The 54,675-nt window shown below is 66.5% G+C and carries 49 protein-coding genes (1 of these 49 running past the window's edge); 21 read left to right on the top strand and 28 right to left on the bottom strand.

Going from position 1 to position 54,675, the window contains the following annotated elements; genetic code table 11:
- The coding region (locus R5H29_RS09700) for an IS3 family transposase (protein ID WP_332329113.1) at positions 1-103 on the top strand (103 nt) is incomplete at its 5' end.
- Between the two features lie 176 nt (positions 104-279).
- Here the strand turns inward: R5H29_RS09700 and purB are convergent.
- A complete protein-coding gene (gene purB, locus R5H29_RS09695) occupies positions 280-1,647 on the bottom strand; it encodes an adenylosuccinate lyase (protein ID WP_019660407.1) in 1,368 nt (455 codons plus the stop codon).
- A gap of 292 nt (positions 1,648-1,939) precedes the next feature.
- Here purB and R5H29_RS09690 point away from each other — a divergent pair, with 292 nt between their 5' ends.
- Positions 1,940-3,367 (top strand): aspartate ammonia-lyase, encoded by a 1,428-nt coding sequence (locus R5H29_RS09690; protein WP_171952818.1) that lies wholly within the window; start codon positions 1,940-1,942, stop codon positions 3,365-3,367.
- A gap of 108 nt (positions 3,368-3,475) precedes the next feature.
- On the opposite strand, the gene R5H29_RS09685 is transcribed toward R5H29_RS09690, so the two are convergent.
- The 7 genes from R5H29_RS09685 to R5H29_RS22965 all read right to left on the bottom strand — a co-directional run bounded on the left by R5H29_RS09685 (position 3,476) and on the right by R5H29_RS22965 (position 8,064).
- A complete protein-coding gene (locus R5H29_RS09685; RefSeq protein WP_032953534.1) occupies positions 3,476-3,901 on the bottom strand; it encodes a hypothetical protein in 426 nt (141 codons plus the stop codon).
- 106 nt (positions 3,902-4,007) lie between these two features.
- Positions 4,008-4,613 carry a hypothetical protein gene (locus R5H29_RS09680; protein ID WP_021202712.1) on the bottom strand — a complete coding sequence of 202 codons (606 nt, stop codon included), beginning with the start codon at positions 4,611-4,613 and terminating at the stop codon, positions 4,008-4,010.
- 30 nt (positions 4,614-4,643) lie between these two features.
- On the bottom strand, positions 4,644-5,531 hold the full coding sequence (locus R5H29_RS09675; protein ID WP_171952816.1) for a DUF4097 family beta strand repeat-containing protein: 888 nt from the start codon (positions 5,529-5,531) through the stop codon (positions 4,644-4,646).
- A gap of 25 nt (positions 5,532-5,556) precedes the next feature.
- Entirely contained in the window at positions 5,557-6,585 is a 1,029-nt protein-coding gene (locus R5H29_RS09670) for an ABC-2 transporter permease (RefSeq protein WP_134735985.1), read from the bottom strand.
- Positions 6,582-7,457 (bottom strand): ABC transporter ATP-binding protein, encoded by an 876-nt coding sequence (locus R5H29_RS09665; RefSeq protein ID WP_019660401.1) that lies wholly within the window; start codon positions 7,455-7,457, stop codon positions 6,582-6,584. The genes R5H29_RS09670 and R5H29_RS09665 overlap by 4 nt, the downstream gene beginning before the upstream one ends.
- A complete protein-coding gene (locus R5H29_RS09660; protein ID WP_006453095.1) occupies positions 7,457-7,816 on the bottom strand; it encodes a GntR family transcriptional regulator in 360 nt (119 codons plus the stop codon). The genes R5H29_RS09665 and R5H29_RS09660 overlap by 1 nt, the downstream gene beginning before the upstream one ends.
- Positions 7,817-7,818: 2 nt before the next feature.
- Entirely contained in the window at positions 7,819-8,064 is a 246-nt protein-coding gene (locus R5H29_RS22965; RefSeq protein ID WP_032955307.1) for a hypothetical protein, read from the bottom strand.
- Positions 8,065-8,428: 364 nt separating this feature from the next.
- On the opposite strand from R5H29_RS22965, the gene R5H29_RS09650 reads away from it, so the two are divergent.
- The 5 genes from R5H29_RS09650 (at position 8,429) to R5H29_RS09630 (ending at position 12,392) form a co-directional block, all read left to right on the top strand.
- Positions 8,429-9,016, top strand: coding sequence for a glutathione peroxidase (locus R5H29_RS09650; protein ID WP_407073526.1), 588 nt, complete (start codon positions 8,429-8,431; stop codon positions 9,014-9,016).
- A gap of 96 nt (positions 9,017-9,112) precedes the next feature.
- The gene (locus tag R5H29_RS09645) at positions 9,113-10,090 is read left to right on the top strand and encodes an FKBP-type peptidyl-prolyl cis-trans isomerase (RefSeq protein WP_019660399.1); all 978 of its coding nucleotides are present in this window, start codon (positions 9,113-9,115) and stop codon (positions 10,088-10,090) included.
- Between the two features lie 23 nt (positions 10,091-10,113).
- Positions 10,114-11,463 (top strand): UDP-glucose/GDP-mannose dehydrogenase family protein, encoded by a 1,350-nt coding sequence (locus R5H29_RS09640; RefSeq protein ID WP_332329108.1) that lies wholly within the window; start codon positions 10,114-10,116, stop codon positions 11,461-11,463.
- Positions 11,456-11,695: a SlyX family protein gene (locus R5H29_RS09635; RefSeq protein WP_019660397.1), complete on the top strand. Its 240-nt coding sequence runs from the start codon at positions 11,456-11,458 to the stop codon at positions 11,693-11,695. The genes R5H29_RS09640 and R5H29_RS09635 overlap by 8 nt, the downstream gene beginning before the upstream one ends.
- A 10-nt stretch (positions 11,696-11,705) precedes the next feature.
- A complete protein-coding gene (locus R5H29_RS09630; RefSeq protein ID WP_021202714.1) occupies positions 11,706-12,392 on the top strand; it encodes a DUF2058 domain-containing protein in 687 nt (228 codons plus the stop codon).
- A 48-nt stretch (positions 12,393-12,440) separates the two neighbouring features.
- Here R5H29_RS09630 and R5H29_RS09625 read toward each other — a convergent pair whose 3' ends face one another.
- The 4 genes from R5H29_RS09625 to R5H29_RS09610 form a co-directional block, all read right to left on the bottom strand.
- A complete protein-coding gene (locus tag R5H29_RS09625; RefSeq protein WP_143994109.1) occupies positions 12,441-13,628 on the bottom strand; it encodes an MFS transporter in 1,188 nt (395 codons plus the stop codon).
- A 79-nt stretch (positions 13,629-13,707) separates the two neighbouring features.
- The gene (gene metH / locus R5H29_RS09620) at positions 13,708-16,392 is read right to left on the bottom strand and encodes a methionine synthase (RefSeq protein WP_332329107.1); all 2,685 of its coding nucleotides are present in this window, start codon (positions 16,390-16,392) and stop codon (positions 13,708-13,710) included.
- Positions 16,389-17,483: a homocysteine S-methyltransferase family protein gene (locus R5H29_RS09615; protein ID WP_332329106.1), complete on the bottom strand. Its 1,095-nt coding sequence runs from the start codon at positions 17,481-17,483 to the stop codon at positions 16,389-16,391. Before R5H29_RS09615 ends, metH begins: the two co-directional genes overlap by 4 nt.
- A gap of 13 nt (positions 17,484-17,496) precedes the next feature.
- Positions 17,497-18,426, bottom strand: a complete 930-nt coding sequence (locus tag R5H29_RS09610; protein ID WP_019660391.1) for a metalloregulator ArsR/SmtB family transcription factor — start codon at positions 18,424-18,426, stop codon at positions 17,497-17,499.
- Positions 18,427-18,579: 153 nt separating this feature from the next.
- Here R5H29_RS09610 and R5H29_RS09605 point away from each other — a divergent pair, with 153 nt between their 5' ends.
- Together R5H29_RS09605 and R5H29_RS09600 are read left to right on the top strand one after the other, a co-directional pair.
- A complete protein-coding gene (locus tag R5H29_RS09605) occupies positions 18,580-19,728 on the top strand; it encodes an acyl-CoA dehydrogenase family protein (RefSeq protein ID WP_332329105.1) in 1,149 nt (382 codons plus the stop codon).
- Positions 19,729-19,788: 60 nt separating this feature from the next.
- The gene (locus tag R5H29_RS09600; protein WP_227844489.1) at positions 19,789-20,160 is read left to right on the top strand and encodes a hypothetical protein; all 372 of its coding nucleotides are present in this window, start codon (positions 19,789-19,791) and stop codon (positions 20,158-20,160) included.
- Between the two features lie 151 nt (positions 20,161-20,311).
- Here R5H29_RS09600 and R5H29_RS09595 read toward each other — a convergent pair whose 3' ends face one another.
- From R5H29_RS09595 to R5H29_RS09585, 3 genes are read right to left on the bottom strand one after another with little or no spacing between them, the layout of a single operon-like run.
- The gene (locus tag R5H29_RS09595) at positions 20,312-23,485 is read right to left on the bottom strand and encodes a multidrug efflux RND transporter permease subunit (protein ID WP_332329104.1); all 3,174 of its coding nucleotides are present in this window, start codon (positions 23,483-23,485) and stop codon (positions 20,312-20,314) included.
- 15 nt (positions 23,486-23,500) lie between these two features.
- Positions 23,501-24,769, bottom strand: a complete 1,269-nt coding sequence (locus tag R5H29_RS09590) for an efflux RND transporter periplasmic adaptor subunit (RefSeq protein ID WP_134735630.1) — start codon at positions 24,767-24,769, stop codon at positions 23,501-23,503.
- Positions 24,769-25,425, bottom strand: a complete 657-nt coding sequence (locus R5H29_RS09585; RefSeq protein WP_019660385.1) for a TetR/AcrR family transcriptional regulator — start codon at positions 25,423-25,425, stop codon at positions 24,769-24,771. Before R5H29_RS09585 ends, R5H29_RS09590 begins: the two co-directional genes overlap by 1 nt.
- A gap of 250 nt (positions 25,426-25,675) precedes the next feature.
- On the opposite strand from R5H29_RS09585, the gene R5H29_RS09580 reads away from it, so the two are divergent.
- The 3 genes from R5H29_RS09580 to R5H29_RS09570 all read left to right on the top strand — a co-directional run bounded on the left by R5H29_RS09580 (position 25,676) and on the right by R5H29_RS09570 (position 32,612).
- On the top strand, positions 25,676-30,652 hold the full coding sequence (locus R5H29_RS09580; protein WP_332329103.1) for an NAD-glutamate dehydrogenase domain-containing protein: 4,977 nt from the start codon (positions 25,676-25,678) through the stop codon (positions 30,650-30,652).
- A 194-nt stretch (positions 30,653-30,846) separates the two neighbouring features.
- Positions 30,847-31,620: an NAD kinase gene (locus tag R5H29_RS09575; RefSeq protein WP_134730874.1), complete on the top strand. Its 774-nt coding sequence runs from the start codon at positions 30,847-30,849 to the stop codon at positions 31,618-31,620.
- A 47-nt stretch (positions 31,621-31,667) separates the two neighbouring features.
- Positions 31,668-32,612, top strand: a complete 945-nt coding sequence (locus R5H29_RS09570; RefSeq protein ID WP_021202725.1) for a 5'-nucleotidase — start codon at positions 31,668-31,670, stop codon at positions 32,610-32,612.
- A gap of 61 nt (positions 32,613-32,673) precedes the next feature.
- On the opposite strand, the gene R5H29_RS09565 is transcribed toward R5H29_RS09570, so the two are convergent.
- From R5H29_RS09565 to asnS, 12 genes are all read right to left on the bottom strand, one after another.
- A complete protein-coding gene (locus R5H29_RS09565) occupies positions 32,674-33,225 on the bottom strand; it encodes a DUF2939 domain-containing protein (RefSeq protein WP_111098202.1) in 552 nt (183 codons plus the stop codon).
- Between the two features lie 42 nt (positions 33,226-33,267).
- Positions 33,268-34,248, bottom strand: a complete 981-nt coding sequence (locus R5H29_RS09560) for an aldo/keto reductase (RefSeq protein ID WP_332329102.1) — start codon at positions 34,246-34,248, stop codon at positions 33,268-33,270.
- Positions 34,248-34,934, bottom strand: a complete 687-nt coding sequence (locus tag R5H29_RS09555) for a DUF2461 domain-containing protein (RefSeq protein ID WP_021202728.1) — start codon at positions 34,932-34,934, stop codon at positions 34,248-34,250. Before R5H29_RS09555 ends, R5H29_RS09560 begins: the two co-directional genes overlap by 1 nt.
- The gene (gene sbcB, locus R5H29_RS09550) at positions 34,931-36,370 is read right to left on the bottom strand and encodes an exodeoxyribonuclease I (RefSeq protein WP_332329101.1); all 1,440 of its coding nucleotides are present in this window, start codon (positions 36,368-36,370) and stop codon (positions 34,931-34,933) included. Before sbcB ends, R5H29_RS09555 begins: the two co-directional genes overlap by 4 nt.
- Positions 36,370-37,737 carry an NAD(P)/FAD-dependent oxidoreductase gene (locus R5H29_RS09545; protein WP_155029810.1) on the bottom strand — a complete coding sequence of 456 codons (1,368 nt, stop codon included), beginning with the start codon at positions 37,735-37,737 and terminating at the stop codon, positions 36,370-36,372. Before R5H29_RS09545 ends, sbcB begins: the two co-directional genes overlap by 1 nt.
- Positions 37,738-37,768: 31 nt before the next feature.
- A complete protein-coding gene (gene kynU, locus R5H29_RS09540; RefSeq protein ID WP_019660376.1) occupies positions 37,769-39,043 on the bottom strand; it encodes a kynureninase in 1,275 nt (424 codons plus the stop codon).
- A 138-nt stretch (positions 39,044-39,181) separates the two neighbouring features.
- Positions 39,182-39,703 carry a 3-hydroxyanthranilate 3,4-dioxygenase gene (locus R5H29_RS09535; RefSeq protein WP_111102668.1) on the bottom strand — a complete coding sequence of 174 codons (522 nt, stop codon included), beginning with the start codon at positions 39,701-39,703 and terminating at the stop codon, positions 39,182-39,184.
- A 19-nt stretch (positions 39,704-39,722) separates the two neighbouring features.
- Entirely contained in the window at positions 39,723-40,385 is a 663-nt protein-coding gene (gene can, locus R5H29_RS09530; protein WP_005417406.1) for a carbonate dehydratase, read from the bottom strand.
- Between the two features lie 72 nt (positions 40,386-40,457).
- Complete coding sequence (locus R5H29_RS09525; RefSeq protein WP_155029809.1) at positions 40,458-41,096, bottom strand: FMN-binding negative transcriptional regulator; 639 nt, start codon at positions 41,094-41,096, stop codon at positions 40,458-40,460.
- 7 nt (positions 41,097-41,103) lie between these two features.
- Positions 41,104-41,418 (bottom strand): hypothetical protein, encoded by a 315-nt coding sequence (locus R5H29_RS09520; protein WP_019660373.1) that lies wholly within the window; start codon positions 41,416-41,418, stop codon positions 41,104-41,106.
- 7 nt (positions 41,419-41,425) lie between these two features.
- Positions 41,426-41,725, bottom strand: a complete 300-nt coding sequence (locus R5H29_RS09515; RefSeq protein WP_005417403.1) for a hypothetical protein — start codon at positions 41,723-41,725, stop codon at positions 41,426-41,428.
- Positions 41,726-41,755: 30 nt separating this feature from the next.
- On the bottom strand, positions 41,756-43,150 hold the full coding sequence (asnS, locus tag R5H29_RS09510; RefSeq protein WP_134730866.1) for an asparagine--tRNA ligase: 1,395 nt from the start codon (positions 43,148-43,150) through the stop codon (positions 41,756-41,758).
- A 128-nt stretch (positions 43,151-43,278) separates the two neighbouring features.
- Between asnS and R5H29_RS09505 the strand changes: the two genes are divergently transcribed.
- From R5H29_RS09505 to zipA, 6 genes are all read left to right on the top strand, one after another.
- A complete protein-coding gene (locus tag R5H29_RS09505) occupies positions 43,279-43,617 on the top strand; it encodes an iron-sulfur cluster assembly accessory protein (RefSeq protein WP_019660371.1) in 339 nt (112 codons plus the stop codon).
- 221 nt (positions 43,618-43,838) lie between these two features.
- Positions 43,839-44,276, top strand: coding sequence for a 30S ribosomal protein S6 (gene rpsF, locus R5H29_RS09500; RefSeq protein ID WP_005410228.1), 438 nt, complete (start codon positions 43,839-43,841; stop codon positions 44,274-44,276).
- Between the two features lie 11 nt (positions 44,277-44,287).
- Positions 44,288-44,518 carry a 30S ribosomal protein S18 gene (gene rpsR, locus R5H29_RS09495; RefSeq protein WP_002804494.1) on the top strand — a complete coding sequence of 77 codons (231 nt, stop codon included), beginning with the start codon at positions 44,288-44,290 and terminating at the stop codon, positions 44,516-44,518.
- 104 nt (positions 44,519-44,622) lie between these two features.
- A complete protein-coding gene (rplI, locus tag R5H29_RS09490; protein WP_005410227.1) occupies positions 44,623-45,072 on the top strand; it encodes a 50S ribosomal protein L9 in 450 nt (149 codons plus the stop codon).
- Between the two features lie 251 nt (positions 45,073-45,323).
- Positions 45,324-48,827, top strand: a complete 3,504-nt coding sequence (gene smc, locus R5H29_RS09485) for a chromosome segregation protein SMC (RefSeq protein WP_332329100.1) — start codon at positions 45,324-45,326, stop codon at positions 48,825-48,827.
- A 46-nt stretch (positions 48,828-48,873) separates the two neighbouring features.
- Positions 48,874-49,611: a cell division protein ZipA gene (gene zipA / locus R5H29_RS09480; protein ID WP_019660368.1), complete on the top strand. Its 738-nt coding sequence runs from the start codon at positions 48,874-48,876 to the stop codon at positions 49,609-49,611.
- Positions 49,612-49,776: 165 nt separating this feature from the next.
- On the opposite strand, the gene R5H29_RS09475 is transcribed toward zipA, so the two are convergent.
- A complete protein-coding gene (locus tag R5H29_RS09475; protein WP_332329099.1) occupies positions 49,777-50,901 on the bottom strand; it encodes a pyridoxal phosphate-dependent aminotransferase in 1,125 nt (374 codons plus the stop codon).
- Between the two features lie 252 nt (positions 50,902-51,153).
- Between R5H29_RS09475 and ligA the strand changes: the two genes are divergently transcribed.
- The 3 genes in view from ligA to epmA are tightly spaced (at most 47 nt apart) and all read left to right on the top strand, a layout consistent with a single transcriptional unit that may run on beyond the window.
- A complete protein-coding gene (ligA, locus tag R5H29_RS09470; RefSeq protein ID WP_180877810.1) occupies positions 51,154-53,625 on the top strand; it encodes an NAD-dependent DNA ligase LigA in 2,472 nt (823 codons plus the stop codon).
- Positions 53,626-53,672: 47 nt separating this feature from the next.
- Positions 53,673-54,158, top strand: coding sequence for a GNAT family N-acetyltransferase (locus R5H29_RS09465; protein WP_019660365.1), 486 nt, complete (start codon positions 53,673-53,675; stop codon positions 54,156-54,158).
- Positions 54,155-54,675 carry the 5' portion of an EF-P lysine aminoacylase EpmA gene (epmA, locus tag R5H29_RS09460; protein WP_332329098.1) on the top strand. 436 nt of this gene lie beyond the right edge of the window, so 521 of the gene's 957 nt are visible here — the first part of the coding sequence; the start codon lies at positions 54,155-54,157; its stop codon lies off the right edge, out of view. The genes R5H29_RS09465 and epmA overlap by 4 nt, the downstream gene beginning before the upstream one ends.

Raw genomic sequence — 54,675 nt, 5'->3', positions numbered from 1 at the left:
ATACATCCAGTACTACAACCAAGAGCGAATCAAGTTGAAATTGAAGGGCCTGAGCCCGGTACAGTACCGGGAGCAGGCCCAACAGGCCCAATCGGCCGCCTGACCCCGTCCAAGTCTCGGGGGTCACTTCATGGATGGGTTTACGGCGTGTCCCGCTGGCCCCTCCCGGCCCGCCCAGCTAGCAGCAATCCAGAGCCGCTCTTGACGTTGCTATTGCTGTTGCCGTTGCCGTTGCCTGCCGCAGGCAGCGCCCGCGGCCGCCGCCGCAACGGAAACCTCTTAGATCTTCTTCGCCAGCGACTCGGCCAGGCCGGTGTAGCTGCCCGGGGTCATCTCCAGCAGGCGCTGCTTCGCATCCGCCGGCAGCTCCAGCCCCTGCACGAACGCACGCATCGACTCGGCCGTGATGCCCTGGCCGCGGGTCAGCGCCTTCAGCTGCTCGTACGGGTTCGGCAGGCCATGGCGGCGCATCACCGTCTGCACGGCCTCGGCCAGCACTTCCCAGGCCGCGTCCAGATCGGCATCCAGGCGCTGCGGGTTCACTTCCAGCTTGCCCAGGCCCTTGGCCAGCGAATCCAGCGCCACCTGGCTGTGGCCGAACGCGGTGCCCAGTGCACGCAGCACGGTGGAATCGGTCAGGTCACGCTGCCAGCGGCTGATCGGCAGCTTCGCGCTGAAGTGCTCGAACAGCGCGTTGGCGATGCCGAAGTTGCCTTCGGCATTCTCGAAATCGATCGGGTTGACCTTGTGCGGCATCGTCGACGAGCCGACTTCGCCTTCCTTCAGGCGCTGCTTGAAATAGCCCAGCGAGATGTAGCCCCAGATGTCGCGAGCCAGATCGATCAGGATGATGTTGGCGCGGCGTGCGGCATCGCCGATCTCGGCCACGTTGTCGTGCGGCTCGATCTGCGTGGTGTACGGGTTGAATACCAGGCCCAGGCCGGTCACGAAGCGCTCGGCGAAGGCCGGCCAGTCCACGTCCGGGTAGCTGGCCACGTGGGCGTTGTAGTTGCCGACGGCACCGTTGATCTTGCCGGTCAGTTCGACCGCGGCGATCTGCCGGCGCTGGCGTTCCAGGCGAGCGACCACGTTGGCCAGTTCCTTGCCCAAAGTGGTCGGCGAGGCGGTCTGGCCGTGGGTGCGCGACAGCATCGGCTGGCCGGCCTGGGCGTGGGCCAGGGTGCGCAGGGTGCTGGCGATGCCGTCCAGGGTCGGCAGCAGCACCTCGCGGCGGGCCTGTTCCAGCATCAGGCCGTAGCTGAGGTTGTTGATGTCTTCGCTGGTGCAGGCGAAATGCACGAATTCCAGCGCCGGCGCCAGCTCGGCGTCATCCTTCAGCTGTTCCTTGATGAAGTACTCCACCGCCTTGACGTCATGGTTGGTGGTGCGCTCGATCTCCTTCACGCGCGCGGCCTGGGCCGGGCTGAAGCGGGCGGCCAGGTCGCGCAGGCGGGCGACGGCGGCGTCGGAGAACGGCGCCAGTTCGACGATGCCCGGTTCGGCGGCCAGCGCCAGCAGCCATTCCACCTCGACCGTGATGCGGGCCTTGATCAGGCCGTATTCGGAGAAGATCGGGCGCAGCGCGTCGACCTTGCCGGCATAGCGGCCATCGAGCGGGGACAGGGCGAGCAGGGCGGAATCGGACATGTCGGCAGGGCTGGGACGAGCGGCGGGGCCGATATTCTACGACGTGCCGGCGGGGCGTGCCCTGTAGAGCCGAGCCTACGCTCGGCTGCTTCGGAGAATCCGGCGCCCTGCGGGCAGCCGAGCATGGGCTCGGCTCTACAACACGGCCCTGCGGACGGAACGTTCTGGCCCGTCCTCGTCATCCCACGCTGCGGGCAAGGGAGTATCGTTGGCGCAGCCGCCAGCCCGGGAAGCGACACCCTGCCAGCCGCCGCTTCCCTTTCCCCAACTGAAGTAGTGCGGAGTTGATGCAATGAGCAAAGCTGCAAGCAAGGGTTTCAGAATCGAACACGACAGCATGGGCGAACTGCAGGTGCCTGCGGACGCCCTGTGGGGCGCCCAGACCCAGCGTGCCGTGCAGAATTTCCCGGTGTCGGGCCAGCGCATGCCGCGCGGTTTCATCCGTGCCCTGGGCCTGGTCAAGGGCGCTGCCGCCGGCGTCAACGCCGAGCTGGGCCACCTGCCGAAGAACGTGGCCAAGGCCATCCAGACCGCTGCTGCCGAAGTGGCCGCCGGCAACTGGGACGCGCACTTCCCGATCGACGTCTACCAGACCGGTTCGGGCACGTCGTCGAACATGAATGCCAATGAGGTCATCGCCACCCTGGCCAACCGTGCCGGCAAGGCGGGCAAGACCACCGTGCATCCCAATGACCACGTCAACCAGGGGCAGAGCTCCAACGACGTGATCCCGACCGCGCTGCGCGTGTCGGCGGTGCTGGCGACGCACGAACAGCTGCTGCCGGCGCTGGTGCACCTGCGCAAGACCCTCGACAAGAAGGGCCGCAGCCTGCGCAAGGTGGTCAAGACCGGCCGTACCCACCTGATGGACGCGATGCCACTGACCTTCGAGCAGGAGTTCGGCGCATGGTCGGCGCAGCTGGCCTCGGCGCAGGAGCGCATCGAAGACAGCCTCAAGCGCGTGCGCCGCCTGCCGCTGGGTGGCACCGCCATCGGCACCGGCATCAACGCCGACCCGCGTTTTGGCGCGCAGGTAGCCAAGGCACTGAAGCAACAGACCGGTTTCAAGTTCGACAGCGCCGAGAACAAGTTCGAAGGCCTGGCCGCGCAGGACGATGCAGTGGAGTTGTCCGGCCAGCTCAATGCACTGGCGGTGGCGCTGATCAAGATCGCCAATGATCTTCGCTGGATGAACGCCGGTCCGCTGGCCGGGCTGGGCGAGATCGAACTGCCGGCACTGCAGCCGGGCAGCTCGATCATGCCGGGCAAGGTCAACCCGGTGATTCCGGAAGCAACCGTGATGGCGTGCGCGCAGGTGATTGGCCACCACACCGCGATCACCGTGGCCGGGCAGACCGGGAACTTCCAGCTCAACGTCACCCTGCCGCTGATTGCGGTGAACCTGCTGGATGGCATCGGCCTGCTGGCCAATGTGTCGCGGCTGCTGGCCGACAGCGCGATTGCCGGGCTGAAGGTGCGCGAAGACCGTGTTGCCGAGGCGCTGTCGCGCAATCCCATCCTGGTCACGGCGCTGAACCCGATCATCGGCTACGAGAAGGCAGCGGCCATCGCCAAGCGTGCCTACAAGGAACAGCGCCCGGTGCTGGACGTCGCGCTGGAAGACAGCGGCCTGCAGGAAGCGGAACTGCGCCGCCTGCTGGATCCGACCGCACTGACCGCAGGTGGCATCCAGGCTGGCGGTGGTGGCGCCGGCGGTTGATCTGCTGGTTGTAGAGCCGAGCCCATGCTCGGCTCAGATTCCGGGCAGTAGCCGAGCATGGGCTCGGCTCTACAAAAGGAAACGCCGCCCTGGGGCGGCGTTTCTGCTTCAGCGACGGTCGGCGACGATGTTGCCGAAGGTGTCGGTGTAGTCCTTGAACTCGGGGATGCGCTGGACCAGGTCGGCCGGGATCACTTCCATGCCTTCCGGCGGCTGGATCTTCACCGGTTGCATGTTGGGATCGGCCGGGGCGGCGACCAGGGTGTTCTGGCGCAGTACCTGCAGCCGGCCGAACATCGTCTGCAGCATCTGCTTCTGCCCTTCGTCGAGCGGGATCTGGATCTCGTCCACCTTCATCGTGCCATCGCCGAGGATGATGATGTTCGGTGCCGGCGGGCGACGCACGGTCACCATCCCTTCGCTGACGGAAATCTTGGGCTTGCCGCGCTCGGCGCGGTGGTTGCGGTAATCCTTGTCACAGCCGACCAGGCCCAGGCAGAGCAGGGCGGCCAGCAGCAGGAACAACTTCTTCATGGCATTCGGTTCGGGGGCGTCCGGGGCCGACATTGTAAGCCGGTCGGCACGTTACGGCCGGCAGCGGGGCGCCGCTGCCGGCAGGGTGCGCTGATCTGTCATAGGCCTAGCGCTGGACCACGGTGTCCTTGCCGCAGTCGTCGACGTCACTCTGGTCCATCGTGGCGTACGGCCTGAACGCGGGCAGCGATGCGGCCAGCGCCTGCTGGCTGGCCAGCATCGCCGGCATGCGGTTGCAGATGCGCTTGGCCTGGGCTTCGATCTTCTCCGCCTCGGCATTGATCCGCTTCTCGATGCCCTCGCTGTCGCCGCTGAAGATGCCCTTCAGGGCCTCTCCGGCAGCACTGGCGCCGAGCTTGGCACCGGCCAGGCCGACATCCATGCCGTCCATTGCAATGGCAACGACGTGGCCGCGGTATTCCAGCAGCTGCCGGCGCTGGGCCTCATCGGCCGGCACTTCCTTGCCGCCGATCAGCAGCCGCCCGTCCGGCGTGATCTCCGCACGCGGCTGCTTGTCGGCCGAGATCTTGATGTTGCCCTGGGCGATGTCCTTGCGGGCATCGTCCATGGCCTCCTTGACCGTCTGGCCGACCCCGCTGGTCGCCTCGGCCACGCTTTTGCCGACGGTGGTATCAGGCGTGGAGGACGTGCCGCCGCAGGCGATCAGCGGCAGGCACAGCAGGGTGGCAGGCAGCAGGCGCAACAGGTTCATGGTGTTCCCCTGGTAGTGTCTGGAAAAGGGTTACTTGCTGCGCGGCAGGGTGACCCGGCCGCTGACGTTGCGATGATCGACGTCACCGCTGCCGCTGCGATCGACGGTCAGGGTGCCGCGCACCCCGTCGACGTGGATGTCGCCCGAACCGTGGCTGCGGACATGCACATTGCCGCCGATATCGGCCAGATCGACCCCGCCGGAGCCGACCACGCCCACTTCAACGCTGCCCTGCACACGCTTGAACTCGATGTCACCCGAGCCCACGGTATCCAGCCGCGCGTTGCCACGCACATCGGTGATCTTCAGGTCACCGGAGCCGACGGTACCGGTGCTGGCGTCGCCGGTGATGTTGCGTACGGTGACGTCGCCGGAACCCAGCGACAGCAGGTTCAGGGAGCCGCCGCCATCGATGTTGAGGTCGCCCGAACCCACTGCGGCGTGAATGCTGCCACGGGTTCCGCGGGCCACGGCGTCACCGGAACCGACGTCCACGCTGAGTGACTGCGCGTTTTCCACGCTGGCATCGCCGGAGCCGACCTTCAGCTGCAGCGGCAGGTTGTCCGGCACGCTGCCACGGATGTCCAGCCAGGCATAGCTGCTGCCCAGGCTGATGCCGCTGTCGCGGCCTTCGCGGCGCAGGCTGACCACCAGCTTGTCGCCTTCCTTCCGCTGATCCAGCACCAGCTGGTCCAACCATTCCTGGCTGGAGGCGCAGGCGCGACCAGCCAGCTGGCCACCGCCCTTGCTGGCGACCACCTTCAGGTCATGCTGGTTCACCTCGAACACCACCGCCTTGGCGCCGGATGTCTCCAGCTTCAACGTACGGGCAGCGGTGAACTTGCAGTTAGGGGCATCGGCGGCCAGCGCCGACAGCGGCAACAGCAACAACGCAGAACAGGCGAGCAGGGAACGCATGGGTGGTGCCTCCGGATGGGTGGAGTCAGATCTCGCCGGCGCGCTTGCGCAGGCGGATGGCGAGGAAGATGAACACTGCACCGACGGCCGCACCGATCCACAGCTCCGGCATCGCCAGCGACTTCAGCTGCGAGGCAGGGGACATCAGGCTGACCACCGAGTCCAGATCGCGGCGCGACCCTTCACCTGCGCCCATGCGATACAGCAGGTCCATGCCGGGTACGCCGCCCAGCAGCAGGCGGCCGACGATGTTCTGCCAGAACCAGCCGGTGGTCAGACCGAACAGCGGCATGATCTTGGTGGTGCTGACGATGACGCCGGCAAACAGCGGCAGCATCACCGCCCACAGGAACGGCTTGCTCTTGGCCCAGGCCGAGCACAGCAGCAGCCAGCCGGCGGTGGGCAGGGCCCACAGCGCGTAGACCGGAATCCAGCTCAGGTGGCCGGCAGCCAGGGTCAACGGGCTGGCCGGGCCCCAGATCAGGGTCATCGGGCTGCCACCGTGCATCAGCGCGACGATGCTGATGACCAGCATGAAGCCGAGCATGGTGATGATGCCAGCGATCACCGCGATCAGCGGGGCCACGATCAGCGCACTGATCAGCTTGGACAGCACCGTCTGGGTGTCCGACAGCGGCAGCGACTTCCAGAACAGGATGCTGCGGTCGCGGCGGTCATCGTACAGGGCGCCCAGGCAGTAGAAGAACACCACGAAGGCCAGGACCAGGAATGGCCACGCCGAGCTGAGCACGAGGGTCAGGTCGAGGCCGTTACCGAGATCGGCCAGGTCCTTGGCACTGATGTCGCGGGTGAGCAGCGCCAGGTCCAGGCCATTGATGTTCACATCTTCGCCGTCGATGTGCAGGCCGCCGTCGCGCGCGGCACGATGCAGCGCGAACAGGCCGAACGCGATGCCGATGGTGCTCATCACCAGCGAGATCAGTCCGGCGATCAACGGTGCATAGAGGAAGCCGCCGCGGTTCTCCCAATACTCGCGCTTGAGCAGCCAGCGCAGGGTGCCGATCGGGCTGACGGGGTGGTTGACGGCGTTCATGCGTAGGTCCCCTTCATGATGGCGACGAACAGGTCGGCCAGGCCCGGGATGCGGGTCTCGCCGAGGGAGGAAAGCTGGGCGCGCGGCACGCCATCGAACAGCATCACCGTCTTGCCGAACGCCAGGCTGCGCTCGTCGATCGGCTTCAATGCGCGGGCGGTGTCCAGCTGTTCGGCATTGACCAGCAGCTCGGTATAGCGCTGGCCGACGTCGTCCATTTCAGCGTCGAGCACGATGCGGCCATCACGGATGAACATGACGTCGCTGAGGATATGCTCGATTTCCTCCACCTGGTGGGTAGTGACGATGATCGTCTTCTGTTCGTCGAAGTAGTCTTCCAGCAGGCGCTGGTAGAACTCCTTGCGGTACAGGATGTCCAGGCCCAGTGTCGGCTCGTCCAGCACCAGGATGCGGGCATCGATGGCCATCACCAGCGCCAGGTGCAGCTGCACGATCATGCCCTTGGACAGCTCCCGCACGCGCTGCTTCGGCTGCAGCTTGGTGTTGGCCAGGAAGCGTTCGCAACGGGCGCGGTCGAAGCGCGGGTGAACGCCAGCGACGAAGTCGATCGCTTCGCGGACCTTCAACCAGCGCGGCAGCACGGCGACGTCAGCGATGAAGCAGATGTCATTCATCAGTTCGTCGCGGTGCAGTCGCGGGTCACGCCCGAGCACGCTCAGGTCCCCCTCCACCGAGGTCAGGCCAAGAATGGCCTTCAGCGCGGTGGTCTTGCCGGCGCCATTGGGCCCGATCAGGCCGACGATGCGCCCGCTTGGGATGCTGAAGCTGGCGTTGTCGAGGGCAACCGTGGTCTTGTAGGCCTTGCGCAGGCCTCGGGCGGTGATGACCGCTTCACTTGCAGTGCTCTTCATCAGACTTTCCCCTGGGGCAGCAATTCGTCGAGGCTCAGGCCCAGGCGCTGGATGCGCTCCAGGACCGCCGGCCATTCTTCGTTGAGGAAACGGTCGCGCTCGCTGCTTCGCAGCTGCGTAGCCGCCTGCTCGGTCATGAACATGCCCAGGCCGCGGCGCTTCTCCACCAGGCCTTCGTCAGCCAGTTCCTGGTAGGCGCGCGAAACGGTGATGGGGTTGAGTTGATAGTCGGCGGCCACCTGGCGCACCGAAGGCAGGGCATCGCCCGGCTTGAGGATTCCGTCGAGCATCATGGCGATCACGCGCTCCTTCAACTGACGGTAGATGGGAGCGCCGTCGCTCCACTGGATGTCGCTCATGTTCAGCTCCGTGGGATCAGCGGCTGGGCGAACGAGAAATACGGCATGGACAGCGCGCTGTGCAGCCGACGCGGGGGAGGGGGGGAGGAGGGGGTGGCATTCCCTGCCGGGGAGAGCGTCGCGTCCTGCGCACTTTCGGCAGCGGCAGAAGCAGGGGCGGTGGGCGTGGCCCACCAGGCCAGCACGAGCAGGGTCGAAACAGCGACGGCCGCGTGTGCGGTGAGGTTGCGACGGATCCGGACGTTCATGGCTTCCCCCTGTCTCAGGTGACTGGTGTTGTATGCAACTATAACACCGGCACGCCGGGGTGCAAGCCCCCACATCACCCAACTGATGGCAGGGGCGGTCAAGAACGCGCCATATCCATCCAGGCAATTGATAATAAAGGAAAAATTGGTTGTGAAACCGGCTTCCCTGACCGCCTTCCATTCAGTCACGTCAATCCTATGTCAATGACGACGCGCCGCGGCCGTTTCCCACAGGCTGTCGCCAAGCCCGGCAAAGCTGTGCCACGGCGGGGCCGACAGGTGCCACAGGCCCCGGTGCTATAGTTCGGCCGATTCCCGGCCGATGCTGGCCGGACCCTTGAAACGGCTATTGCGGAACGTTCCCATGCCCCTGTCGACCGCCTTCCCGCACCGCTTCCGCGGCCTGTCCCTGTTGACTCTGCTGGCCCTCGGCCTGGCAGCCTCGGCCAATGCGCTGGCCACCGACCTGCTCGACGTCAGCTACCGGCCGCTGGCTGGCAAGCAGCAGGTCAACCTGCAGCAGCGCTACCACGGCCAGGTGCTGCTGGTGGTCAATACCGCCAGCAAGTGTGGCTATACCCCTCAGTACGAAGGCCTGGAGGCGCTGCACAGGCAGTACGCCGGCAAGGGCTTCGCGGTGCTCGGCTTCCCGTCCAACGATTTCAAGGGCCAGGAGCCCGGTGACGAGAAGCAGATCCAGGACTTCTGCACCCTGACCTACGGCGTCAGGTTCCCGATGTTCGAGAAAGTGCATGTGGTCGGTCAGCAGGCCACGCCGCTGTACCAGCGGCTGACCGCAGCGACCGGCGTTGCGCCGGCCTGGAACTTCCACAAGTACCTCGTGGGCCGCGATGGGAAGGTCATCGCCCAGTTCGCCAGCAAGGTGACGCCGGACGATCCGCAGCTGATCGCGGCCATCGACAAGGCGCTGGCAGCCGCCGCCACGCATTGATATCCGGCACGCATGCCTCGACATCGACGGCATGCGTGCGACAATGATCCTTTTCGCGCCGACGTCGGCGCCCAGACACTTCCAGGAATGCAGCGAATGAAGATGGGAATGCGCGGCGCCGCGGCGTCGGTTCTGATTCTGGCGATGGGCACTTCGGGTGTCGCTCTGTCGCAACAACCGGCTGCCCCCGCAGCCGCCAAGGAGACCGCAACCTTGAATTCCCCCAAGCAGAAGCTGGGCTACGCCATCGGCCTGGACGTGGCCAAGTCGTTCACTCCGATCGCCGATGAGATCGACGTGGCCGCGCTGCGCACCGCCGTGGAGCGTTCGTTCGAAGGCCTGCAGCCGCAGATCACCCAGGAACAGGCCAAGGCCACCGACGCGGCCCTGCGCCAGGTCGTGATGGCCCGCAGCGGCCAGCAGGTGCCGGGCGTGGCGCCGGGTTCGCAGCCGCCGAAGGTCGACCGCGTCAAGGTCTCGCAGATGATCGGTTCCTACTCGGTGGGCCCGTCGCTGGCGCAGCTGAAGGATGACATCGACGTCGCCTCGCTGTTTGACGCGATCAGCACCGGCCTGAGCAAGGGACAGCCGAAGATGACGGAAGCTGACGCGACCGCCACCATTCAGGCCTTCATGGGCAGCAAGCAGGCCGAAATGCAGGCCAAGGCCGCCGCCGCTGCGCAGACCAACCGCGAGGAAGGCAATGCGTTCCTGGCCAAGAACAAGACCCAGCCGGGCGTGGTGACCACCGCGTCGGGCCTGCAGTACCAGGTGATCCGCCCGGGTAGCGGCGAGCGTCCGCTGCCGAGCAGCAAGGTGCGCGTGAACTACGAAGGCAAGCTGCTCAACGGCACCGTGTTCGACAGTTCCTACGGCCGCCAGCCGGCTGAGTTCGGCCTGGACCAGGTGATCAAGGGCTGGACCGAAGGCGTTGCGCTGATGCCGGTCGGTTCGAAGTACCGCTTCTGGATCCCGGGCGAACTCGCCTACGGAGAGAACGGCACTCCCGGCGGCCCGATCGGCCCGAACGCGACTTTGACGTTCGACGTCGAGCTGCTGGGCGTCCTGCCGTAAGTCATCGAGGAGCGAATACGGATATGCGCGTTGCGATTTTTGGTACGGGTTACGTTGGACTGGTGACCGGTACCTGCCTGGCCGATGTCGGTCATCAGGTGGTCTGCGTCGATATCGACCAGGCCAAGGTAGATGGCCTCAACCAGGGCGTCATTCCCATCTATGAGCCTGGCCTGGAGCCGATGGTGAAGGCCAACCACGCCGCGTCGCGGCTGGCATTCACTACCGATGCCGCGTCGGCGATCGCGCATGGCCAGGTAGTGTTCATCGCCGTGGGTACCCCGCCGGACGAGGATGGCAGCGCCGATCTGCAGTACGTGCTGGCCGTTGCCCGTACCATCGGCCGGCACTTGAGCGTGCCCACCGTGGTGGTCAACAAGTCGACGGTGCCGGTGGGTACCGCCGACAAGGTGCGCGCCGCCATTGCCGAAGAGCTGGCCGCGCGTGGCGCGGACATCACCTTCGACGTGGTGTCCAATCCGGAATTCCTGAAGGAAGGCGACGCAGTCGCCGATTGCATGCGCCCGGACCGCATCATCATCGGTGCGACCAGCGATGAGTCGGTAGCGGTAATGCGCCGCCTGTACGCGCCGTTCAACCGCAACCACGACCGCGTGGTCGAGATGGACGTGCGTTCGGCCGAGCTGACCAAGTACGCCGCCAATGCGATGCTGGCAACCAAGATTTCATTCATGAACGAAATCGCCAACATTGCCGAACGCGTCGGTGCCGACGTCGAGCAGGTCCGCCAGGGCATCGGCTCGGACCCGCGCATCGGCTGGCACTTCATCTACCCGGGCGCCGGCTACGGCGGCTCGTGCTTCCCGAAGGACGTGCAGGCATTGGCCCGTACCGCCCAGCAGCATGGCTTGGAGCCGAAGCTGCTCAATGCAGTGGAAGCGGTCAACGATGCACAGAAGGGCCATCTGTTCGCCCTCATCCAGCGTCATTACGACAAGGGCGAGGACGAAGGTGTGCGCGGCAAGACCTTCGCCGTGTGGGGCCTGGCCTTCAAGCCGAACACTGATGACATGCGTGAAGCCTCCAGCCGTCGCCTGCTGGCGCAGCTGTGGGAAGGCGGTGCCACGGTGCGTGCCTACGATCCGGAAGCAATGCACGAATCGCAGCGCATCTTCGGCGAACGCGATGACCTGGTGTTCTGCAGCAATGCTGACGAAGCGCTGCAGGGCGCGGATGCCCTGGTCGTGGTGACCGAGTGGAAGCAGTTCCGCAGTCCCGATTTCCAGAAGCTGCGCGAGCAGCTGAAGGACGCGGTGGTGTTCGACGGCCGCAACCTCTATGAGCCGGCCGAAGTGGAAGCCGCCGGCCTGGCGTACTACGGCATCGGCCGGGGGCGTTCGCTGCATGTCTGATCTACCGACCGAACGCGAGCAGGCGCTGGAAGCGCGCCTGGTCGAGTTGGAGATGCGCGTGTCCTTCCAGGAACAGGCGCTGGCCGAGTTGAGCGATGCGCTGGCTGATGCCCGCATGCAGGGCATGCGCAATGCCGATGTGCTGCGCGTTCTGCTGGAGGACCTGGGCAAGGTCCGCAACGCACTGAATTCTTCCGATCCGGCGAGCGAACCGCCGCCGCCGCACTACTGATCCGAATCCTATGAGCGATACCCTCCGCGACCAGCTGATGGGCCTGGGCTTCAAGCCCGCGCCCAAGCCCGAGCGCAAGAATGATGGCCCCCGCCGTGACGGCCGCCCGCAGGGCAAGGGTGGCAACGGCAATGCAAAGCCGCAGGGCGCAGGCAAGGGCGAGCACAAGCCCGGCGAGCGTCGCGGGCATGGCCATGGTGGGGCGGGCAAGCCCGGTGGGCAGGCGCGTGGTGGCCAAGGGCAGCAGGGGCCGCGCAAGCCGCGCAGCGCCGAAGAGATGGACCTGGCCAAGGCCTATGCGATCCGTGCGCAGCGGGAGAAGGAAGAGCGCATCGAGGCCGAGCGCCTGAAGCAGGAAGAAGCACGCGTGCGCCGTGAGGCGAAGGCCAAGCTGGAAGCGCTGCTGCAGGGCAAAAGCCTCAATGCCGAGGAGGCGGACATTGCCCGCCACTTCCCGTACGGCGGCAAGATCAAGCGCATCTACGTGACCGCCGAACAGCTGACCGCGCTCAATGCGGGTGAACTGGGCGTGGTCCAGCTCAACGGCCGCTACCTGCTGGTGACCGCCGAGGTGCTGGCACAGTGCGAGGCAGTGTTCGCCCCGTCGGTGGCGCTGAAGGTCGATCCGAATGCGCCGGCCGAGGAAGATCCGTACGCGGACCCGCAGTACCAGGTGCCGGACGACCTGGTCTGGTAACTGCATCTGCCGCATGATGAAAACGCCGGGCCCTGCCCGGCGTTTTCGTTACCGGGCGCACGCAGTTCTGCGGCGCGCGCGTATCAGCGGCAGGCTCAGCGCGAAGAAGCAGAGCAGGGCGCCGATCAGGGCAAACCCGCTAGCCGCCAGGAATGCGGTGCGGCCATCGTCGATCTTCCACAGCTGGCCGGCAATAAGCGCGCCCAGCACCCCGCCGACACCCGACGAGAATCCATAGAGCAGTCCCTGGCCGTGGCCATTGAGACGACCGGGGAAGTAGGTCGCCAGCATCTGCATCGCCGCCGCAAAGAACGCGGCAAAGCCCAGCGCGTGCGCGGTCTGCGCCAGCAGCATTACCGGCAGGTTCTCCGGGAACAATGCGGTCACGGCCCAGCGCAGGCAGGAACTGACCAGTGCGATCAGCAGCATCCAGCTGGCGTCGTAGCGGCGGAAGAAGCGGCCGATGGTGAAGAACACGCCCACTTCGAAGACCACGCCGATGGTCCACAGCAGGCCCAGGGCGGAGGTACGGTAACCGTGATGGTCCATGTAGACCGAGAAGAACGTGTAGTACGGGCCGAACGACAGCTGCTCCATGAACGCGGCCAGGAAGAACGCCAGCACCGGCGGTCGGCGCACGATCTGCCAGAAGCCGCTGGCATCCCCCGCCGTCCTGCCGATGTCGCGCGCGTAGTGGTTGCTGAAGGCCGAGGCAACCAGCAGCACGAACAGGGGCAGCATCATCCAGGGCAACAATCCGGCGTGGCTGCCGGCGCCATCGCCTTCGATCAGCCAGCCGAACAGGGTGACCACGGCGATGAAACCGAGCGAGCCCCAGACCCGGATCAGCCCGTAGCGATGGCTGTCGTTGCCCAGGTGGGTGAGGGTGATCGACTCGAACTGCGGCATCACCGCGTTGTAGAAGAAGCAGAACACGATCATCGCCGGGTACATCCACGGCTGCGGCAGGGGCAGCAGGAAGGCGGCGAAGCTGAGCAGGGTCAGCACGCAGCCGACGCGCAGTAGGCGGATCGGTCGCGGTGATGCGGCCGCCAGCGAGGTCCAGGCACTGGGTGCGATCACGCGGGTGGCGTACCACAGGCCCATCATCACGCTGATCGCGGTCACGCTCATCCCGCGCGCGGTCAGGAACAGGCTCCAGTACGGCGTGAACGCGCCGAGCGCCGCGTAGTAGAACAAGTAGAAACTTGAGAGGCGGGCAACGGGAACGGTCATCGCGGGAATAATGCACGGTAGCGCCGGGCCATGCCCGGCGGACGGGAGATGACGCCGGGCATGGCCCGGTGCTACCGCCTCATTCGGGATCGTAGTCGAGATTGGAGGCCAGCCAGCGTTCGGCCTGGGCGCGGTCCACGCCCTTGCGCCGGGCATAGTCGGTGACCTGTTCGCGGCTGAGCCGTCCGACAACGAAGTACTGGCTCTGCGGATGGCTGAAGTAGTAGCCGGAGACAGCGGCCGTGGGCAACATCGCGAAGCTCTCGGTCAGTTCCATGCCAGCGTTCTTCTCAGCCTGCAGCAGGTCGAACAGGCGGCGCTTCTCGCTGTGCTCGGGGCAGGCCGGGTAGCCTGGCGCCGGACGGATGCCGCGGTACTGCTCGTCGATCAAGGCTTCGTTGTCCAGCGTCTCGGCGCGGTCGTAGCCCCAGAATTCTGTACGCACGCGCTGGTGCAGGCGCTCGGCCAGTGCCTCGGCGAAGCGGTCGGCGAGGGCCTTCAGCAGGATCGCGTTGTAGTCGTCATGCTCGGCCTCGAAGCGCGCGACGTGGGTGTCGATGCCGATACCGGCAGTGACCGCGAACGCGCCGATCCAGTCCTGCTTTCCGCTGTCGGCCGGTGCAATGAAATCGGCCAGGCAGAAATCCGGGCGTTCGGCTGGCTTGTCCACCTGCTGGCGCAGGAAGTGCAGGGTGGTTTCGCCCTGTGCGTGCTGCACGCGGACATCGTCGCCGATGCTGTTGGCCGGCCACAGGCCGAACACGGCCTTGGCCGTCAGCCACTTCTCGCCGACGATGCGCTCGAGCATCGCACGGGCATCCTTGTACAGCTCGCTGGCCTGGGTGCCGACGATCTCGTCGGTGAGGATCGCCGGGAACTTGCCGGCCAGCTCCCAGGCCTGGAAGAACGGCGTCCAGTCGATGTAGTCGACCAGTTCGGCCAGGGGATAGTCGTCGAACACGTGCAGGCCGGGCTGATTCGGTGCCGGTGGCGTGTAACTGTCCCAGCCGCCCTGGAATTTCTGCCCGCGCGCATGTTCCAGCGTGACCAGACGCTTGGCGTCGCCCCGGTTGCGGTGGCGCGCGCGGATTTCGGCATAGTCGGCTTCGTTGGCGGCAATGAAGGCCTCGCGCAGATCACGCGAGATCAGCGACTGCGCAACGCCAACCGCGCGCGATGCATCCTTCACCCATACCGTCGGCGCCTTGTAGTGCGGGTCGATCTTCAGCGCGGTGTGCGCACGCGAAGTGGTCGCACCCCCGATCAGCAGCGGCAGGTCGAAGCCCTGGCGCTCCATCTCGCGGGCAACGTGGCTCATCTCCTCCAGGGACGGGGTGATCAGCCCGGACAGGCCGATCAGGTCGGCGTTGTGCTCGCGGGCGGCATCGAGGATCTTCTGCGCCGGCACCATCACGCCGAGGTCGACCACGTCGAAGTTGTTGCAGGCCAGTACGACGCCGACGATGTTCTTGCCGATGTCATGCACATCGCCCTTCACCGTAGCCATGATGATCTTGCCGTTGCTCTTGGCGGTGTCACCGCTGCGCGCCTTTTCCGCTTCGATGTAGGGCAGCAGGTAGGCCACGGCCTTCTTCATCACGCGCGCGGATTTCACCACCTGTGGCAGGAACATCTTGCCGGCGCCGAACAGGTCGCCGACGATGTTCATGCCGTCCATCAGCGGGCCTTCGATCACATCCAGCGGGCGGCTGGAGGCCTGCCGGGCCAGTTCGGTGTCTTCCTCGACGAAGGCATCCAGGCCGTGTACCAGGGCATGCGCCAAACGCTGTGCCACCGGCTTTTCGCGCCAGGCCAGGTCTTCGGTCTTCGCCGCGCCCTTCCTGCCCTTGTAGCGCTCGGCGATCTCCAGCAGACGCTCGGTGGCATCGCTTCGGCGGTTGAGGATCACGTCCTCGACGCGCTCGCGCAGGTCCGGCTCCAGGTCGTCGTAGATCGGCATCGCGCCGGCGTTGACGATGCCCATGTCCATGCCGGCGGCGATCGCGTGGTACAGGAACACCGAGTGGATGGCCTGGCGTACCGTTTCGTTGCCGCGGAAGGAGAACGAGACGTTGGAGACGCCGCCGGAGACGTGGCAGTGCGGCAGGGTCTGCTTGATGATGCGGGTGGCTTCGATGAAGTCCACTGCATAGTTGTCGTGCTCTTCGATGCCCGTAGCGACGGCGAAGATGTTCGGGTCGAAGATGATGTCCTGCGGCGGGAAACCGATCTCGTCGACCAGGATGCGGTAGGCACGGGTACAGATTTCGACCTTGCGCGCGCAGGTGTCGGCCTGCCCGTTTTCGTCGAACGCCATCACCACCGCAGCAGCACCGTAGCGCAGCACCTTGCGCGCGTGCTCGCGGAACAGCGCCTCGCCTTCCTTCAGCGAAATCGAGTTGACCACGCTCTTGCCCTGCAGGCATTTCAGGCCGGCCTCGATCACGCTCCACTTGGAGGAATCGACCATCACCGGGATGCGCGCGATGTCCGGCTCGGACATGATCAGGTTCAGGTAGCGGGTCATCGCCGCTTCCGAGTCGATCAGGCCCTCGTCCATGTTCACATCGAGGATCTGCGCACCGCTGGCCACCTGCTGACGGGCCACGTCCACCGCTTCTTCGTAGCGGCCTTCCTTGATGAGCTTGCGGAACTGCGCACTGCCGGTGACGTTGGTGCGTTCGCCGACGTTGATGAACAGCAGGTCCGGGGTGATGACCAGCGGTTCCAGGCCGGACAGGCGGGTGAGAGGCGTGCTGCTCATGCGGCGTGCTGCTCCCGTGCGCCCGGCAGGGCACGCGGTGCCAGCCCGGCCACGGCCTGGGCGATCGCACGGATATGCTCGGGGGTGGAGCCACAGCAGCCGCCGACCAGGTTCAACAGGCCATCCTCGGCGAAGCCGCGCAGGGTGATGGCCATCTCTTCAGGGGTTTCGTCGTACTCGCCGAACGCGTTGGGCAGGCCGGCGTTGGGGTGGGCGCTGACGTAACAGTCGGCGACCTGCGAGAGGGTTTCCACATGCGGGCGCATCGCATCGGCGCCCAGCGCGCAGTTCAGGCCGATCGACAGCGGTCGCGCATGCGCCAGCGAGGCGTGGAAGGCTTCGGCAGTCTGTCCGGACAAGGTGCGCCCCGACGCGTCGGTGATGGTGCCGGAGATCATCACCGGCAACCGCGCGCCACGTGCATCAAAGGCCTCTTCCAGCGCATACAGCGCGGCCTTGGCATTGAGCGTATCGAAGATGGTCTCGACCATGAGCGTGTCGGCGCCGCCGTCGATCAGGCCTTCGATGGCTTCGCGATAGGTGTCGCGAAGCTCGTCGAAGCTGGTGTTGCGGAAGCCCGGATCGTTCACGTCGGGACTGATCGAGGCGGTGCGGCTGGTCGGGCCGATCACCCCGATCACGAAGCGCGGCTTGCCCGGGGTGGTTGCGGCCACTGCATCACAGCACGCGCGCGCAACCGCAGCGCCGGCCTTGTTCAACTCGTACACCAGGTGCTCGAGGTGGTAGTCGGCCTGGCTGACCGAGGTTGCATTGAAGGTGTTGGTTTCGACCAGGTCCGCACCGGCCTCGAGGTAGGCGGTGTGGATGTCGGCGACGATCTGCGGCCGGGTCAACAGCAGCAGATCGTTGTTGCCCTTCAGGTCATGGCCTTCCGGTGTGGTGTGATCGCAGCCGGAGCCATGCAGATGGTCATAGCCACCGGCGAAGCGTTCGCCACGGTAATCGTCTTCCTGCAGGCCGTGGCGCTGGATCATCGTGCCCATCGCACCATCGATGATCAGGATCCGCTCGCGCAGGGCGTCGAGCAGGGCGTTGGCACGATCTGGATGCAACCAGGGCAGGGCGGGCATGGCGGTCTCGGGCTCAGGGCTTGTTGGCGATCAGCGAAATCACTTCAAAGTGCGGCGGGCGTTTCTCGCGGGTGACCGTCTCCAGGCTGGACACCTGCAGGCCGGCCTTGTCGACGAACCTGCGCAGCTCCTTGTCGCTGAAGCCGAGGTTGACATGGCCATAGGCCTCCACGGCGGCCTTGTGCTCGTGGCGCGCCAGGCTGCACAGCAGCAGCCGGCCACCGGGCCGCAGCACGCGCGCGGCTTCGGTCACCGCCTGCGCCGGCTTGCTGGCGTAGGTCAGCGCGTGCATCAGCACGACCAGATCGAAGCTGGCATCCTTGAACGGCAGTGCATGCATGTCGCCCTCGCGCACTTCCACGTTCGGCAGGCGGCGCAGGCGTTCGCTGGCGGCGGCGACCACGCGCGCGCTGGTGTCGATGCAGATGTAGCGCTTGGCATGTGGGGCTACCAGTTCGGCCAGCACGCCGTCACCGGAAGCGATATCCAGCACGTCGCCGGTCTCCAGCAGCGGCAGCGCGGTACGCGCCAGTGCCTCCCAGGTGCGGCCAGGTGAGTAGTGGCGTTCCATGTCGCCGGCCACGCTGTCGGCCCAGTTCTGGTCCGAGGCGCGGTGCGCCAGCACGGCGGCGACGCGTTCGGCATCCTGGCGCAGCAGCGGGTCATCGCTTCCGTTGCTCAAGGCATGCCACAATGCACGCTGCGCCGGGTCCAGCTGGGCCTCGTCGAAGCGGTAGTACGCCGACACGCCAGCACGGCGGTCGCGGACCAGGCCGGCTTCCTTCAGGCGTGCCAGGTGGGTGGACACGCGCGGCTGCGCCAGCCGGGTGATCGCCGACAGTTCGGCCACGGTCAGTTCCTCCTGCTCCAGCAGCGCCAGCAGGCGGACGCGAGTGGCATCGGCGAACACCTTCAGGCGGGTCGACCAGTCTTCCAGATCCATAAACATCTACCTATCGCGATATAGAGATATATTGGCCGAGAGGGCCTGTCGCGGTCAAGTCGGCAGCGTACGGAAGCAGCCGGCCCCCGGTACAATCGAGGCACCTGGGCGCGCCGTATGCGGCCCATAACTTCATGTACCCGGGAGGGTGTTGTGGATTTCAGCTTTACCGAAGAGCAGTTGATGCTGCAGGACGTGGCGCGGCGTATCGCGCAGGAGAAGATCGCCCCGAGCGCGGAGCATCATGACCGTACCGGCGAGTTCCCGCTGGACAACATTCGCCTGTTGGGCGAGAACGGCCTGATGGGCATCGAAGTGCCGACCGAATACGGCGGCGCGGGCATGGACCCGATCGCGTACGTGCTGGCGATGGTGGAGGTCGCCGCCGCCGACGCAGCCCATTCGACGATCATGTCCGTCAACAACTCGCTGTTCTGCAACGGCATCCTCACTCACGGTTCCGAGCAGCAGAAGCAGAAGTACGTGCGTGCCATCGCCGAGGGCGAGGCCATCGGCGCGTTTGCGCTGACCGAGCCGCAGTCCGGCTCCGACGCCACGGCCATGCGCTGCCGCGCGGTGAAGCAGGCAGACGGCACCTTTGTCATCAATGGCAAGAAGAGCTGGATCACCTCCGGCCCGGTGGCAAAGTACATCGTGCTGTTCGCGATGAGCGAGCCGGACAAGGGCGCACGCGGCATCACCGCCTTCCTCATCGACACCGACAAGGCCGGCTTCGGCCGCGGCAAGACCGAGCCGAAGCTGGGCATCCGCGCCTCGGCTACCTGCGAGATCGAGTTCAACGATTACGTGGCGCGGGCCGAAGACGTGCTGGGCCAGGAAGGCGAGGGCTTCAAGATCGCCATGAGCGTGCTCGATGCCGGCCGCATCGGCATCGCTTCGCAGGCCATCGGCATCGCCCGTGCCGCCTATGAAGCGACGATTGAATACGTCAAGGAGCGCAAGGCATTCGGCGCGGCCATCGGTACCTTCCAGATGACCCAGGCCAAGATTGCCGACATGAAGTGCAAGCTGGACGCAGCGCTGCTGCTGACCCTGCGCGCGGCGTGGGTGAAGGGCCAGGGCAAGCGCTTCAGCAATGAGGCTGCCATTGCCAAGCTGACCGCCTCTGAGGCGGCGATGTGGATTACCCACCAGGCGGTGCAGATCCACGGCGGCATGGGGTATTCCAAGGAAATGCCGCTGGAGCGCTACTTCCGTGATGCCAAGATCACCGAGATCTACGAAGGTACTTCGGAGATCCAGCGCCTGGTGATCGCCCGCAACGAAACCGGGCTGCGCTGAGTCGCAGGGCCGCGCCGCCGCAATGGCGGCGCGGCGGTAGGTCCACGCCACGCGTGGATGATGGTCATCCAGATGACGTCATTGCCGTTGGCCTGCAGAGACGCATGCTGCTCTAATGCAGTCCGTTTCTTCGAGGATGACGACGTGATCTATCGCGGTTGGGGAATCATGACGCTGGTGACGCCGATTGCAGCGATCCTGCTGCTGGCGTACTTCTTTCCGCATGACGGCCCCAAGGGCAATACTCCGCTGTCACAGGTTCTGTTGGGCGCAGGCCTCGGCGCAGCGGTGAACGTGGTGCTGGGCCTGTGGCTCAACCGTGCGCCGCGGCAGAAGGGGGAGGCCGCGCCCCACCATTTCTTCTTCGTACCCATGCAGTGGGCCTCGCTGATTCTGGTGGCGGTGTGCGCCGTGGTCGCGGTGATGCGCTGAGGCGTTGCCCGAACAGCGCCAACCAAGGTTGGCGGCTACCGGCAATGCCGTTGTTCCGGTAGATGCCAACCTGGGTTGGCATGAATTCAATTGTGGCAATAAAAAGGCCCCGGATCGCTCCGGGGCCTTTTCGTTTCAGCGCACCGCCGGATCAACGATCCGGGCGGTGGGCGGACTCTGCGTCGCGCTGGCGCTCCATGAACTCCTTCGACGGTTCATCCAGCTCGTCGCCCAGCATGCGGCGCACGACCACGAAGAACACCGGGATCATCAGCAGGCCGAGCAGGGTGGCGAACAGCATGCCGCCGATCACGCCGGTGCCGATGGCGTGGCGGGAGTTGGCGCCGGCGCCGGTGGAGATCGCCATCGGGATCACGCCCATGATGAACGCGAACGAGGTCATCAGGATCGGGCGGAAACGCAGGCGGGCCGCTTCGATGGTGGCATCACGCAGGTTCTTGCCTGCTGCGCGCTGCTCCACCGCAAACTCCACGATCAGGATCGCGTTCTTCGCCGCCAGGCCGATCACGGTGATCAGGCCGATCTTGAAGAACAGATCGTTGGGCAGGCCGCGCAGCATCGACAGGCCGAGGGCACCCAGCACGCCCAGCGGCACGACCAGCAGCACCGCCACCGGGATCGACCAGCTTTCATACAGGGCGGCCAGGCACAGGAACACCACCACGATCGACAGCACCAGCAGCAGGGTCGCCGCGTTGCCGGCCAGGATTTCCTGGTAGGACATGCCCGACCAGTCGTAGCCGAAGCCGGCCGGCAGGTCGTCGTTGACGATGCCTTCCATGGTCTGCATCGCCTCACCCGAGCTGGTGCCCGGTGCCTGCGAACCGACGATGTTGATCGCCGAGTAGCCGTTGTAGCGGCTCAGCGACGGCGGCGCCGACACCCATTCGGACTTGACCACCGTGTTCAACGGGATCATCGCGTTGGTGCCATCGGCGTTCTGGGTCAGGCTGGACGGGCTGTAGAAGCTCTTCAGCGATTCCTGGCCAGTGCGGTACGGACCATCGGCCTGCATGGTCACGCGCTTGATGCGGCCTTCGTAGAAGAAGTCGTTGACGTACACCGGGGCCAGCATCAGCTGGATGGTGCTGTACACGTCCGACACCGACATGCCCATCGACTGCGCCTGCACGCGGTCCACGTGCAGCTGCAGCTGAGGCGCGTTTTCCAGACCGTTGGGGCGCACGCCAACCAGGTGGTCCGGCTTCTGCGCGGCCTGGCCGAGCAGGATGTTGCGGGCCTGGGTCAACTGTTCGTAGCCGGCACCGCTACGGTCCTGCAGCCACATGTCAAAGCCACCGAACTGGCCCAGGCCCTGCACGGTGGGCAGGTTGACCACGAAGATCTGCGCTTCCTTGATGCCGTAGAACGCGCCGTTCATGTTCTGGATGAACTCGGGCGCGGTGAACTTGCGTTCCTCCCACGGCTTCAGGCGGATGAAGCCCATGCCCACGTTCTCGCCGGAACCGACGAAGCTGAAGCCGGCCACCTGCAGCATGCCTTCATAGCCATCCTGCTTTTCCAGGATGCCACGCATCTGCGCGAACACTTCGTTGGTCTGGCCCTTGGTCGAGCCCGGCGGCAGCTGCACGATCGCCAGCGCATAGCCCTGGTCTTCTTCCGGCAGGAAGCTGCCCGGCATGCGGGTGAACAGGAAGCCGCACAGCGCGGTCAGCACCACGAACAGGATCATCCAGCGCGGCGCATGGCGCACCGCAGAGGTGATGTGGCCCACATAGGTGTGGCTGATCTTGTCGTAGTACTTGTTGAAGGTGCGGTAGACGATGTTCGGGTTGTCGTTGTGCGTCGGCTTGAGGAAGGTCGCGCACAGCGCCGGCGTGAAGCCCAGGGCCAGGAACGCCGAGAATGCCATCGAGATGGCGATGGTCAGCGCGAACTGCTTGTAGATCTCACCGGCGGCACCGCCCTGCAGGGCGGAGGGGATGAACACCGCGGCCAGCACGACGGTGATCGCCACCACCGCACCGGTGATCTGGGTCATCGCTTTCTGCGTGGCAGGCTTGGGCGCCAGGCCCTCCTCGGTCATGATGCGTTCGACGTTCTCGATCACCACGATCGCGTCGTCGACCACGATGCCGATCGCCAGCACCATCGCAAACAGCGTCAGCTGATTGATGGTGAAGCCGATCATCCACATGCCCAGGAAGGTACCGAGCAGGGCGACCGGGATCACCAGGGTCGGGATCAGGGTGGCGCGGAAGTTCTGCAGGAAGATCAGCATCACCAGGAACACCAGCAAGACCGCTTCAAACAGGGTCTTGACCACTTCCTGGATCGAGATCTTGACGAACGTGGTGCTGTCGTACGGCGAGAACCAGGTCACCCCGGACGGGAAGCTGGGCTGCAGCTCGTCCATCTTGGCGCGCACCGCTTCGGCCACGTTCAGGGCATTGGCGCCCGGCAGAAGCTGGATGGCGAAGGCGCCGGTCGGCTTGCCGTTGTACTGGGTGTCGAAGCCGTAGTTGTTGGCACCGAAGGCGACGCGGGCGATGTCCTTCAGCAGCACGCGCGAACCGTCAGCGTTGGCGCGCAGGATGATGTTCTCGAATTCCTGCGGCGAGCTGAAGCGGCCTTCGGCCGAGACCGTGGCGGTGAAGTGCTGGCCTTCCGGCGACGGGTCCGAACCCAGCGCACCGGCGGCGAACTGCACGTTCTGCGCACGTACCGCGGCCAGTACCTGGCTGGCCGACAGGCCATAGCCCTGCATCTTCTCCGGGTTCAACCAGATGTTCATGGCGTACTCGGAACCGAACTGCTGGGTGCTGCCGACGCCGGGGATGCGCGAGACCTGGTCGAGCACGCGCGAACCGACGATGTCGTTCAGGGCGTCACGGTTGATGGTCGGAGTATCGGACTGCAGCGCCACCACCATCAGGAAGCCGGCGTTGGCCTTGGCCACCACCACGCCCTGCTGGGTCACTTCCGAGGGCAGGCGTGGCGTGGCCAGCGAGACCTTGTTCTGCACCTGCACCTGAGCGATGTCCGGATCGGTACCGGTCTCGAAGGTCAGGGTGATCTGCGCACGGCCGTTGGACGCGGACGAGGAACTGAAGTACAGCAGGTGATCGATACCGGTCAGCTGCTGCTCGATCACCTGGGTGACCGATTTTTCCGTGGTGTCGGCACTGGCACCCGGGTAGGTCGCCGAGACGGTGACCTGCGGCGGGGCGATGTTGGGATAGGACTCCACGCCCAGGTTGAGGATCGCGATCACGCCGCTGAGCGAGATCAGGATCGCAACCACCCAGGCGAAGACTGGATGTTCGATGAAAAATTTAGGCATGACGGAAGGTTCCCGTTACTGCTTGTTCGAATCGGTGGCGGCCGGCTTGGCCGTATCGGCCTGCTCGGGCTTGGCAGCGTCGGCCGGTGCCTTGCCTGCGGCCGGTGCCGCGCCCGCCGGAGCGGCGCCGCCTGCGGCAGGCTTGCCGTTGGCGTCTTGCCCCGGGGTCCACGGCTTGGCCACGGCCGGTGCACCTTCCTTGACCTTCTGCACGCCGGCCACGATCACCTTGTCACCGGCGGCCAGGCCGTCGCTGACCAGCCAGTTGCCGTTCTGCGCGCCATCGGTCTTCACGTTCTTGCGCACGACCTTGCCGTCGGCGCCGACCACCATCACGTAGCCGCCGGTGGTATCGCGCAGCAGGGCCTGCTGCGGTACCAGGTAGGCGTTGTTGCGCTCGCCCAGGTTGGCCTGGAAGCTGACGAAGGCACCTGGCAGCAGGATCTGCTGCGGGTTCGGCAGCACAGCGCGCAATGACACTGCACCGGTGGCCGGGTCGACCGTAGTGGAGGAGAAGTCCAGCGTGCCCGGCTCGCTGTAGGTGCTGCCATCGGCCAGCTTCACTGCCACCGTCGCCTTGCCGTCGCCGGACAGCGCCAGCGCGCCCTTGGCCTGCTGCGCGCGCAGCTGGGTCAGTTCGTCCACGCTCAGCGAGAAGTTCACGTACAGCGGGTCGAGCTGATCGACGGTGGTCAGCAGGGTCACATCGCCCTGGCCGACCAGCGCGCCCTCGGTGACCTGCTGCTTGTTGGCCACGCCACTGATCGGCGCGGTCACTTCGGCGTAACCCAGGTTGATCCGCGAGGAGGTCACGGCGGCTTCGGCCTGCTTGACCGCGGCCAGCGCGGTGCGCTCGGCCGACTCGGCGTTGTCCAGGTCGGACTTGGAGACGAACTGCTGCGGCGCCAGCGAGCGTGCACGGTCGGCGGCCACCTTGGCGTTGGCGTAGGTCGCGCGGGCCGAGGCCAGCTGCGCTTCAGACGCATTGAGCGAGGCACGCAGCGGCGCCGGGTCGATCAGGAACAGGGTCTGGCCCTGCTTGACCTGCGAGCCTTCCTGGTAGACGCGCTTGAGCAGCACGCCCGGCACCCGCGCGCGCACGTCGGCACTGCGGAACGGCGACAGGCGGCCGACCAGCTCACGCTGCAGCGGCAGGGTCTGCGGCTTGGCGTCGATCACGCCCACCTCCGGCGGCGGGGGCGTCTGCTGTTCCGGCTTCTTGCAGGCAGCCAGCGCGACAGCAACGGCGCACGTCAAGGCAAGGGTGCGGAGTGGGGCGGTCATCAGGAGGAACTCCGGGGTTGGTTTGTAGACGGGGCCGCCGACGGCTGTGGCGCGAAGGCGCGCAGGAAGCTGTCGACGGAGAACTCTGCCCAACGCCGACGCAGCAGTGCGTCATCACGGTGGGGGGTATGGAAACGCTGTTTGTCGAAATCCTGACCGGCAATCATGCTCAGCAGCAGTTCGGCCATGAAGTGCGGGTCGTCATGCCGGAGCTGGCCACGCATGCAAACGGTTTCAATCCATTCAGCAAGATGAAGCGTCAGCGCGCCGGCACCGTGCCGGTACAGCGTACGCGCCTCTTCGGGAAACTGGGCCGCATCGGCGGCAATCAGCCGGCAGGCCTGGCCCACGTGCGGTTGGTTGAAGTGCTCCAGGAAGTCAATGGCGAACTGGAGCAGGCTGGCACGCAGGTCGTCAGTGCGGAGTGCACGGACCATGGCGCCGGTGGCGTGGCCGACATGGCGCTGCATCACCCGGCGCAGCAGCTCCTGCTTGCTGCCGTAGCGCGAGTACAGGGTCTGCTTGGAGCAGCCCGCATGCTGGGCCACTGCGTCCATGCTCATCTGCATGCCCTGCTGGGCCAACAGCTGGCGTACGGCTTCGAACACGCGCTCATCGCGTGCGTCGAGGGCAACGGGGAGGTAGGCCGGATTCACGCGGTGGACTATACCGTCCAGTTCAGGATTGTGGAATCGAAACGGCGTTGCCGCGTGTGTCTTCCGGTAACACGCTTTGCCGATCCTGTCGCCAGAGCCGAACCGGGCGCCATCACCCTACCGGCGCGAACTGAATAGGCGTCTAAACCGCAGCAAACCCGAATCTGCTTATTCCGTCCTGCAGCAAGGCCTTTTCCCGCGGTAGGGCTACAATTTCATTTTCCCAACTGAGCAAGCGCATCGCTCTGCCATGAAACCGCAAAAAACCGCAGCCAAGACCGTGAAAAACAAGACCAAACCAGCAGAAGCGGAGGTCGCAGTGACCGCTGGTTTCTCCCTGGAGCCGGTGTACACGGCCTTGCGCAAGCGCTACCCCGCGGCCGCACAGGCCGAAGCAGTGGCCTTTGCCACTGACTTCTACAAGCGCATGGAGGCGGACGAGTTCCCGCACCACAGCGCTGAAGAGTGGGCCGCTCTCGCGGCTGAGACGCTGGAATTCGCCCGTGCCCGCAAGGCTGGCAAGGCCAACGTCCGCGTGTTCAATCCGACCGCGAAGGCCAACGGTTGGGAATCGCCGCATACCGTGCTGCAGATCGTCAACGACGACATGCCGTTCCTGGTCGACACCGTCACCATGTCGCTGGCCGAGCAGGGCGTGGGTGTCCACGTGCTGGGCCACCCGGTGCTGCGCTTCACCCGCGACAAGGCCGGCAAGCTGGTCAAGGTCGGCGAGGGTGATGCCGAGTCGGTGATGCTGCTGGAGATCGACCGCCAACCGGCCGACGCCATGGCCGCCATCGAACAGGCCATCAACAAGGCGCTGGATGAAGTGCGTGCGATCGTGCGCGACTGGCAGCCGATGAAGGACAAGGCGCTGGCACTGGCCGACGACCTGGGCAGCCGCCAGCTGCCGGTCGACGACGCGTCGCGCAAGGAAGCACAGGAGTTCCTGCGCTGGGCCGCTGACAACCACTTCACCTTCTTCGGCTACCGCGAGTACCGCGTCGAGAAGCAGGGCAAGGAAGAGGTGCTGGCGCCGCTGAACGACACCGGCCTGGGCCTGATGCGCGGCAAGGACAAGTCCGCCGCCCGTCCGGTCAAGACCCTGGCCGCGCAGGGCCTGAACACCACGTCCGGTTTGAAGGACGCGCTGATCCTGACCAAGACCAATGCCCGTTCGCGCGTGCACCGCGCCGGTTACATGGACTACATCGGCGTGCTGGAGTTTGACGCCAAGGGCAAGATCATCGGCGAGCAGCGTTTCCTCGGCCTGTTCACCTCCAGCGCCTACAACCGTCGCCCGTGGGAAATCCCGCTGGTGCGCCAGCGCCACGAGCACGTGATGAAGCAGTCCGGCCTGGCCCCGGCCAGCCACAGTGGCAAGGCCCTGCGCCATATCCTGGAAACCCTGCCGCGCGAAGAACTGTTCCAGTCCAGCGAGGACGAACTGTTCCGCACCGCGATGGGCGTGCTGGGCCTGCAGGAACGCGTGCGCAGCCGCCTGTTCCTGCGCCGCGACAAGTACAGCCGTTTCATCTCCGCGCTGGTCTACCTGCCGCGCGAGCGCTTCAACACCGACGTGCGCCTGCGCATCGAAGCGATGCTGAAGGACGCGCTGCACGGCGAGTACGTGGACAGCTCGGTGGTGCTGGGCGAATCGCCGCTGGCCCAGGTGCACCTGATCGTGCGCCCGAAGCCGGGTGAAATGCTCGACGTCGATACCGCCGAACTGGAGCAGAAGCTGGCCCAGGTCCTGCGCAACTGGCAGGACGACCTGCGCGAGGCGCTGGTGGCCCGCCATGGCGAGACCGAAGGCCTGCGCATCGCCGCCCGCATCGGCAAGGCGCTGCCGGCCGGTTACATCGAAGACAACAGCACGGCTGTTGCGGCCAACGATGTCAGCCAGCTCGACGCGCTGACCGGCCCGGACGACCTGCGCCTGAGCCTGCAGGCCGTGCCGCGCGAAAGCGGCGATGGCCTGCGCCTGAAGCTGTATCGCCAGCTGGATGACATCCCGCTGTCGGACGCGCTGCCGATGATGGAAAACATGGGCCTGCGCGTGATCGCCGAGCGTCCGTACCGCCTGTCGGTCGACAACGCCCCGGTATACGTGCAGGACTTCGAGGTCGAGTCCACCGCTGGCGCGATCGATGCCGCCAGTGTCGATGAAGCCTTCGGCGAGACCTTCGCCCGCGTCTGGCACGGCGATGCCGAGAACGATGGCTTCAACCGCCTGGTGCTGGCGGCCGGCCTGCACTGGCGCCAGGTCGCCATGCTGCGTGGCTACTGCAAGTACCTGCTGCAGACCGGCGTGCCGTTCTCGCAGGCCTACGTGGAAGGCACGTTCGCGCGCTACCCGCTGCTGGCCCGTCTGCTGGTCGAGCTGTTCGAAGCCCGCTTCGATCCGGCCACCGGCCACGAGAGCAAGGACGACATCGCCGCCGGCCAGGCCCAGCTGAAGGCCCACTTCGATGTGCTGGCTGCTGGCGACGAGGCCACCCTGAAGGTGCTCAAGACCGTGGTCGACGCCCGCAAGGGCGACCGTGACGCGCAGATGCAGGCCGCGCGCGATGCGCTGCTGAAGCTGATGGACCGCGTGTCCAGCCTGGACGAGGACCGCATCCTGCGCTCGTTCATGGGCGTGATCGACGCGACCCTGCGCACCAGCTACTACCAGACCGATGCCAACGGCCAGCACGGCCATGTCATCAGCTTCAAGTTCGATTCGGCGCTGGTGCCGGACCTGCCGAAGCCGCGCCCGTACCGCGAGATCTTCGTGTACGGCCCGCGCGTGGAAGGTACCCACCTGCGCTTCGGTGCGGTTGCGCGTGGCGGCCTGCGCTGGTCGGATCGTCGCGAAGACTTCCGTACCGAAGTGCTGGGCCTGGTCAAGGCACAGATGGTCAAGAACACCGTCATCGTGCCGGTCGGTGCGAAGGGTGGCTTCTTCGCCAAGACCCCGCCGGTGAACGGCGACCGCGATGCGATCTTCGCCAACGGCGTGGCCTGCTACAAGCTGTTCATCCAGGGCCTGCTGGACATCACCGACAACATCGTCAACAACAAGATCGTGCCGCCGCTGGATGTCGTGCGCCACGACATGGACGATCCGTACCTGGTGGTGGCCGCCGACAAGGGCACCGCGACCTTCTCCGACATCGCCAACGGCCTGGCCGTCGCGCACGGCTTCTGGATGGGCGATGCGTTCGCCTCCGGTGGTTCGGTCGGCTACGACCACAAGGGCATGGGCATCACCGCGCGCGGTGCGTGGGAATCGGTCAAGCGCCACTTCCGTGCGCTGGGCCGTGACAGCCAGAGCCAGGACTTCACTGCGGTCGGCGTCGGCGACATGTCCGGCGACGTGTTCGGCAACGGCATGCTGCTGTCGCGCCACATCCGCCTGGTCGCTGCGTTCGACCACCGCCACATCTTCCTGGACCCGAATCCGGATGCGGCCACGTCGTTCATCGAGCGTGAGCGCCTGTTCACCCTGCCGCGTTCGAGCTGGGCCGACTACGACACCAAGCTGATCAGCAAGGGCGGCGGCGTGTACCCGCGCAGCCTGAAGTCGATCGAGATCACCCCGCAGGTGCGTGAGGCGCTGGGCCTGGACGAGAACGTCAAGGCGCTGTCGCCGAACGATCTGATGAGTGCGATCCTGAAGGCACCGGTCGACCTGCTGTGGAACGGTGGCATCGGTACCTACGTCAAGGCCGCCAGTGAACAGCACAGCGACGTCGGCGACCGTGCCAACAACGCGCTGCGCGTGAACGGTGGCGAGCTGCGCTGCAAGGTGGTGGGCGAGGGCGGCAACCTGGGCATGACCCAGCTGGGCCGCATCGAGGCTGCCCAGGCCGGCGTGCTGCTCAACACCGACTTCATCGACAACTCGGCCGGCGTCGATACCTCCGACCACGAAGTCAACATCAAGATCCTGCTCAACGATGTGGTGCGGGCCAAGAAGCTGACCGTCGAGCAGCGCAACAAGCTGCTTGCGTCGATGACCGATGAGGTCGCCGAGCTGGTGCTCAACGACAACTACCGCCAGAACCAGGCGCTGAGCCTGATGGAGCGGATGGCAGTCAAGCGCCTGGGGTCCAAGCAGCACTTCATCCGCACCCTGGAACAGCAGGGCCTGCTCGATCGCCAGATCGAGTTCCTGCCGTCCGATGCCGAGCTCTCGCAGCGCAAGGCACGCGGCCAGGGCCTGACCCGTCCGGAGCTGTCGGTGCTGCTGTCCTATTCCAAGCTGGTGGCGTTCAACCAGCTGCTGGATTCGGACATTCCGGAAGATCCGTACCTGTCCAAGGAGCTGCAGCGCTACTTCCCGACCCCGCTGCAGAAGAAGTACGCCGACGCGATGGAGCGTCACCGCCTGAAGCGCGAAATCATCGCCACGGCCGTGACCAACCAGACCATCAACCGCATGGGCGCCACCTTCCTGATGCGCATGCAGGAAGACACCGGTCGTTCCATCGCCGAGGTCGCCAAGGCGTACACCATCAGCCGTGAAACGCTGGATGCACGCGCGCTGTGGGCGCAGATCGATGCCCTCGACGGCAAGGTGCCGGAGTCGGTGCAGATCGACGCACTGGAAGTGATCTGGAAGCTGCAGCGTTCGTTCGTGCGCTGGCTGCTGTCGCGCCCGGGTGCGATGCCGGGCATCACCGAAGCGGTCAACCGCTACCAGGGTCCGTTCAACGACATCCGCGTTGCTTCGGGTGTGCTGCCGGATTCGCAGCGTCCGACCTACGAAGCTCTGGTGGCCGAGTGGAAGGAAAAGGGCCTGCCGTCCGCGCTGGCGCAGCAGCTGGCCGAACTGCACTTCTTGGAGCCGGCGTTCGACATCATCGAACTGGCCCGCACCCGCAAGCTGAAGCCGGTGGACGTGTCCAAGGTCCACTTCCGCCTGGGCGATGCCCTGCAGCTGCCGTGGCTGTTCGAGCAGGTCGACGCGCTGGAGGTCAACGGTCGTTGGCACGCCGTGGCACGTGGCGTGCTGCGTGACGAGCTGGCCGCCAACCACCGCAACTTGGCCGGCCAGGTGCTGGGCACCAAGGGTGGCAGTGCTGAAGCCAAGGTGGCCGCCTGGATGGGCCGCGACGACAACAGCCTGCGCTTCACCCTGGCGATGCTGGCCGAACTGGCCGAGCAGAAGACCCTGGACTACCCGACCGTTTCGGTCGCAGTCCAGCGCCTGGGCCAGCTCGCTGCGCACGGCGCGTAAGTGACGTAGCGCTGGGCCATGCCCGGCCTGCGTGGAGAAAAGGAGCGGCCCCGCGAAAGCGGGGCCGTTCTGCATTGCCTTGGTAGTGCCGGCCGCTGGCCGGCAACTGCATGAACCGTTATCGGCTGAAGCTGCTGGCCAGCGGCCGGCACTACCGGGTATGCTCTTGCTGGCACACCCACCCGGATCCACCGATGAGCGACACCCCCCGCATCGCTTTCCTGGCCAGCACCGCTGAGCCCGCGCAGATGGCCCGCGCGGCGATGGTCTCGCGTTATGGCGATCACGCGCCGGAGCAGGCCGACGTGCTGTGCCCGCTGGGGGGCGACGGCTTCATGCTGCAGACCCTGCATCGGCATGGGCACCTGGGCAAGCCGGTGTTCGGCATGAAGCTGGGCACCGTGGGCTTCCTGATGAACCAGTACCGCGGCGACGATGACGTGCAGGCGCGCATCGCCCGTGCCGAACCGGCCAACCTGCGCCCGTTGGAGATGGTGGCGCTGACCGAATCGGGCACCAGTACCGGGTCGCTGGCCTACAACGATGTTTCACTGCTGCGCCAGACCCGGCAGGCTGCGCATATCGGCATCGACCTGAACGGCCAGGAGCGCGTGGCCGAACTGATCGGTGACGGCGTGCTGGTCGCCACCCCGGCCGGCAGCACCGCCTACAATTATTCCGCGCACGGCCCGGTGTTGCCGCTGGGGTCGCATACCATCGCGCTGACGCCGCTGGCCCCATATCGGCCGCGACGCTGGCGCGGGGCGATCCTCAAGGCCGACACCGAAGTGCGCTTCCGCGTGCTCGATCCCTACAAGCGTCCGGTCAGCGTCACCGCTGACTCGCACGAGACCCGCGACGTAGTGGAGGTGACCATCCGCGAGTCCAGGGACCGGCGCGTGACCCTGCTGTTCGACCCGGAACACAACCTGGAAGACCGGATCCTGAGCGAACAGTTCGTTTTTTGAGGACAATGGGCGGCCGGCCCTGCCGACCGCTTGAAGGACCCCCACCGATGGGCGACAACTCCCCCCGTTTGCTGACCGTCGCGGTCACCTCGCGCGCGCTGTTCGACCTCGAGGAAAGCCATGCGCTGTTCGAGAGCGATGGCGTGGCGGCCTATGCAGAATTCCAGCGCCAGCATGAGGACGACATCCTCGGACCTGGCGTGGCCTTCCCGGTAGTGCGCAAGCTGTTGGCCCTGAACCAGGGCGCCAGCCCGGAGGACCCGCGGGTCGAGGTGATCCTGCTGTCGCGCAATTCGGCCGACACCGGCCTGCGCATCTTCAATTCGATCCAGCACTATGGCCTGGGCATCATCCGCGCGACGTTCACCGCCGGCGAGCCGACCTGGCCCTACGTGAAGCCGTTCGGCACCGACCTGTTCCTGTCGGCCAACCCCGAATCGGTGCGCAGCGCGCTGCGCCATGGCATCGCGGCGGCGACCATCCTGCCCAAGCCGCCTGGCGAGACCGCAGCCGCAGCGGCCGACCAGATCGACATCGGTCGCCCTGCCGGGCAGCTGCGCATCGCCTTTGACGGTGACGCGGTGATCTTTGGTGACGAGAGTGAACGCATTTCGCGCGAGCAGGGCGTGGAAGCCTTTGGCCGCCATGAGCGCGAACGGGCCCGCGAGCCGCTCAGCGGCGGTCCGTTCCGTGGCTTCCTGTCAGCGCTGCACACGCTGCAGGAAGTATTCCCTGCCGGCGAGAGCGCGCCGATCCGTACCGCACTGGTGACTGCGCGTTCGGCGCCGGCCCATGAGCGGGTGATCCGCACCCTGCGCGAGTGGGGCGTGCGCCTGGACGAAGCGCTGTTCCTCGGCGGCCGGCACAAGGGGCCGTTCCTGCAGGCGTTCGGCGCCGACATCTTCTTCGACGATTCGCAGCACAACATCGACAGCGCCCGCGAGCATGTGGCTGCCGGCCACGTACCGCACGGCGTCGCCAACGAGGGATAGGGCGGATTCGACCGGCAGGTGCCAACCGTTGGTTGGCACTGCCGTCAGGCCACGGGTCCGATCAAGGGCTGCCCGACATCCCCAACTGCAGATCCACCACCTTCCAGCGCAGCCCCTGCGGCTCCAGCACCACCTTCATCGGCGGCTGGCCGGGACCGCGATCGACATCGATCACGAAGCGGTCCAGCGCTTCGAAATGGTGTTCGGCATGCTTCAACGGTCGCGCCGGTTCGGTCGGGCCGAAGGCATCGCCGCCCTGCAGTTCATTGCGGCCGCGCTTCCACAGCACGTGGCCCTGCAGCATCGCGCCGATCCCGGTGGGGGTCACCATGGTGTCCACCGCGGCACCGCCCAGCTGGTCGCCCAGCCCGTACAGCAGGGCACCGAAGGGACTGGCCGCCACGTCCGGGCCGGCCTGGCGCACCAGGTAGTCATTGAGCTGCGCGCGCAGGCTGCTGCGCACGCGCGGGAAATCGACGTAGCGTTCCAGGCGCGCGGTGTCGCGCTGCTCGATGGCCTTGGAAAGGCCATTGACGGTCAGGTAGGGGCCGCCGAACCACCAGGCCGCCAGGGCCAGGACCAGCAGCACAACCAGTGCGGAGAGTTTCTTCATGGCGGACAGACTGCCGCAACGGCGGCAGTGCGGGGTGAAGACTCACTGACTGGGCGAACCACGGCCATCACCGAAGGCATCGACCAGCTGTTGCCGTTCCGCCGGGGGCAGCGCCTCAAGGCGCGTCGCCAGCACTTCGTCCAGGCTGCCGGTGCGGGTGGTGCCCAGAATGCCGCTGGCGACGCCGCGATGGCCCAGGGCGTAGGCAAACGCGGTCTGGGCGGGGCGCTGGCTGTGGATGGCGGCGATGGTGTGGCGCATCCGGCGTGCGCTGTGCATCAGGGAGCGGCTGCTTGGCTTGAGCCAGGCTCTGGCCAGGTACCAGGCGTCGGCCGGGCGCGGCAGGCGGGCCCGTGATGGCAGCAGGTGGCCCTGCGCCAGCACGGTGCCGGCCAGCACGCCGATACCGGCCGCGTGCAGCCGGTCGATGAGAGGTTCACGATCCTGCTGCAGGGCGTTGTAGTCCAGAAGCACCACGTCGAACAGCGTGGGATGGTCGATCATCCAGCACAGGGTCGACGCCGTGTGCGTATTGATGCCGGTGTGCCGGATCAGCCCGCGTTCGCGCAGTCGCTGCAGTGCGGCCAGCAGGTCATCGTTGATGTCGTGCTGGCTGGCACCGTGCAGCTGGTAGATATCGAGGTAATCCAGGCCGAGGTTGCGCAGCGAGGCTTCGCAGCTGGCGGTGATGGCCGCTGGCGAAAAATTGCGCTGCTCGGCGCCGCTGACGCCGGCCTGGCCGGTCAGCGTGCCGCCCTTGCTGGAGATCACCAGCGAATCGCGCGGGTATTGCTTGAGCAAGGAGCGCAGGATGCGGCCTAGCCGCGGCTCGGCGTGGAAACCGGAGTAGTTGTGACCGGTGTCCAACAGGTTCACGCCCTGTGCCAGTGCATGCTCGACGACGTGCGCGGCCGACTGCTCCGGGAAGCGCCGATGCCCCCAGAAGCCGGAACAGCCCAGGCCCACCGGCGAAACCGCCAGCCCGGTGCGGCCCAGCGTGCGGCGTTGGTGCGCCAACGACATCAGAATTCCAGGTCCAGCGCTGCGCACAGATAGTCGACGAACGGGCCGAGCGCGGCCAGATCCTTGCCCAGCGTGGACAGCAGGCGTGGGCCGGTCATCGTGGCGTCATCCAGCGGGCGCCACATCACCCAGTTGCGGTGCTTGAGGTCGTCGATGAACTCGAAGTCGGCCGGGAAGCCGCGCGGCGGACGCACCAGCTTTTCGCTCTCCTCGAACTCGAAGCGCCTGCGCAGCGCAGGTGCATGGGCCGCGGCCTTCCAGCTGCCCGGATTGTCGAGGATGAAGTGGCGCACGCGGCGCTGGGTTTCCGGTTCCGGGTGCCACAGGCCGGCACCGACAAAGCTCTCGCCTGGCTGCAGGTGCACATAGAACGAGGGCGCGGCCACTTCGCGACGGCGCTCATGGAACAGGCGCGCACCCTGCCAGGTCTTGTAAGGCGATTTGTCGTTGGAGAAACGCGCGTCGCGGTGGATGCGGAACAGTGAGCCGCCGACGCCGCGGGTATCGGCGCGGAAGTGTTCGCTGACCTCGGCAAGGGCTGGCTGAAGATCACCCAACAGGCGCAGGAACGGCTGTCGCACATGCTCTTCGTACTGCTGGCGGTGGTCGTTGAACCACGCCTTTTCGTTGTGGCGCGCCAGGCTGCGCAGGAACTTGAAGCTGGCGTCCGAGAAATAGGTACTCACAAGGTCTCCTGCAGGTGCTGGCCCCAGTCGCGCAACGATTGCAGCAGGGCCTGGCGCCGCGCGTCGTCGGGCGACTCGGCGGCCAGCGCATCGAGCTGCTGCTGGTACTGGGGCAGGTTGAGTTCGCCCAGGCCGCCGTCTCCCAGCAGGCGCTGGCGCCGGTAATCCTGCCAGCGCTGGCGTTCAGCCGGCGCGAGGCTGTCCGGATGATTGCGCGCACGGTAGCGGAACAGCAGCTCCGGCAGGCGCGGGTCGCGGAAGCGGCCTTCCAGCGCGGCCAACTGCTCCGGTGCGGTGGTGCGGGCCAGCGCCAGCAGCGGTTTGTCGCCGTTGCCGAGGAAGCCGTCGTACAGGGAGGCATCGACGTCGGCCACGGTGGCCGCGCGCGGCTGGTTGTAGACCTGGCGCGCCTTCTCGGCAAGCTGAGGGGCGAACCCGCGCAGCCGTTCAACCTTGGCCTCGATCGCGGCCACGTCCAGGCCCAGGCGCGCGTGGTCGTCGCCACGAAGGTGGTTCCAGGCGACCAGGGCGGGCACCTTGTTCAGGTGCACTTCCTTCAGCGGCACCCGTGCCACGCCCTCGGGCAGTTCACTGGCGCGCAGGTACAGGCGCTGTGCGATCACCTCGGCCGGCAGGGCCAGCAGGTCGTCGATGTCGCCGTCCAGGTCGAACACGATCACCCGGTTGCTGATCGTCGGGTGCACGGCCAACGGCAGCACCGGCGCCGCGCACAGACGGCTGGCGGGGTAGCGCATGGAAATGTGCAGCACCGGCGTCATCGCGGTGACATCCAGCAGGCTGCCGACGAAACGCTTGTCGCGCAGCTTCAGGGCGTAGTCCCACAGGCGCGGCTGCGACTGCTTGAACAGCCGTGCCATGCCGATCGTGGCTCGCACGTCTGACAGCGCTTCGTGCGCATCACCCTCGCGCACGTTGTTGGCTTCGGCCAGGTGCTCGAGTTTGAACGAGGTGGCACCGTCCTCGCGCAGCGGCCACTGGATGCCATCCGGGCGCATCGCACGCATCAGCCGCAGCATGTCCAGCAGGTCCCAGCGCGAATTGCCGTTGCGCCACTCGCGTTCGTATGGGTCATGGAAGTTGCGGAACAGGCCGTAGCGGACGAATTCATCGTCGAAGCGCAGCGTGTTGTAGCCCAGCGCGCAGGTGCCGGGTCGCGACATCAGTTCGTTGATGCGGTCGAAGGCTTGGGACTCGCTGATGCCTTCGGCCAAGGCCTGCTGCGGGGTGATGCCGGTGACCAGGGTGGCCATCGGTGAGGGCAACAGGTCATCGGCCGGGCGCACGAAGAAGCTGATCGGCGTGTCGATCTCGTTGAGGTCGGCGTCGGTGCGGATGGCGGCGAACTGCGAGATGCGGGTGCGCCGTGGATCCTGGCCGAAGGTTTCCAGGTCGTAGAACAGGAAGCTGTCGGCCATCAGTGCGCACCCTCCAGGACCGGTAGCTGCGCGTGGATCTGCGCTTCCAGCGCCGCCCAGTCGATGTTGTCCAGCGACTCGTGGCCGACCGTGGCCGCCGCCAGCAAATCGCGCTGCAGTTCGGTGCGGCGCAGCGCTTCGGCGTACGGCGTGTGCAGGAAGGTGACCATCGTGTAGTGCGGGACGAAGCGGGTCGGCCAGCGCCGCTGCAGTTCCTGCTCCAGTTCGCGCTGCAGCAGGAACGAGGGATCGGCCACGCGGTCGCGCATTTCCAGGTAGTTCTCCAGCGCCATCTGCTGGATCGCGCGTGCATTGGGTTTGCGCTCGGCCTCGAACGCAGCGAACGCACTTTCCAGGTCATCCGCCTCCATCAGGTGACGGGCCAGCGCAACGCAATCCTCGAACGCGCAGTTCATGCCCTGGCCGTGGAACGGCACCATTGCATGCGCGGCGTCGCCGATCAGTACGGCGCGACCCTGCTGGTGCCAGCGCTCCAGGGTGAGCGTGCCGAGCAGGCCCGGCGGGTGCTGTTCCCAATCCACGCGCAGGTTCGGGATCAGCGGCAGCGCGTCCGCGAACTCGCGAGCGAACAGCGCCTCGGCCTGCGCACCGGTATTGATCGTGGCAAAGCTGGGATCGCCCTGGTTGGGCAGGAACAGGGTGACGGTGAAGGTGCCTTCATGATTGGGCAGGGCGATGCACATGTAGTGGCCGCGTGGCCAGATGTGCAGCGCGTTGCGCTCGATGCGGAAGCCCCCGTCTTCGGCCGGCGGAATCTCCAGCTCCTTGTAGGAGTGATCGAGGAAGGCGATGTCCTCGCCCAGCGGCGCGCGCCGGTTCATTGCCGCACGCAGCGCCGAACCGGCACCGTCTGCACCGATCAGGGTGTCGAAGCGGATGTCGTGCGGGCTGTCATCGCGGTCATCGATGAAGCGGGCGTAGCCGGCATCGAAATCAACGGTGTGCAGGCGGCGATGGAAATGCACGGTGGCCCCTGCCTGTTCGGCCAGTTCCAGCAGCGTGGTGTTCAGGTCGCTGCGGTGGATCGACCAGATCACTTCGCTGTCATCACGGCCATAGCGCTGCAGCTGCGGTTCGCCGTCGCGTGGATGCACCATGCGTCCGCGCATCATCACCGCGCGCGCCATCACCTCGTCTTCCACACCGGCCTGGCGCAGGGCGTTGCGCCCACGCTCGGCCAGCGCCAGGTTGATCGAGCGGCCGCTCTCGTAGTCGGCCACGCGCGGATCGCCGCGGCGTTCGTACAAGGTGATGCGCCAGCCCTGGCGTGACAGCAGGATGGCCAGCAGGGAGCCGGCGAGGCCGGCACCGATAATGCTCAACGAGCGGGAGGCGTGTGCGATCAACGAACTGTCCAGCAGTAGGGGAGGGACCGGCTCAAAGGCCGGCCCAGGCTTCCACTTCCTCGACGAAGTGGTGAACGTCCAGGTAGCGGTTGTAGAGCGGGGTGGGCGAGATGCGGATCACGTCGGGCTCGCGCCAGTCGCCGAGCACGCCGATGCTGCGCAGGTGCTCGAACAGGGCGCGCCCGCGCTCGCGGCCGCCGATCACGCGCAGCGACAACTGGCAGCCGCGGCGCTGCGGGTCTGCCGGGGTGATGATCTCCAGCACCTGCGGCAGGCGTGCGCGCACCAGTGCTTCGAGCATGCCGGTCAGCGCCAGCGATTTGCTGCGCAGCGCGTCCATGCCGGCTCGCTCGAACAGGTCCAGCGAGGCGCGCAACGGTGCCAGCCCCAGAATGGGCGGATTGCTCAGCTGCCACCCTTCGGCACCGATGGCCGGGGTGAACTGCGGTGCCATCTGGAAACGGGTGGCTTCCTCATGGCCCCACCAGCCAGCGAATCGGGGCAGGGTGGTGTCGCGATGGTGGCGCTCGTGCACGAAAGCGCCGGCAACCGCGCCCGGGCCGCTGTTGAGGTATTTGTAATGGCACCACACCGCAAAGTCCGGCGCCACGTCATGCAGGCGCAGCGGCAGGTTGCCCACCGAATGCGCCAGGTCGAAGCCGATGCGCGCCCCCTGCAGGCGTGCGGCGCGGGTGATTGCATCGAGGTCGAAGGCCTGACCGGTGCGGTACTGCACGCCGGGCCACAGCACCAGCGCCAGGCGCGGGCCGTGCTCGGCGATGGCGCGTTCGATCGCGGTCAGCGAGATCGTGCCGTTGGCTTCGTCCGGCTGCACTTCCACCAGGCACTGGGCCGGGTCGAAGCCATGGAAGCGGATCTGTGCTTCGACCGCGTGGCGGTCGGTCGGGAATGCGCCGGCTTCCATCAGGATCACCGGGCGCTGCGTGGTCGGCCGGTAGAAGCTGACCATCATCAGATGCAGGTTCACGCTCAGCGTGTTCATCGCCACCACTTCGCTGGGCAGCGCACCGACCACGCGGGCCAGCTGCGCGCTCACCAGGCGGTGGTAGGACAGCCACTGGGTAGGGCCGGTGAAGTGGCCTTCGACCGCCAGCTCGCCCCACTGCTTCATCACTTCCTGCACCGCGGCCTGAGCGCCACGCGGCTGCAGGCCCAGCGAGTTGCCGACGAAGTAGGTCTGCTCGCCGCCGCCATGGCGCGGAATCAGGAATTCGTTACGCATCGGACGCAGCGGATCGGCGGCGTCCAGGGCAATGGCGTGGGTGCGGCTGAGCAGGTCGGACATGGTCGGGCAACAGGCTGCAACGGGACCGCCAGTGTAGCGCTTGGCGGCGTGCCTGCCGCCGAACCTGTAGAGCGGAGCCCATGTTCGGCTGCCGGGCCACGAAGCCGAGCATGGGCTCGGTTCTACAGGGGCAGGTGCTCAGCCCGCCGCCGGCACCGGCAGCGGATCCACGTGCCCGCACTGGCTGCAGGTGCGCAGTTCCAGGCTGGCGTGGTAGCGCGCGAACACCTTGGGCAGGTCGGTCTCGATGTTCTGCAGCGCGAAGAACTCTTCGTGCAGCTTGTGGTTGCAGCGTTCGCAGTGCCAGATCACCCCGTCCTTCTCGTGCGGCAGGCGCTTGCGCTCGACCACCAGGCCGATGCCCCCGGGCGGGCGGCGCGGCGAGTGCGGCACCTTCGCCGGCAGCAGGAAGATCTCGCCGGCGCGGATCGGGATGTCACGTACCGCACCGTCCTCCTGCACCTTCAGCACCATCTCGCCCTCGAGCTGGTAGAACCACTCCGGGCCTTCGTCGTAGTGATAGTCGGTGCGCGAATTCGGCCCGCCGACCACCATCACGATGAAATCGCCGTTGTCGATCATCTTGTTGCCCACCGGCGGCTTCAGCAGGTGGCGGTTCTCTTCGATCCAGGCGTGCAGGTTGATCGGCGAAGCGAGCATGGTGGTCATCCGTGGGGGATCAGTCGCGACGGCCCTTGCGCGGCACGAAGGATAGTGCCTTCTCATATGCCGGCTGCAGCTCTTCCAGCGAGCCTACGTCGATGCCCATTTCACGCACGCGACCGTCCTTCAGGCTGTACACCCAGCCATGCACCATCAGCTTCTGGCCGCGGGCCCAGGCGTCCAGCACGATGGTCGAGCGACAGAGGTTGGCGACCTGCTCGATCACGTTCAGCTCGCACAGGCGGGCGTGCTTGAGTTCATCGTCTTCGATCGCATCGAGGATGCCCTGGTGCTTCTGAACGACGTCGCCGACGTGGCGCAGCCAGTTGTCGGCCAGGCCGACGCGGGTATTGTGCAGGCAGGCGTGCACGCCGCCGCAGCCGTAATGGCCGACGATCAGAATGTGCTTGACCTTCAGCTGGTCCACCGCGTACTGCACCACGCTCAGGCAGTTCAGGTCGGTGTGGGCGACCACGTTGGCAACGTTGCGGTGCACGAACACTTCGCCGGGTGCCATGCCGATGATCTGGTTGGCCGGAACTCGTGAATCGGAGCAGCCGATCCACAGGTACTCGGGATGCTGCTGCTTGGCCAGCTGGTGGAAGAAGTCCGGGTCTTCCTTCTCGATGCGGTCGGCCCAGTCGCGGTTGTTCTGCAGCAGCTTGTGGATGTCTTTCATGTTCGGATGCCTGGCGTCGGGTGGGGGCGCGCCGCAGCCGTCCGGCTGCGTCGTCGCGGGAATCGGGGGCGTTCAGCCGCTGCGGGTGGCCTGTTCGCGGTGCCAGCGCATCCACTGCGCCAACTCGGTGGAGGAAGGGGTGCCCAGCTGTTCCAGTTCGGCGATCACGGCACGCTGGTTCGCATCGGGGTGGTTCTGGCTCAGCTTCAGCTTCAGCTGCACGTGTTCAACCTGGAAGCGGAAGCCGACGATGGCGCGCAGCTCCGGGCCGTGTTCGGCGCGCGCGGCATCGAAGCGCCAGGCCTGGCCGACGCTGGCTTCGAAATGGTCGCTGATCGCGCCGACCAGTTCGGCCAGCGCATCGGTGTCGTCGAAGGTGTGCAGCTGGCCGCGCAGCTCGGCGGCCGCATAGTTCCAGGTCGGCACCCGCGCGGCGGGCTCCTTGTCCGGATACCAGCTGGCCGAGACGTAGCCGTGCGGGCCATCGACCAGTACCTTGGCCGCACCGCTGTGGCGCGACTGCGGGTTGGCGCGGGCCCAGTGCCCGCGCAGCTCGATGCGCTCGCCCTCGCGCCGGTACAACACCGGCATCCGCGTCAGCTCCGGCAGGCCATCGCTGCCCGGGGTGAGCACGCTGACGAACGGATCGCGCGCCAGCAGGCGGTCCAGCCAGAGCAGGTCGGTCTCGGCGAAGGCGCGCGGGGTGAACATGCCAGGGTCAGGCGCGCCCGCCCAGCGACTGGATCATGCGGCCACGCAGGCCCTCGTCGCTGTCGGCCTGCGGCGGCTGCACTTCGTGCAGGCTGAAGCCGCGCACCAGCGCGTCCTCCTCGTCCAGGCCGTCATACTCGACGAATTCGGCGTCGAACAGCTGCGAACGGGCGGTGTCTTCACTGTCATAGCTCAGCGTGTTGCCGTCGCTGTCGAGCACTTCGGCGGTGCCGGCCGGGCGCACCCGCAGGCGTGCCCAGATCAGGGTGTTGCCGAGGCTGGCCAGCCACCAGCTGTCGCGCGAAGTGGTGATGTCATTCATGGATGTGTTACCAGAGCGAGGCCAGCCAGAGCAGGGCAGCCATGCCCAGTCCGGCCAGCAGGGTCAGCAGCGATACCCAGGCCGGCGTCGCCAGCCCGGACAATGATCGGTCCGGCTGCTGGCGATAGTCGCGGCGCAGCAGCCAGGCCAGGGCATCGGGCTTGAGGAAGGCGCCGCTGCCGAAGCGCTCGGCGAGCGCCGGATGGCGGTCGCGCACGTGCACCAGGGTCAGTGGCCAGAAGATCACGAAGGCACTGAACCCGGCCACTGCAACGCCAACGAAACAGAGGGCGAAGAACAGGGTCATGGGGGCAGCACCTCCGTGGTCGTTTGGGGCTTAGAAGTCCGCGCTGCCCGGGGCGCGCGGGTAGGGGATCGCATCGCGGATGTTGGACAGCCCGCAGACGTACACCACCAGGCGCTCGAAGCCCAGGCCGAAGCCGGCGTGCGGCACCGAACCATAGCGGCGGAAATCGCGGTACCAGCTGTAGTGCTCACGATCCAGGCCGAACTGGGCCATGCGCGCATCCAGCACGTCCAGGCGCTCTTCGCGCTGGCTGCCGCCGATGATCTCGCCGATGCCCGGGGCCAGCACGTCCATCGCGGCAACGGTCTTGCCGTCGTCGTTCAGGCGCATGTAGAAGGCCTTGATGTGCTCCGGGTAGTTGGTCACCACCACCGGGCGGCCGACGTGTTCCTCGGTCAGCCAGCGCTCGTGCTCGGTCTGCAGGTCCAGGCCCCATTCCACCGGGAAGTCGAACTTCCTGCCGGACTTCTGCAGCAGGCTGACCGCATCGGTGTAGTCGATGCGCTCGAACGGTGCGTTGATGAAATCTTCCAGCTTGGTGATCGCGTTCTTGTCCACGCGCTCGGCGATGAAGGCCAGGTCGTCGCTGCGCTCGTTCAGCACCGCGCGGAACAGGTACTTCAGGAACTCTTCGGCCAGGCGTGCGTCTTCGGCCAGGTCGGCGAAGGCGATTTCCGGCTCGATCATCCAGAACTCCGCCAGGTGGCGGGTGGTGTGGCTGTTTTCGGCGCGGAAGGTCGGGCCGAAGGTGTAGACCTTGCTCAGCGCCAGGCAATAGGCCTCGACGTTCAGCTGGCCAGACACGGTCAGGAAGGTTTCCTTGCCGAAGAAGTCGCGGCTGAAATCGATCGCGCCCTTCTCGTCGCGCGGCAGGTTCACCATGTCCAGGGTGGACACGCGGAACATCTGGCCGGCGCCTTCGGCGTCGGAGGTGGTGATGATCGGGGTGCTGATCCAGTTGAAGCCGTTCTCGTGGAAGAAGCGGTGCACGGCCTGGGCCAGGCAGTTGCGGATGCGGGTGACCGCCCCGAACAGGTTGGTGCGCGGGCGCAGGTGCGCCACTTCGCGCAGGAACTCCGGCGACATCGGCTTGGGCTGGATCGGATAGGTGAGCGGGTCTTCGACCCAGCCGACCACTTCAAGCGTGCTGGCCTGGATCTCGAACGACTGGCCCTTGCCCTGCGACTTCACCAGGGTACCGGTGCCGATGACCGAGCAGCCGCTGGTCAGCCGCTTGATCTCGTCGAAATTGCCCAGGGTGTCGTTGGCCACGACCTGGATCGGGGCGAAGCAGGAGCCGTCGCTCACATTCACGAAGGCCAGATTCGCTGAACCGCGCACCGTGCGCACCCATCCGCGTACCGTGACTTCGCCGCCTTCCGGGATCTTCCCGGCAAGCGCATGTTCAACGCTGACCACCGTCATGACTTGAATCCTCTGCTGATCGACTCGATCTGTGAACACGGGAGTTTACCGGTTGCAGCGTTCTGCTTGCGAGGCATTTTTCGCAGCCACAGCTCCTTATAATGTCCCCGTACCTCTGGAGTAGCCCCATGGCCGTCAGCCTGACCCCCGTTGCCTTCGAGCGCGTGCAGCGCTTTGTCGCCCAGACCCCCGGCGCGCTGGGCCTGCGTTTCGGCGTGACCAGGACCGGCTGCTCCGGCTGGGGCCACATCACCGACCTGGCCCGCGATGAGCGCGAGGGCGATACCGTGTTCGAGCAGGACGGCGTGAAGATCTATGTCGACGCCAAGAGCCTGGCGCTGGTGGACGGCACCGTGATCGACTTCGGCAAGCACGGCCTGAGCGAGACCTTCACGTTCAGCAACCCGAACGCCACCGCCGAGTGTGGCTGCGGCGAGAGCTTCACCACTGACGCCGACAAGGCCTGACGGCCGGCCGGGGCCTGATCGTTCTGGTAGCGCCCAACCCGGGTTGGCTGGGCGCTCGCCCCCGGTTCAGGGTGTCAGGTGGCCCACCGGTTGCCCGGCCACCCCATCTGCGCCATAATGCGCAGCTTCCTGCCTCCCTGGCGGGAACCCTTGCCCCACCGCGGTCTCAACGGCGGGGGGCTGTCCGGCCGCAAGGCCACATCCGAAAGGTAGAAAAAAACATGAGTCGTCATTACGAAATCGTGTTCATGGTCCACCCGGACCAGAGCGAGCAGGTCCCGGCCATGATCGAGCGCTACAAGTCGCTGGTCGAGAACGGCAACGGCACCATCCACCGTCTGGAAGACTGGGGCCGCCGCCAGCTGGCGTACCCGATCCAGAACCTGGTGAAGGCCCACTACGTGCTGATGAACATCGAAGCCGACCAGGCCGTTCTGAACGAACTGACCGAGAGCTTCCGCTTCAACGACGCCGTGCTGCGCAACCTGGTCATCAAGCGTGACGAGGCTGACACCGAGCAGTCGCTGATCATGAAGAGCAAGGACGAGAAGGGTGACAAGCCGGAGCGCGGTGAGCGCCGTCGTCGTGACGACGAAGAAGGCGAGTCCAACAACACCGCTGACAACGAAGCCGGCGACGACGCCGCTTCCGCCGCCTAAGGAGCCTTCCCATGTCCAAGTTCTTCCGTCGCCGCAAGTTCTGCAAGTTCACTGCTGAAGGTGTGAAGGAGATCGACTACAAGGATCTCAACACCCTGCGCCAGTACCTGACCGAGAACGGCAAGATCGTGCCGAGCCGCGTCACCGGTACCAAGTCGAAGTACCAGCGCCAGCTGGCGACCGCCGTCAAGCGCGCTCGCTTCCTGGCCCTGATCCCGTACACCGACAACCACGACGTCTGATGCAGGCGGGGCGGCCCGACGCCGCCCCCGCTGTGCCAGCTATTCGGACAGCCTTTGTTGCGGGGCGTTGCCTCGCTAACGAATAACTTATCTGGAGCAATACCATGCAGTTGATCCTCCTGCAGAAAGTCACCAACCTCGGCAACCTGGGCGACCTGGTCGACGTGAAGCCGGGCTACGGCCGTAACTTCCTCGTGCCGCAGGGCAAGGCCGTGCCGGCCACCGAGAGCAACAAGGCCGAGTTCGAAGCCAAGCGCGCCGAATACGAAGCCAAGGCCCAGGCCATCCACGCCGACGCTGAAGGCCGCAAGGCCAAGCTGGAAGGCGCGAGCGTGACCATCGCCGCCAACGCTTCGACCGAAGGCAAGCTGTACGGCTCGGTTGGCCCGCGCGACATCGCCGAGGCTTTCACCGCCGCCGGTCTGCCGCTGGAAAAGAGCGAAGTCATCCTGGGCGAAGGCGCCTTCCGCAACATCGGCGAATACGACGTGCTGGTCCACCTGCACGCCGACGTCGAGACCACCGTCAAGGTCGTCGTCGTCGCCGAAGCCTGATCCCGCGCCGCAAGGCCTGGCATCACCGCAGAACGGGCGCCCGCAAGGGTGCCCGTTTTGTTTTTGGCGCCGTTCCGCGGTGTCGGGCCAGGTCCGTCCGACGGGGGGGTAATGTTCCACGCCCATTCGTAGAACACGGCCACATCGGTATACTCAGGGCGTCACACCCGTTCCACGGGCATCGATCCCAGCAGGATCAATGACTTGGAGGGTGCACGCAGGCCGCTTGCCGGCCCCAGTCCGGAACCCATATGCGTCTTTCCACGATCAAGCTGTCCGGCTTCAAGTCGTTCGTCGATCCGACCACCCTGCACCTGCCGACCAACATGACCGGCGTGGTGGGGCCCAATGGCTGCGGCAAGTCGAACATCATCGACGCCGTGCGCTGGGTCATGGGTGAGAGTTCGGCCAGCCGCCTGCGCGGCGACTCGCTGACCGACGTGATCTTCTCTGGTTCCAATGCCCGCAAGCCGGTGTCGCAGGCCACCGTCGAGCTGATCTTCGACAACTCCGACCACACGATCTCGGGCGAGTACGCCTCGTTCAACGAAATCTCGGTCAAGCGCACGGTCAGCCGCGACGGCACCAGCAACTACTACCTCAACGGCACCAAGTGCCGTCGCCGCGACATCACCGATCTGTTCCTCGGCACCGGCCTGGGGCCGCGCAGCTACTCGATCATCGAGCAGGGCATGATCAGCCAGATCATCGAGGCACGCCCGGAAGACCTGCGCGTGTACCTGGAAGAGGCGGCCGGCATCTCCAAGTACAAGGAGCGCCGCAAGGAGACCGAGACCCGCATCCGCCACACCCGCGAGAACCTGGACCGGCTGGGCGACCTGCGCGACGAGATCAGCAAGCAGCTGGAGCACCTCAAGCGCCAGGCCAAGCAGGCCGAGCAGTACCAGACCCTGCAGGAAGAGCGCCGGGTCAAGGACGCCGAGTGGAAGGCGCTGGAATTCCGCGGCCTCGACGGACGCCTGTCCAAGCTGCGCGAAGGCCTGTCGCAGGAAGAAACGCGGCTGCAGCAGCTGATCGCCGACCAGCGTGATGCCGAAGCCCGCATCGAAACCTCGCGCGCGCGGCGCGAAGAGGCTGCCGACGCGCTCAACACCGCGCAGGCGGCGGTCTACCAGGTTGGCAGTACGCTGGCGCGCCTGGAACAGCAGATCCAGCACCAGCGCGAGTTGTCGCAGCGCCTGCACAAGGCACGCGATGAAACCCAGCAGGCCCTGGCCGAACTGGGGCAGCACATCAGCGGTGATGAGGCCAGGCTGAGGGTGCTGCGTGAGGCGGTGGAGGCCGCCACTCCGCAGCTGGAAGCACTGCAGGAAGAAAACGAGATCAAGCAGGAAAGCCTGCGCGAGGCCGAAGAGCGGCTGGCCAGCTGGCAGCAGCGCTGGGAACAGCACACCTCGCAGAGTTCGGAAGCCTCGCGCGCCGGCGATGTCGAGCGCACGCGCGTGGACTATCTGGACAAGCAGATCCTCGATGCCGACCGGCGTCGTGAGGCCCTGGCCGCCGAGCGCGCCGGGCTGGATGTGGATGCGCTGGAAGAGGCCTTCGAGCAGCTGCACCTGCAACACGACACGCAGAAGGCTGCGCTGGATGAGCTGAGCGAAGACGTCGAGCTGCGCAAGCAGGGCGTGGCGGCGGTGCAGGAACAGCAGCGCAATGGCCAGAACGAACTGGCCGAACTACGCAAGCAGGCCAACGGCCTGCGTGGCCGCCTGGCCTCGCTGGAGGCCCTGCAGCAAGCCGCGCTGGGCCAGGAGCAGGGCGCGGCAGTCGCGTGGCTGAAGGCGCGTGGGCTGGATTCTGCGGCGCGTGTCGGCGAGCGCCTCGACGTGGATGCCGGCTGGGAAAACGCGGTGGAAAGCGCGCTCGGCCACTTGATCGAAGGTGTGCTGGTCGATGACCCGGCCAGCCTGGTCGATGCCCTGGGTGAGCTCGGCGATGGTCACCTTGCGCTGGTCGCCAACGGCGATGACGAGCTGAAGGTCGCCCCGACCTCGCTGGCCGCGCGCGTGCGTGGCCCGGTGGCGATCCGTCGCCTGCTGGCACACCTGCATGCTGCCAAGGACCTTTCCGAAGCGAAGGCGTTGCAGGGCAGCCTGCCGGAAGGTGATTCGGTCATCACCCAGGGTGGCGAGCGCCTGGGCCAAGGCTGGCTGCGCGTATCGCGCTCCGGCGCGGCCCAGCAGGGTGCGCTGCTGCGCGAACGCGAGATCCAGGAGCTTCGCGAGCAGATCGAACAGCTGCAGGACCGCGAGGCCGAGCTGGAAGAACAGCTGGCCGGTTTCCGTGAGCAGCTGCAGGCTGCCGAACAGCAGCGTGAAGACGCGCAGCGCGCGCTGTACCAGGCCCATCGTGCGGTCTCCGAACTGGCCGGCCAGTTGCAGGGCCAGCAGGGCAAGGTGGAGGCGGCGCGCACGCGCATCGACCGCATCGAAGGCGAGCTGAAGCAACTGCAGGAAACCATTGAAGCCAACAACGAGCAGGCGCGTGAAGCACGCTCGCGGTTGGAGAGTGCGGTCAGCAGCATGGGCGACCTGGAGTCGACCCGGCAGCGGCTGGAGGGCGAACGCCGCCAGCTGACCGAAGCCCGCGACCTGGCCCGCGATGCCGCCCGCGCGGTACGCGAGCGCGCGCATTCGTTGGCCCTGACTTTGGAATCGCAGCGGGCGCAGCTGGCCTCGTTGAGCCAGGCGCTGGAACGCATGGGCACCCAACGTGGGCAGTTGGATTCGCGGCTGGGCGAACTGCATTCGCAGCTGGACGAAGGTGATTCGCCGATCGAAGCACTGCAGGCCGAGCACCAGAATGCGCTGGAGGAGCGTGTGCGCGCCGATCGCGTGCTGACCGAGGCGCGAACGCTGCTGGACGGCATCGACGCTGAGCTGCGCAATTACGAGCAGACCCGCCACCAGCGCGACGAGCAGGCGTTGGTCCAGCGCGAGCGCATTTCGCAGCGCAAGCTCGACCAGCAGGCGCTGGTGCTCAGTGCCGACACCCTGCAGGCGGCGGTGGAAAAGGCCGGCTTCGTGCTGCAGGACGTGCTCAACGCACTGCCCGAGGATGCCCGCCTGGGCGACTGGGAGCAGGCGGTCCACCAGATCGATGCTCGCATGCGCCGGCTGGAGCCGGTCAATCTGGCGGCCATCCACGAGTATGGCGAGGCGTCGCAGCGCTCGGACTACCTGGATTCGCAGCACGCCGACCTGACCACAGCGCTGGAAACCCTGGAAGACGCGATCCGCAAGATCGATCGCGAGACCCGCGGCCGCTTCAAGGACACCTTCGACCGCGTCAACGCCGGCGTGCAGGCGCTGTACCCGCGCCTGTTCGGCGGCGGCCATGCTTACCTGGAGCTGACCGGTGAAGACCTGCTCGATACCGGCGTGACCATCATGGCGCGCCCGCCGGGCAAGCGCGTGTCCAGCATCTCGCTGCTGTCCGGCGGTGAGAAAGCGATGACCGCGGTGGCGCTGGTGTTCGCCATCTTCCAGCTGAATCCGGCGCCGTTCTGCCTGTTGGATGAGGTGGACGCACCGCTGGACGAAGCCAACGTCGGCCGCCTGGCCAACATGGTCAAGGAAATGAGCGAGAAGGTGCAGTTCCTGTTCGTCAGCCACAACAAGGCGACGATGGAGGCCGCGCACCAGCTGTCCGGCGTGACCATGCGTGAGCCAGGCGTCAGCCGCCTGGTCAGCGTGGACCTGGAAGAGGCCGCGCGATTGGCGGGCGCGGCCTGACGTGCCATCCTAGTTACCTGAATGAACTAGCCGGAGAACCTATCGAATGTCCGACACGGCACTGTTGCGCATCGGCATCCTGGCCGCCGGCCTGCTGTTGATCGCCGCGATCTTCCTGTTTGGCCGTCCGAAGAAAAAGCCCCAGGGGCGCCGCGTGGAAAGCGCGGAGCCCACCAGTGGCGAGCGCCGTGAGCCGGTGCTGGGCGACGACGGCGTCGCCGTGGCCGAGGGTCGCGTCGAACCGGGCATGGGCACGGAGGGCGAGCAGGCCGAACTCGGCCTGACCGATACCGACCCGGGCGCCAGCGACCTCGGCAAGCGCGCCACCCAGGATTTCGACAAGATCGTCTCGCTGTTCGTGGCCGCCCGGGCCGGCGAGCAGCTGCGTGGCGAGGACATCGTGGTGGCCGCAGAGAAGACCGGCCTGGTGTTCGGCCACATGAACGTGTTCCACCGCCTGGTGGAAGGCCACCCCGAACGCGGGCCGATCTTCTCGATGGCCAGCATCATGAAGCCGGGCAGCTTCGACATGGCCAACATCCGCGCCATGGAAACCCCGGCCATCGCATTCTTCCTGACGCTGCCGGCGCCGCTGACCGCGCTGGACGCCTGGGAGAAGATGCTGCCGACCGTGCAGCGCATGGCCGAGCTGCTCGATGGCGTGGTGCTGGATGACAGCCGCAACGCCCTGGGGCGCCAGCGCATCGCGCACATCCGTGACGAGCTGCGCGCCTACGACCGCCAGCACCAGGCACCGCCGCTGACCAAGACCCCGCGCTGGTGAGCGCCATGGTGTGCCGACCAACGGTCGGCACCCACCCCGACCAACGGTCGGCAACCACCCCGACCAACGGTCGGCAACCACCCCGACCAACGGTCGGCAACCCACAACAGTAGATGCACGCCATGCGTGGATGGGGCGAACCAAGGTTCGCCCCCACCAACAGGGTCAGGCCGGTACGCCGGCCACCTTGGCGAACGCACGGCGGAATGCGGCCATCTCCTCTTCGGTGCCGACCGTTACGCGCACGCGCTGCGGCCAGATCGGCCAGCTGCGCCCGATCACCACGCCGTTCTCCGCCATTGCCTTGGCGAACGCGCTGCCATCGCGCTGCACGTCGACTATGAAGCAGTTCGCCTCCGAGGGTACGCAGCTGAACCCGCGCTTGCCGAGCCAGGCGATGGTGGCCTGCCGCACCGTGGCGTTCTGCAGGCGCCGCTGGGGGATCAGCTGCGGGTCGCGCAGGCTGGCCAGTGCCGCCGCCAGCGCCGGAACCGGCAGCGGGTTGTCGCCCAGGCTGGCCAGTTCGCGCAGACGGTCGGGATGTGCGGCCGCCACGCCCAGGCGCAGGCCGGCCATGCCGTACAGCTTGGAAAACGTGCGCAGCACGATCAGGTCATCGCGCTGCGTCACCTGGGTGATCAGGCTGGGCTGATCGCTGTACTGCAGGTAGGCCTCGTCGACCAGCACGCGGGTCGATGCGGGCTTGTGGGCCAGCAGCCAGGCAAGCTCATCTGGCGGGCTGATCGACCCAGTCGGATTGTTCGGGTTGCACACATACAGCAGCCCGGTCGCGCGCGCGTGCGCGGCAGCGACCATCGCACGCAGGTCATGCGCACCGTCCTCGCGCAGCGGCACTTTCTGCACATGCGCACCGTGGGCGGCGGCGACCTCGCCGAGCGTCTCGAAGGTTGGGTCGGCGACTACAAGTCCCGCCTGCGGCCCGGTCCACAGCACGGCGGCACGGTTCAGCGGTTCGCTGGAACCCGGATAGAGGCGCACGTGATCAGCCGGGATGCGCGCCTGCTCGATGAAGGCATCGCGCACTTGGCCTGCCAGCGCGAAGCGGTAGCGACCGCATCCGGCGATGCTGTCGCGTGCTGCCTGCTGGGCTGCAGGCGAGGGGCCGTAGGGACATTCGTTGAAATTCAGCAGCACCGCACCTTCGGCGGGGGCGGGAGCGGCGGCTGTCGCCGGTTGGGTATGGCCAAGCTGCGGCAGCCCGCTGCCAGCGACGGCGAGGCCAGCACCGGCCAGTTGCAGGAAGCGTCGACGGGAAGCAGGCAGGGGCACGGGCACGATTCCGAAGGGCAGACCGTCGCACGCTAGCGCTGGTTGCGGTGGGCGGCAAGCCCGCTTTTTGTAGTGCCGAGCCATGCTCGGCTGCAGGTGTGCCAACCAAGGTTGGCACCTGCCGGGAGGGGAGAAGGTTGGCCACCAGGGCAGGGGAGCGGCCGTCGAGCATGGCGCGACGCTGCGAAGGTAGGCGTTACAGGGCCTGACGGCCGGGCGCGGTAGAATCCCCGGCCATCCCAGAACCACCGGATCCCGATGAGTCCCAGTCCCGCCGAACGCGCCGACGACCTCCGCCGGCAGATCGCCCAGGCCAACCGCGCCTACCATGAGCTGGACGCGCCGGAGATCCCCGACGTCGATTACGACCGGTTGGTGCGCGAACTGGAAGCATTGGAGCGCGAACATCCTGAACTGGCCCGCGCCGACAGCCCGACCCAGCAGGTCGGTGCGCGTCCTTCCGGCCGCTTCGCCGAGGTGCGCCATGCTGTGCCGATGCTGTCGCTGTCCAATGCGTTCAGCGACGAGGAGGTGGCTGATTTCGTGCGCCGCATTGACGAGCGGCTGGGGCGTCGCAGCCTGCGGTTTTCGGCCGAGCCGAAGATGGACGGGCTGGCGATCAGCCTGCGCTACGAGGACGGTCATTTCGTGCTCGGCGCGACCCGTGGCGATGGCACGACCGGCGAGGACGTGACGGCCAATCTGCGCGAGATCGGCGACATTCCCAAGCGCCTGCACGGCAAGGACTGGCCGGATGTGCTGGAGGTGCGCGGCGAGGTGTACATGGCCCGCGCCGACTTCGAGGCCTACAACGAGCGTGCGCGCCTGCACGGCGGCAAGGTGCTGGCCAATCCGCGCAACGCCGCGGCCGGCTCGCTGCGCCAGCTCGACCCGAAGATCAGTGCGCAGCGCAGGCTGAGTTTCTTCGCCTACGGCACCGGCGAAGTGCAGGGCGGCGAACTGCCGGACACCCATTCGGGCACCCTGGCCCAGCTCGGCGCCTGGGGTTTCCCGGTCAGCGAGCTGTGCAAGGTGGTGGAGGGCACTGATGGCCTGCTCGGCTACTACCGCGATATCGGTGAGCGCCGCGATCGCCTGCCGTTCGACATCGACGGCGTGGTCTACAAGCTGGATGACCGCGCCGGCCAGCAGGCCATGGGCTTCGTTTCGCGCGCGCCGCGCTGGGCCATCGCGCACAAGTTCCCGGCGCAGGAACAGAGCACGACGGTAGAGGCCATCGAGATCCAGATCGGCCGCACCGGTGCCGCAACACCGGTCGCGCGACTGGCACCGGTGGCCGTGGCCGGCGTGATCGTGTCCAACGCCACCCTGCACAACGCCGACCAGATCGCACGCCTGGATGTGCGCGTCGGCGACAGCGTGATCGTGCGCCGTGCCGGCGACGTGATCCCGGAAGTGGTCAGCGTCATCCTCGATCGCCGTCCACAGGGCACTATGCCGTGGCAGATGCCGACGCGCTGCCCGGTGTGCGGCTCGGAGATCGTGCGCGAGGAAGGGGCAGCAGCATGGCGCTGCTCGGGCGAACTGTCCTGCCCGGCGCAGCGCAAGGAAGCCATTGCCCATTTCGCCTCGCGTCGCGCGATGGACATCGATGGCCTGGGCGACAAGTACATCGAAACCCTGGTCGACGCCGGCATCGTCAGGAGCGTGGCCGACCTGTACCGGCTCAGTCGTGACCAGCTGCTGCACCTGAAGCTGGTGCTGGATGCGGAAGACCCGTCCGCACTGGCCGCTGCGCTGAAACCGCATCTGCCCGCCGAGGGCAGTGGCGCGGTACTCAACGCCGTGCTGAAGCTGGACGGCAGCGATCCGGGCTGGCGCGCGCAGGCGCTGGCACAGCCCGCCAGCTTCGAATGGAACACGAAGAAGATCGCCACCAAGTGGGCCGACAACCTGATCGCAGCAATCGACGCCAGTCGTGCCGCCACGCTGGAACGCCTGCTGTTCGCGCTCGGCATCGAACACGTCGGCGAGAGCACCGCCAAGGCCCTGGCGCAGTGGTTCGGTGACCTGGAACTGATCCGCCATCTGCCGTGGCCGCTGTTCAAGCGCGTGCCGGACATCGGTGGCGAAGTGGCGCGCTCGCTCGGTCACTTCTTCGAACAGCAGGGCAACCAGCAGGCCATCGATGACCTGCTGCAGGTCGGCCAGGTGCGCATCAGCGATGTACATGCCCCCAGTGCCAAGCTGCGCGAGGGACTGGACCTGGCGCAGCTGCTGGTCGAATCGGAGATCCCCGGCATCACCCGTCTGCGCGCCGAAAAACTGGTGGCAGCGCTCCCGGGGGCACAGGCGGTGCTCGATGCCGAGCATGGCCAGTTCGTCAATGCCGGCTTGCCCGATGACACCGCGCGCGGACTGGCGGAGTGGCTCGATGCCGATGGCCATGGCGAGATGTTGCTGGCGGCCGAGAAGGCGATGCAGCAGATCCTGGCCAAGGCGCCGGCGCTGGCCGAGATCGTGGCGGGCCCGCTGGACGGGCAGACCGTTGTGCTCACTGGCACCCTGGCCCAGCTCACCCGCGATGTCGCCAAGGAACGCCTGGAGGCGCTGGGCGCCAAGGTTTCCGGCAGCGTGTCGAAGAAAACCAGCTTCGTGGTCGCCGGCACCGAGGCCGGCTCCAAGCTGGACAAGGCGCAGTCGCTGGGCGTGCCGGTGTGGGACGAGGAACGCCTGCTGGCCTACCTTGCCGAACACGAATGACGATCCCGCCGGGTGCCGCGCCTGGCATGCAGCACAAAGGAACACCGATGCAGACCGCCCCACTGGATTTCCGCCTGGCCACCCGTGCCGACGAGGAATTGTTGATCACCTTGATGCGCGAGTTCTACGCCGAAGACAGGATCGACTTCGATGACGCGCGCGTGCGTCGCGGCGTGGACGCGCTGCTGGCCGATCCGCGCAATGGCGAAGTGCTGTTGTGGCTGGACGAGGCGGGCGAGGTGGTCGGCTACGCGGTGATCGCGATGGGCTTCAGCCTGGAACAGGGCGGCCACTTCATGCTGCTGGACGAGCTGTACCTGAGCCATCGCGCGCGTGGGCGTGGCCGCGGCAAGCAGGCGCTGGCCATCTGCGAACAGCGCGCTCGCGGTCGTGGCGTCAGCCGCCTGCGCCTGGAAGTGAACCACCACAACGAACTGGCACGGCGCCTGTACCTGGCCAGCGGCTACATCGACGATACGCGCGATCTGCTGACCCTGCCGCTCGACCATCCGCGCCCGGAGGGCATCCTGTGAGCGAGGCCCTGCTGCGCGCGCTGCAGCAGCGCGCCGCGCTCAATGCGCTGGTGCGCCGCTTCTTTGCAGAGCGCGATGTGCTCGAGGTGGAGACGCCGATCCTGTCGGTTGCGGGCAACACCGAGCCGAACATCGACAGCTTCCATACCGACTTCACCGGCCATGTCGATGCCGGCGGACGCCGCCGATGGCTGCGCACCTCGCCGGAGTATCCGCTCAAGCGCCTGCTCGCTGCCGGCGTGTGCGACTGTTATGAACTGGGCCGGGTGTTCCGCAATGGCGAGGCCGGCGGCCGCCACAACCCGGAGTTCACCATGCTTGAGTGGTACCGGGTCGGCTGGGACCACCACCGGCTGGTGCAGGAAACCGCCGAGCTGGTAGGCCAGGCGTTGGCCCTGGTCGGGCGCCATGCGACGCTGCATGTGCTCAGTTACCGGGAGCTGTTCCAGCAGTACGTGGGCGTGGATCCGTTCGAGGCCGATGAGGCCGCGCTGCATGCCGCGTTGGGCGAGGTGCA

The sequence above is a fragment of the Stenotrophomonas sp. A3_2 genome (assembly GCF_036624925.1).
In the GTDB taxonomy this organism is placed as follows: Bacteria; Pseudomonadota; Gammaproteobacteria; order Xanthomonadales; family Xanthomonadaceae; genus Stenotrophomonas; species Stenotrophomonas hibiscicola.
Note: the sequence above shows the minus strand (reverse complement) of the source record. Positions and strands in the feature narration are given on the sequence as shown.

What these genes read in the sequence shown, in the direction of transcription:
- R5H29_RS09600 (WP_227844489.1), top strand. Translation starts at nt 19,789, where the DNA reads ATGGTCATCCAGATGACGTCATTGCCGTTGGCCTGCAGAGACGCATGC.
- R5H29_RS09520 (WP_019660373.1), bottom strand. Translation starts at nt 41,418, where the DNA reads ATGAATGACATCACCACTTCGCGCGACAGCTGGTGGCTGGCCAGCCTC.
- kynU (WP_019660376.1), bottom strand. Translation starts at nt 39,043, where the DNA reads ATGTCCGACCTGCTCAGCCGCACCCACGCCATTGCCCTGGACGCCGCC.
- R5H29_RS09630 (WP_021202714.1), top strand. Translation starts at nt 11,706, where the DNA reads ATGAGCGATACCCTCCGCGACCAGCTGATGGGCCTGGGCTTCAAGCCC.
- metH (WP_332329107.1), bottom strand. Translation starts at nt 16,392, where the DNA reads ATGAGCAGCACGCCTCTCACCCGCCTGTCCGGCCTGGAACCGCTGGTC.
- R5H29_RS09665 (WP_019660401.1), bottom strand. Translation starts at nt 7,457, where the DNA reads ATGAAGAGCACTGCAAGTGAAGCGGTCATCACCGCCCGAGGCCTGCGC.
- R5H29_RS09580 (WP_332329103.1), top strand. Translation starts at nt 25,676, where the DNA reads ATGAAACCGCAAAAAACCGCAGCCAAGACCGTGAAAAACAAGACCAAA.
- R5H29_RS09560 (WP_332329102.1), bottom strand. Translation starts at nt 34,248, where the DNA reads ATGTCGTTGGCGCACCAACGCCGCACGCTGGGCCGCACCGGGCTGGCG.
- R5H29_RS09570 (WP_021202725.1), top strand. Translation starts at nt 31,668, where the DNA reads ATGGGCGACAACTCCCCCCGTTTGCTGACCGTCGCGGTCACCTCGCGC.
- sbcB (WP_332329101.1), bottom strand. Translation starts at nt 36,370, where the DNA reads ATGGCCGACAGCTTCCTGTTCTACGACCTGGAAACCTTCGGCCAGGAT.
- smc (WP_332329100.1), top strand. Translation starts at nt 45,324, where the DNA reads ATGCGTCTTTCCACGATCAAGCTGTCCGGCTTCAAGTCGTTCGTCGAT.
- purB (WP_019660407.1), bottom strand. Translation starts at nt 1,647, where the DNA reads ATGTCCGATTCCGCCCTGCTCGCCCTGTCCCCGCTCGATGGCCGCTAT.
- R5H29_RS09645 (WP_019660399.1), top strand. Translation starts at nt 9,113, where the DNA reads ATGAAGATGGGAATGCGCGGCGCCGCGGCGTCGGTTCTGATTCTGGCG.
- R5H29_RS09625 (WP_143994109.1), bottom strand. Translation starts at nt 13,628, where the DNA reads ATGACCGTTCCCGTTGCCCGCCTCTCAAGTTTCTACTTGTTCTACTAC.
- R5H29_RS09635 (WP_019660397.1), top strand. Translation starts at nt 11,456, where the DNA reads ATGTCTGATCTACCGACCGAACGCGAGCAGGCGCTGGAAGCGCGCCTG.
- asnS (WP_134730866.1), bottom strand. Translation starts at nt 43,150, where the DNA reads ATGACGGTGGTCAGCGTTGAACATGCGCTTGCCGGGAAGATCCCGGAA.
- R5H29_RS09515 (WP_005417403.1), bottom strand. Translation starts at nt 41,725, where the DNA reads ATGACCCTGTTCTTCGCCCTCTGTTTCGTTGGCGTTGCAGTGGCCGGG.
- R5H29_RS09650 (WP_407073526.1), top strand. Translation starts at nt 8,429, where the DNA reads ATGCCCCTGTCGACCGCCTTCCCGCACCGCTTCCGCGGCCTGTCCCTG.
- can (WP_005417406.1), bottom strand. Translation starts at nt 40,385, where the DNA reads ATGAAAGACATCCACAAGCTGCTGCAGAACAACCGCGACTGGGCCGAC.
- R5H29_RS22965 (WP_032955307.1), bottom strand. Translation starts at nt 8,064, where the DNA reads ATGAACGTCCGGATCCGTCGCAACCTCACCGCACACGCGGCCGTCGCT.
- rpsF (WP_005410228.1), top strand. Translation starts at nt 43,839, where the DNA reads ATGAGTCGTCATTACGAAATCGTGTTCATGGTCCACCCGGACCAGAGC.
- R5H29_RS09525 (WP_155029809.1), bottom strand. Translation starts at nt 41,096, where the DNA reads ATGTTCACCCCGCGCGCCTTCGCCGAGACCGACCTGCTCTGGCTGGAC.
- R5H29_RS09690 (WP_171952818.1), top strand. Translation starts at nt 1,940, where the DNA reads ATGAGCAAAGCTGCAAGCAAGGGTTTCAGAATCGAACACGACAGCATG.
- R5H29_RS09660 (WP_006453095.1), bottom strand. Translation starts at nt 7,816, where the DNA reads ATGAGCGACATCCAGTGGAGCGACGGCGCTCCCATCTACCGTCAGTTG.
- R5H29_RS09565 (WP_111098202.1), bottom strand. Translation starts at nt 33,225, where the DNA reads ATGAAGAAACTCTCCGCACTGGTTGTGCTGCTGGTCCTGGCCCTGGCG.
- R5H29_RS09505 (WP_019660371.1), top strand. Translation starts at nt 43,279, where the DNA reads ATGGCCGTCAGCCTGACCCCCGTTGCCTTCGAGCGCGTGCAGCGCTTT.
- R5H29_RS09675 (WP_171952816.1), bottom strand. Translation starts at nt 5,531, where the DNA reads ATGCGTTCCCTGCTCGCCTGTTCTGCGTTGTTGCTGTTGCCGCTGTCG.
- R5H29_RS09535 (WP_111102668.1), bottom strand. Translation starts at nt 39,703, where the DNA reads ATGCTCGCTTCGCCGATCAACCTGCACGCCTGGATCGAAGAGAACCGC.
- R5H29_RS09595 (WP_332329104.1), bottom strand. Translation starts at nt 23,485, where the DNA reads ATGCCTAAATTTTTCATCGAACATCCAGTCTTCGCCTGGGTGGTTGCG.
- rpsR (WP_002804494.1), top strand. Translation starts at nt 44,288, where the DNA reads ATGTCCAAGTTCTTCCGTCGCCGCAAGTTCTGCAAGTTCACTGCTGAA.
- zipA (WP_019660368.1), top strand. Translation starts at nt 48,874, where the DNA reads ATGTCCGACACGGCACTGTTGCGCATCGGCATCCTGGCCGCCGGCCTG.
- R5H29_RS09610 (WP_019660391.1), bottom strand. Translation starts at nt 18,426, where the DNA reads ATGGATCTGGAAGACTGGTCGACCCGCCTGAAGGTGTTCGCCGATGCC.
- R5H29_RS09590 (WP_134735630.1), bottom strand. Translation starts at nt 24,769, where the DNA reads ATGACCGCCCCACTCCGCACCCTTGCCTTGACGTGCGCCGTTGCTGTC.
- R5H29_RS09680 (WP_021202712.1), bottom strand. Translation starts at nt 4,613, where the DNA reads ATGAACCTGTTGCGCCTGCTGCCTGCCACCCTGCTGTGCCTGCCGCTG.
- R5H29_RS09575 (WP_134730874.1), top strand. Translation starts at nt 30,847, where the DNA reads ATGAGCGACACCCCCCGCATCGCTTTCCTGGCCAGCACCGCTGAGCCC.
- R5H29_RS09465 (WP_019660365.1), top strand. Translation starts at nt 53,673, where the DNA reads ATGCAGACCGCCCCACTGGATTTCCGCCTGGCCACCCGTGCCGACGAG.
- R5H29_RS09640 (WP_332329108.1), top strand. Translation starts at nt 10,114, where the DNA reads ATGCGCGTTGCGATTTTTGGTACGGGTTACGTTGGACTGGTGACCGGT.
- R5H29_RS09615 (WP_332329106.1), bottom strand. Translation starts at nt 17,483, where the DNA reads ATGCCCGCCCTGCCCTGGTTGCATCCAGATCGTGCCAACGCCCTGCTC.
- R5H29_RS09670 (WP_134735985.1), bottom strand. Translation starts at nt 6,585, where the DNA reads ATGAACGCCGTCAACCACCCCGTCAGCCCGATCGGCACCCTGCGCTGG.
- R5H29_RS09685 (WP_032953534.1), bottom strand. Translation starts at nt 3,901, where the DNA reads ATGAAGAAGTTGTTCCTGCTGCTGGCCGCCCTGCTCTGCCTGGGCCTG.
- rplI (WP_005410227.1), top strand. Translation starts at nt 44,623, where the DNA reads ATGCAGTTGATCCTCCTGCAGAAAGTCACCAACCTCGGCAACCTGGGC.